43 protein-coding genes and 6 pseudogenes (2 of these 49 running past the window's edge) are annotated in these 57,671 nt (G+C 70.4%); 19 read left to right on the forward strand and 30 right to left on the reverse strand.

All coding sequences use genetic code 11. The annotated features are described in order from the left end of the window. Positions 1-875 carry the 5' portion of a protein kinase gene (locus tag ABZ919_RS10555; RefSeq protein WP_361245218.1) on the reverse strand. It extends 754 nt beyond the left edge of the window, so the window shows 875 of its 1,629 coding nt (coding positions 1-875); it begins with the start codon at positions 873-875; its stop codon lies beyond the left edge, outside the window. A gap of 342 nt (positions 876-1,217) precedes the next feature. On the opposite strand from ABZ919_RS10555, the gene ABZ919_RS10560 reads away from it, so the two are divergent. Next, positions 1,218-2,864 carry a protein kinase gene (locus ABZ919_RS10560; RefSeq protein WP_361245221.1) on the forward strand — a complete coding sequence of 549 codons (1,647 nt, stop codon included), beginning with the start codon at positions 1,218-1,220 and terminating at the stop codon, positions 2,862-2,864. Positions 2,865-2,925: 61 nt separating this feature from the next. On the opposite strand, the gene ABZ919_RS10565 is transcribed toward ABZ919_RS10560, so the two are convergent. Next, a complete protein-coding gene (locus ABZ919_RS10565) occupies positions 2,926-3,942 on the reverse strand; it encodes a phosphotransferase (protein ID WP_361245224.1) in 1,017 nt (338 codons plus the stop codon). A 528-nt stretch (positions 3,943-4,470) separates the two neighbouring features. Between ABZ919_RS10565 and pdhA the strand changes: the two genes are divergently transcribed. The 4 genes from pdhA (at position 4,471) to ABZ919_RS10585 (ending at position 9,112) form a co-directional block, all read left to right on the forward strand. Beyond that, positions 4,471-5,739: a pyruvate dehydrogenase (acetyl-transferring) E1 component subunit alpha gene (gene pdhA / locus ABZ919_RS10570; RefSeq protein WP_361245227.1), complete on the forward strand. Its 1,269-nt coding sequence runs from the start codon at positions 4,471-4,473 to the stop codon at positions 5,737-5,739. Position 5,740: 1 nt separating this feature from the next. Further along, positions 5,741-6,718 carry an alpha-ketoacid dehydrogenase subunit beta gene (locus tag ABZ919_RS10575; RefSeq protein ID WP_361245230.1) on the forward strand — a complete coding sequence of 326 codons (978 nt, stop codon included), beginning with the start codon at positions 5,741-5,743 and terminating at the stop codon, positions 6,716-6,718. 11 nt (positions 6,719-6,729) lie between these two features. Beyond that, positions 6,730-8,142: a dihydrolipoamide acetyltransferase family protein gene (locus ABZ919_RS10580; RefSeq protein ID WP_361245233.1), complete on the forward strand. Its 1,413-nt coding sequence runs from the start codon at positions 6,730-6,732 to the stop codon at positions 8,140-8,142. Positions 8,143-8,317: 175 nt separating this feature from the next. Beyond that, positions 8,318-9,112 carry a hypothetical protein gene (locus tag ABZ919_RS10585; protein WP_361245235.1) on the forward strand — a complete coding sequence of 265 codons (795 nt, stop codon included), beginning with the start codon at positions 8,318-8,320 and terminating at the stop codon, positions 9,110-9,112. 69 nt (positions 9,113-9,181) lie between these two features. On the opposite strand, the gene ABZ919_RS10590 is transcribed toward ABZ919_RS10585, so the two are convergent. The 3 genes from ABZ919_RS10590 to ABZ919_RS10600 form a co-directional block, all read right to left on the reverse strand. After that, positions 9,182-10,177, reverse strand: coding sequence for a DUF1648 domain-containing protein (locus ABZ919_RS10590; protein ID WP_361245238.1), 996 nt, complete (start codon positions 10,175-10,177; stop codon positions 9,182-9,184). Further along, on the reverse strand, positions 10,174-10,524 hold the full coding sequence (locus tag ABZ919_RS10595) for a GntR family transcriptional regulator (RefSeq protein WP_361245241.1): 351 nt from the start codon (positions 10,522-10,524) through the stop codon (positions 10,174-10,176). Before ABZ919_RS10595 ends, ABZ919_RS10590 begins: the two co-directional genes overlap by 4 nt. Before the next feature lie 124 nt (positions 10,525-10,648). Beyond that, positions 10,649-11,560 (reverse strand): D-alanyl-D-alanine carboxypeptidase, encoded by a 912-nt coding sequence (locus tag ABZ919_RS10600; RefSeq protein WP_361245244.1) that lies wholly within the window; start codon positions 11,558-11,560, stop codon positions 10,649-10,651. A gap of 188 nt (positions 11,561-11,748) precedes the next feature. On the opposite strand from ABZ919_RS10600, the gene ABZ919_RS10605 reads away from it, so the two are divergent. After that, complete coding sequence (locus ABZ919_RS10605; RefSeq protein WP_361245247.1) at positions 11,749-12,426, forward strand: GntR family transcriptional regulator; 678 nt, start codon at positions 11,749-11,751, stop codon at positions 12,424-12,426. Beyond that, positions 12,423-13,733: an MFS transporter gene (locus ABZ919_RS10610; RefSeq protein WP_361245250.1), complete on the forward strand. Its 1,311-nt coding sequence runs from the start codon at positions 12,423-12,425 to the stop codon at positions 13,731-13,733. The genes ABZ919_RS10605 and ABZ919_RS10610 overlap by 4 nt, the downstream gene beginning before the upstream one ends. A gap of 464 nt (positions 13,734-14,197) precedes the next feature. Here the strand turns inward: ABZ919_RS10610 and ABZ919_RS10615 are convergent, their stop codons facing one another. After that, positions 14,198-15,022, reverse strand: a complete 825-nt coding sequence (locus ABZ919_RS10615) for a maleylpyruvate isomerase family mycothiol-dependent enzyme (protein WP_361245253.1) — start codon at positions 15,020-15,022, stop codon at positions 14,198-14,200. Between the two features lie 182 nt (positions 15,023-15,204). On the opposite strand from ABZ919_RS10615, the gene ABZ919_RS10620 reads away from it, so the two are divergent. Then, positions 15,205-16,005 (forward strand): carbon-nitrogen family hydrolase, encoded by an 801-nt coding sequence (locus ABZ919_RS10620; protein ID WP_361245255.1) that lies wholly within the window; start codon positions 15,205-15,207, stop codon positions 16,003-16,005. A gap of 9 nt (positions 16,006-16,014) precedes the next feature. Here ABZ919_RS10620 and ABZ919_RS10625 read toward each other — a convergent pair whose 3' ends face one another. Both ABZ919_RS10625 and ABZ919_RS10630 read right to left on the reverse strand, forming a co-directional pair. Continuing rightward, a complete protein-coding gene (locus ABZ919_RS10625) occupies positions 16,015-16,509 on the reverse strand; it encodes an LURP-one-related family protein (RefSeq protein ID WP_361245258.1) in 495 nt (164 codons plus the stop codon). 31 nt (positions 16,510-16,540) lie between these two features. Beyond that, a pseudogene (locus ABZ919_RS10630) lies at positions 16,541-16,738 on the reverse strand (helix-turn-helix domain-containing protein); the annotation flags it as partial. Between ABZ919_RS10630 and ABZ919_RS10635 the strand changes: the two are divergent. After that, positions 16,733-16,831: pseudogene (locus tag ABZ919_RS10635) on the forward strand (AraC family transcriptional regulator); the annotation flags it as partial. The pseudogenes ABZ919_RS10630 and ABZ919_RS10635 sit on opposite strands and share 6 nt — an antisense overlap. Here ABZ919_RS10635 and ABZ919_RS10640 read toward each other — a convergent pair. The 6 genes and pseudogenes from ABZ919_RS10640 to ABZ919_RS10665 form a co-directional block, all read right to left on the reverse strand. Continuing rightward, a pseudogene (locus ABZ919_RS10640) lies at positions 16,831-16,976 on the reverse strand (AraC family transcriptional regulator); the annotation flags it as partial. The pseudogenes ABZ919_RS10635 and ABZ919_RS10640 overlap by 1 nt on opposite strands. 148 nt (positions 16,977-17,124) lie before the next feature. Next, positions 17,125-17,289 carry a hypothetical protein gene (locus tag ABZ919_RS10645; protein WP_361245261.1) on the reverse strand — a complete coding sequence of 55 codons (165 nt, stop codon included), beginning with the start codon at positions 17,287-17,289 and terminating at the stop codon, positions 17,125-17,127. Between the two features lie 42 nt (positions 17,290-17,331). Next, the gene (locus ABZ919_RS10650; protein WP_361245264.1) at positions 17,332-18,498 is read right to left on the reverse strand and encodes a glycosyltransferase family 2 protein; all 1,167 of its coding nucleotides are present in this window, start codon (positions 18,496-18,498) and stop codon (positions 17,332-17,334) included. A 172-nt stretch (positions 18,499-18,670) separates the two neighbouring features. After that, entirely contained in the window at positions 18,671-18,925 is a 255-nt protein-coding gene (locus tag ABZ919_RS10655; RefSeq protein WP_361245266.1) for a DUF6458 family protein, read from the reverse strand. Between the two features lie 120 nt (positions 18,926-19,045). Further along, entirely contained in the window at positions 19,046-20,344 is a 1,299-nt protein-coding gene (locus ABZ919_RS10660) for a M18 family aminopeptidase (protein WP_361245269.1), read from the reverse strand. A 124-nt stretch (positions 20,345-20,468) separates the two neighbouring features. Continuing rightward, positions 20,469-22,295 carry an acyl-CoA dehydrogenase gene (locus tag ABZ919_RS10665; RefSeq protein WP_361245272.1) on the reverse strand — a complete coding sequence of 609 codons (1,827 nt, stop codon included), beginning with the start codon at positions 22,293-22,295 and terminating at the stop codon, positions 20,469-20,471. 329 nt (positions 22,296-22,624) lie between these two features. On the opposite strand from ABZ919_RS10665, the gene ABZ919_RS10670 reads away from it, so the two are divergent. From ABZ919_RS10670 to ABZ919_RS10680, 3 genes are all read left to right on the forward strand, one after another. Continuing rightward, positions 22,625-23,098, forward strand: coding sequence for an SseB family protein (locus ABZ919_RS10670; protein WP_361245275.1), 474 nt, complete (start codon positions 22,625-22,627; stop codon positions 23,096-23,098). A gap of 709 nt (positions 23,099-23,807) precedes the next feature. After that, the gene (locus ABZ919_RS10675; RefSeq protein WP_361245278.1) at positions 23,808-24,779 is read left to right on the forward strand and encodes a pirin family protein; all 972 of its coding nucleotides are present in this window, start codon (positions 23,808-23,810) and stop codon (positions 24,777-24,779) included. A gap of 211 nt (positions 24,780-24,990) precedes the next feature. Continuing rightward, positions 24,991-25,230 (forward strand): hypothetical protein, encoded by a 240-nt coding sequence (locus ABZ919_RS10680; RefSeq protein ID WP_361245280.1) that lies wholly within the window; start codon positions 24,991-24,993, stop codon positions 25,228-25,230. A 123-nt stretch (positions 25,231-25,353) separates the two neighbouring features. Here ABZ919_RS10680 and ABZ919_RS10685 read toward each other — a convergent pair whose 3' ends face one another. Continuing rightward, the gene (locus tag ABZ919_RS10685) at positions 25,354-25,989 is read right to left on the reverse strand and encodes a MerR family transcriptional regulator (protein WP_361245283.1); all 636 of its coding nucleotides are present in this window, start codon (positions 25,987-25,989) and stop codon (positions 25,354-25,356) included. A gap of 290 nt (positions 25,990-26,279) precedes the next feature. Here ABZ919_RS10685 and ABZ919_RS10690 point away from each other — a divergent pair, with 290 nt between their 5' ends. Then, a complete protein-coding gene (locus ABZ919_RS10690; RefSeq protein ID WP_361245286.1) occupies positions 26,280-27,383 on the forward strand; it encodes an AI-2E family transporter in 1,104 nt (367 codons plus the stop codon). Here ABZ919_RS10690 and ABZ919_RS10695 read toward each other — a convergent pair. Beyond that, positions 27,296-28,809, reverse strand: a pseudogene (locus ABZ919_RS10695) (SpoIIE family protein phosphatase). The gene ABZ919_RS10690 and the pseudogene ABZ919_RS10695 sit on opposite strands and share 88 nt — an antisense overlap. Positions 28,810-29,042: 233 nt before the next feature. Between ABZ919_RS10695 and aspS the strand changes: the two are divergent. Continuing rightward, entirely contained in the window at positions 29,043-30,806 is a 1,764-nt protein-coding gene (aspS, locus tag ABZ919_RS10700) for an aspartate--tRNA ligase (protein WP_361245289.1), read from the forward strand. Positions 30,807-30,873: 67 nt separating this feature from the next. On the opposite strand, the gene ABZ919_RS10705 is transcribed toward aspS, so the two are convergent. Next, entirely contained in the window at positions 30,874-31,563 is a 690-nt protein-coding gene (locus tag ABZ919_RS10705) for a hypothetical protein (RefSeq protein ID WP_361245292.1), read from the reverse strand. A 106-nt stretch (positions 31,564-31,669) separates the two neighbouring features. Here ABZ919_RS10705 and ABZ919_RS10710 point away from each other — a divergent pair, with 106 nt between their 5' ends. Then, on the forward strand, positions 31,670-32,017 hold the full coding sequence (locus ABZ919_RS10710) for a DoxX family protein (RefSeq protein ID WP_361245295.1): 348 nt from the start codon (positions 31,670-31,672) through the stop codon (positions 32,015-32,017). A gap of 275 nt (positions 32,018-32,292) precedes the next feature. Here the strand turns inward: ABZ919_RS10710 and drmC are convergent, their stop codons facing one another. The 3 genes from drmC to drmA are packed head-to-tail and all read right to left on the reverse strand — an operon-like array spanning position 32,293 to position 38,584. Further along, on the reverse strand, positions 32,293-33,210 hold the full coding sequence (gene drmC, locus ABZ919_RS10715; protein ID WP_361245298.1) for a DISARM system phospholipase D-like protein DrmC: 918 nt from the start codon (positions 33,208-33,210) through the stop codon (positions 32,293-32,295). After that, a complete protein-coding gene (locus ABZ919_RS10720) occupies positions 33,105-34,964 on the reverse strand; it encodes a DUF1998 domain-containing protein (protein ID WP_361245301.1) in 1,860 nt (619 codons plus the stop codon). Before ABZ919_RS10720 ends, drmC begins: the two co-directional genes overlap by 106 nt. Further along, the gene (gene drmA / locus ABZ919_RS10725) at positions 34,961-38,584 is read right to left on the reverse strand and encodes a DISARM system helicase DrmA (protein WP_361245304.1); all 3,624 of its coding nucleotides are present in this window, start codon (positions 38,582-38,584) and stop codon (positions 34,961-34,963) included. Before drmA ends, ABZ919_RS10720 begins: the two co-directional genes overlap by 4 nt. 242 nt (positions 38,585-38,826) lie before the next feature. Between drmA and ABZ919_RS10730 the strand changes: the two genes are divergently transcribed. Next, positions 38,827-39,480, forward strand: coding sequence for a DUF4365 domain-containing protein (locus ABZ919_RS10730; protein ID WP_361245306.1), 654 nt, complete (start codon positions 38,827-38,829; stop codon positions 39,478-39,480). After that, positions 39,477-40,667, forward strand: a complete 1,191-nt coding sequence (locus tag ABZ919_RS10735; RefSeq protein ID WP_361245309.1) for a hypothetical protein — start codon at positions 39,477-39,479, stop codon at positions 40,665-40,667. Before ABZ919_RS10730 ends, ABZ919_RS10735 begins: the two co-directional genes overlap by 4 nt. A 46-nt stretch (positions 40,668-40,713) precedes the next feature. Here the strand turns inward: ABZ919_RS10735 and ABZ919_RS10740 are convergent. The 5 genes and pseudogenes from ABZ919_RS10740 to ABZ919_RS10760 form a co-directional block, all read right to left on the reverse strand. Next, a pseudogene (locus ABZ919_RS10740) lies at positions 40,714-40,962 on the reverse strand (hypothetical protein); the annotation flags it as partial. Between the two features lie 166 nt (positions 40,963-41,128). Next, the gene (locus ABZ919_RS10745) at positions 41,129-42,058 is read right to left on the reverse strand and encodes a hypothetical protein (RefSeq protein WP_361245312.1); all 930 of its coding nucleotides are present in this window, start codon (positions 42,056-42,058) and stop codon (positions 41,129-41,131) included. Continuing rightward, on the reverse strand, positions 42,055-42,639 hold the full coding sequence (locus ABZ919_RS10750; RefSeq protein WP_361245315.1) for a hypothetical protein: 585 nt from the start codon (positions 42,637-42,639) through the stop codon (positions 42,055-42,057). The genes ABZ919_RS10745 and ABZ919_RS10750 overlap by 4 nt, the downstream gene beginning before the upstream one ends. A gap of 66 nt (positions 42,640-42,705) precedes the next feature. Further along, positions 42,706-43,652: pseudogene (locus ABZ919_RS10755) on the reverse strand (helix-turn-helix domain-containing protein). Between the two features lie 316 nt (positions 43,653-43,968). Continuing rightward, positions 43,969-44,400, reverse strand: a complete 432-nt coding sequence (locus ABZ919_RS10760; protein ID WP_361245318.1) for an ATP-binding protein — start codon at positions 44,398-44,400, stop codon at positions 43,969-43,971. Between the two features lie 154 nt (positions 44,401-44,554). On the opposite strand from ABZ919_RS10760, the gene ABZ919_RS10765 reads away from it, so the two are divergent. Next, positions 44,555-45,430: a helix-turn-helix transcriptional regulator gene (locus ABZ919_RS10765; protein WP_361245321.1), complete on the forward strand. Its 876-nt coding sequence runs from the start codon at positions 44,555-44,557 to the stop codon at positions 45,428-45,430. Next, positions 45,427-45,636, forward strand: coding sequence for a DUF397 domain-containing protein (locus tag ABZ919_RS10770; protein ID WP_361245324.1), 210 nt, complete (start codon positions 45,427-45,429; stop codon positions 45,634-45,636). The genes ABZ919_RS10765 and ABZ919_RS10770 overlap by 4 nt, the downstream gene beginning before the upstream one ends. 63 nt (positions 45,637-45,699) lie before the next feature. Here the strand turns inward: ABZ919_RS10770 and ABZ919_RS10775 are convergent, their stop codons facing one another. The 5 genes from ABZ919_RS10775 to ABZ919_RS10795 form a co-directional block, all read right to left on the reverse strand. Further along, positions 45,700-49,857: a DNA methyltransferase gene (locus ABZ919_RS10775; RefSeq protein WP_361245327.1), complete on the reverse strand. Its 4,158-nt coding sequence runs from the start codon at positions 49,855-49,857 to the stop codon at positions 45,700-45,702. Further along, a complete protein-coding gene (drmD, locus tag ABZ919_RS10780) occupies positions 49,857-53,108 on the reverse strand; it encodes a DISARM system SNF2-like helicase DrmD (RefSeq protein ID WP_361245331.1) in 3,252 nt (1,083 codons plus the stop codon). Before drmD ends, ABZ919_RS10775 begins: the two co-directional genes overlap by 1 nt. Positions 53,109-53,353: 245 nt before the next feature. Beyond that, positions 53,354-55,078: a methionine--tRNA ligase gene (metG, locus tag ABZ919_RS10785; RefSeq protein ID WP_361245334.1), complete on the reverse strand. Its 1,725-nt coding sequence runs from the start codon at positions 55,076-55,078 to the stop codon at positions 53,354-53,356. Positions 55,079-55,201: 123 nt separating this feature from the next. Further along, positions 55,202-56,782 (reverse strand): VWA domain-containing protein, encoded by a 1,581-nt coding sequence (locus tag ABZ919_RS10790; protein WP_361245337.1) that lies wholly within the window; start codon positions 56,780-56,782, stop codon positions 55,202-55,204. A 73-nt stretch (positions 56,783-56,855) separates the two neighbouring features. Beyond that, a protein-coding gene (locus tag ABZ919_RS10795; protein ID WP_361245340.1) for an FUSC family protein crosses the window boundary here: on the reverse strand, positions 56,856-57,671 show its end. The gene runs 1,134 nt beyond the window's last position; only the last 816 of its 1,950 coding nucleotides appear in the window; its start codon lies off the right edge, out of view; its stop codon occupies positions 56,856-56,858.

Raw genomic sequence — 57,671 nt, forward strand, 5'->3', positions numbered from 1 at the left:
GAGGCGGCGACCCGCAGGCACTCGTCGCGCATGGACTCGGCGGTCGGGAAACGCTCGTTCGGGTTCTTCTTCAGCGCGCGGGCGACCAGGGCGTCCACCGCGGGCGGCAGGGAGCGGTTGATCGAGGACGGAGCCACCGGCTCCTCCTGCACATGCGCGTAGGCGATCGCCAGCGGCGAGTCCGCGTCGAACGGCAGTCGCCCGGTGACCAGCTGGAACAGCATGATGCCGACCGAGTACAGGTCGGAGCGGGCGTCCACGGCACGGCCGAGGGCCTGCTCGGGCGAGAGGTACTGCGGGGTGCCGACGACCATGCCGGTCTGGGTCATCGACGTCACACCGGACTGCATGGCGCGGGCGATGCCGAAGTCCATGACCTTGACCACGCCGCGCTTGGTCACCATCACGTTGCCCGGCTTGATGTCGCGGTGGACCAGCCCCATCTCGTGGCTGATCTCCAGCGCCGCCAGCACGTCCGCGGTGACCTTCAGCGCCTTGTCGGCCGGCATCGCGCCGTGCTGCCGGATGTCCTGTTCGAGGACCGAGCCCAGCGGGCGGCCCTCGACGTACTCCATGACGATGTACGGCGTCGTCATGCCGCCGAGGTCGTCCTCGCCGGTGTCGAAGACGGAGACGATGTTGGTGTGCGTGAGCTTGGCCACGGCCTGGGCCTCGCGGCGAAAGCGCTCGCGGAACGCCTGTTCCCGGCCGAGTTCCGTGTGGAGTGTCTTGATGGCGACCTGACGGTCGAGCACGGCGTCGTACGCCAGGTGCACCGAGGCCATTCCGCCCTCGCCGAGCAAGTCGCGCAGCTGGTAGCGGCCGCCGGCCAGCGACTGCCCCGCATACCGGCCGTGTGCGCCGTCCTGGCTCATCTCTGCGTGTCCCCCACTGGCCGTCCGGCGTCTTCGCTCATCGCACGGGCCTTGATCGAATGTGTCATTCCCGGCCAAGTCTGCCCCAGGGCACCGACACGTCAAGCGCGGTGCCCGTTCCGTGACCGTACGCGCAAGAAGCGTCGCGCAAGCGTTACAGGGGGCGTACGACCGGCACACAGAATTTGCACGACAGCGCGTGCTAGAGGTTTCATGGCCGGTCGGCTTCGGCCGGTCCCGGTTCCGGTTCCGAACCGGTGGTTAGCGCGGAGGCTGTAGCGTGGCCGACGGAGACCGTGACAACACCGCGCGCACCGCGGGCAGAAACGACGGCGAGGACTGATGGCACAGACGCAGCGCGCCCAGGGCCCGTCCGACCCCGAGGCGAGTGGCGGCGGTATGTCGGACGCGCCGGAGACATGGGGCAACGGAGGGCTCGTCGGTGACGGCCGTTACCGGCTGACCCACCGGCTGGGCCGGGGCGGCATGGCCGAGGTGTTCGCGGCCGAGGACGTCCGGCTGGGCCGTACCGTGGCGGTGAAGCTGCTCCGCGCGGATCTGGCCGAGGACCCGGTCTCCAAGGCCCGCTTCACGCGTGAGGCACAGTCCGTCGCCGGCCTCAACCACCACGCGATCGTCGCCGTGTACGACTCCGGCGAGGACTTCGTCGGCGGTCAGTCCGTGCCGTACATCGTGATGGAGCTGGTCGAGGGCCGCACCATCCGCGACCTGCTGCTGAACGCCGAGGCACCGGGCCCGGAGCAGGCCCTGATCATCGTCTCCGGGGTGCTGGAGGCGCTCGCCTACTCGCACCAGCACGGCATCGTGCACCGCGACATCAAGCCCGCCAACGTGATCATCACGAACAGCGGTGCGGTCAAGGTGATGGACTTCGGCATCGCCCGCGCCCTGCACGGGGCGTCGACAACGATGACGCAGACCGGCATGGTCATGGGCACGCCGCAGTACCTGTCCCCGGAGCAGGCGCTCGGCAAGGCCGTGGACCACCGCTCCGACCTGTACGCGACCGGCTGCCTGCTGTACGAACTCCTCGCCCTGCGGCCCCCGTTCACCGGTGAGACCCCGCTGTCGGTGGTCTACCAGCACGTGCAGGACATCCCGACCCCGCCCTCGGACGTCTCCGACGGCTGCCCGCCGGAGCTGGACGGCCTGGTCATGCGCTCGCTCGCCAAGGAGCCGGACGACCGGTTCCAGACGGCCGAGGAGATGCGGGGCCTGGTCCAGTACGGCCTGCAGATGCTGTACGACCAGGGCGGACACACCGGCACCTGGAACACCGGCCCGGTGGAGACGCACGACGGCCGGCACACCCCTGCGGGCGGCTTCGCGGGGACGACCGCGATGCAGCACCCGGGCCACTTCGGCGCGGGAACCGCGCAGATCCCGCAGCCGATCCTGCCCCAGGGGTACGGCAACGGAGACGACGGCGGCTTCGAGGGGCGCGGCAACAAGGGCAGCGGCCGCGGCAAGCTGTGGGTCCTCGCCGTCCTCGCGGTCATCGCGATCGCGGCGGGCGTCGCGCTGGCACTCAAGAGCGCGGGTCACGGCACCGGCACCGGCACCGACACCAAGCCGCCGACGACGCACTCGACGTCCACGAAGGACCACTCGGACTCGCCGACCCCGTCGGACGACACCACCGACCAGCCCTCGGACACGGCCACCGACGACGGTTCGGACTCGGGTTCGGGAGGATCCGGCTACACCCCGTCAAACCCGCAGACGACGCCGTCGCAGTCGACGGGGCCGACCAACCAGCCGACCGACCCGCAGACCTCGCCGTCGCAGTCCCAGGACCCCTCCAACGGGGGCACGGACACCGGCACGACCAACGGCGGCACCGACACCGGCACGACCAACGGCGGTACCGACACCGGGACCACCAACGGCGGCACCGACACCGGCACGGACACCGGCACCACCGTCGGGAACACCACGGCCGGCGGCGCCGGCGCCCCCACCGGTTGAAGGACACCCGCATCGCCGCCGACGGCGTCCCCCTGAGCCGGTGACGGCAGGGCGGGCGCCGTCAGCCGGTGAACGCGTCGCACACCGCGTCGTACTCGCGGGTCCACCACACCACGAGTGCCGACGCGGCCGGGAACTGGCAGTCCGCGCGCGTGTCACCGCGTTCGTAGTGCCAGCGCACCATCCAGAAGTCGTTCAGCCGCTCCCACCACACCCGGTGCACGGCTGCCGCCAGTTCTGACGGCGCGGCACCGGCCGCGCGCCGGTACGCGCGCGCGTAGGCACGCACTTTGGGCAGGTCCAGGGTGCCCGCGGGCCGCACGAAGAAGATCGCGGCGGCGCGTACCGCCTCCTCGGCGCGGGGCTGCACACCGAGCCGGTCCCAGTCGACGATGGCCGCCGGGGCGTCCCCCTTGTAGAGCACGTTGAACGGATGGAAGTCGCCGTGCACCCAGCCCACCGAGCCGCCGCGCGGCGGGCGGCGGTCCGTGTGCTGCTCGAGGAGGGCACGGCGTTCCAGCAGCCGGTGCCGGGCCAGCTCGTCGAAGGCGTCGGCGGGGCGGTGCCGGCGTACATGGGCGAGCAGGTCGTCGATGAGTGCGAAGGTGTCGTCGGGGTCGGCGCTCTCCACGGGATGCGGGCCGGTGGCCGGGCGGGTGCGCCCCTTGGGCGGCATCACGCGCTCCAGACACGCGTGTACGGCACCCAGCAGCGCCCCGAGGCGCGCGCTCTCCCCGCGCGTGAGCTGTCCGCCGTGGCGGTGCCTGCCGTCGATCCACGGGTGCAGCGCGTAGGCATGGCCGCCGACGACGGCGACGGTGCGGCCCTCGCGGTGCGCGAGCGGCACGGAGACCGGGACACCGAGATCGGCCAGACGCTGGGTGGCGCGATGCCGTCGCTCGATGGCGGCCGGGTCGGCGGTGTCGGGGTCGAAGTGGTGCTTGAGGAAGTAGCGGCCGCGGGTGGTGCACAGCCGGTAGCCGCGGTTCAGCAGCCCCTGGTCGACCGGTTCACAGGTGAGGGCGGCACCGGCGGCGTACAGGCGCAGCAAGGCGCCCAGAGGGGGCGCGTGGGGCACGAGGGGTGGTACACATGAGCGCGACACGCCGCAGATGGTAGGGCACGAAAAGACGCCGTGAGCTGGGGGTTGTCGCAGGCAGTCGCTGCCGGTCGCTTTCGGTCACTGATGGACCCTGGCGAACTGTCGGCCGACAGTTGCCTGCCCGGCACACACTTGATCCTTTTTATCGGCGTGCGGTTCTTTCGCTTTTCCCTCTTTGGGAAGGGATCGGTCTCCCACGCAAACTCTTCCCGTGACCTGGGTGCGCGGGATAACGTGCGGGTGCTCCGGCCTTCCGCAAGGCTGTGACCAGCGCGCTTCCACCCCTCCGGGATTTACTTGGAAATCCAAGCAAAATCGCAGGTCAGATGGGGTTTCACAGAAATGTGGAGCACTGGGTAACGTGATGGTTGCAGGGCGCTCGCCGGGGCACCTGTCACGCCTGTTCCCGGCCGAGTGGCACCCACCCCGTGCCCGGTGGTCGAAACAGGTGAGCCGCACTGGCCTACCGGCAACCCCGGGGGCCGGAACGACGGAGGAGCACACGTGACCGTGGACAGCAGTGCCGCGCGCCAGCCGCGACGCAGCGCCGCAGGCAAGGCCGGCACCACCGGCAGCAAGACCGGCGCGGCCGGGACGAAGTCCGGCGCGACCGGCGCCGGGTCCCAAGCCACCGGCACCAAGCGCACCAGCACCACCGCCGCGCACGCCACGCGCGCGAAGAAGACCACCGAGCCGGAGCTCGTACAGCTGCTGACGCCCGAGGGCAAGCGGGTCAAGAACGCCGAGTACGACGCCTACGTCGCCGGCATCACCCCCGAAGAGCTGCGCGGCCTGTACCGCGACATGGTGCTCACCCGCCGCTTCGACGCCGAGGCCACCGCGCTGCAGCGCCAGGGCGAGCTCGGTCTGTGGGCCTCCCTGCTGGGCCAGGAGGCCGCCCAGATCGGCTCCGGCCGGGCGCTGCGCGCCGACGACTACGTCTTCCCGACCTACCGGGAGCACGGCGTCGCCTGGTGCCGCGACGTCGACCCGACCAACCTGCTCGGCATGTTCCGCGGCGTGAACAACGGCGGCTGGGACCCCAACAGCAACAACTTCCACCTGTACACGATCGTCATCGGCTCCCAGACGCTGCACGCCACCGGCTACGCGATGGGCGTGGCCAAGGACGGTGCGGACAGTGCGGTGATCGCCTACTTCGGCGACGGCGCGAGCAGCCAGGGCGACGTGGCCGAATCGTTCACCTTCTCCGCGGTCTACAACGCCCCCGTGGTGTTCTTCTGCCAGAACAACCAGTGGGCGATCTCAGAGCCGACCGAGAAGCAGACCCGCGTCCCGCTCTACCAGCGCGCGCAGGGCTTCGGCTTCCCCGGCGTACGGGTCGACGGCAACGACGTGCTGGCCTGCCTCGCGGTCACCAAGTGGGCGCTGGAGCGCGCCCGCAGCGGCGAGGGCCCCACCCTGGTCGAGGCGTACACCTACCGCATGGGCGCCCACACCACCTCCGACGACCCCACCCGCTACCGGGGCGACGAGGAGCGGCTGGCCTGGGAGGCGAAGGACCCGATCCTCCGCCTTCGCCGGTACCTGGAGGCCTCGAACCACACGGACGAGGGATTCTTCGCGGAACTCGAGGCCGAGTCCGAGGCGTTGGGCAAACGAGTGCGCGAAGCGGTCCGTGCCATGCCCGACCCGGACCACTTCGCCATCTTCGAGAACGTGTACGCGGACGGGCACGCGCTCGTCGACGAGGAACGAGCGCAGTTCGCCGCCTACCAGGCGTCGTTCGCTGACGCTGAAGGGGGTCACTGACATGGCCGAGAAGATGGCGATGGCCAAGGCCATCAACGAGTCGCTGCGCCGCGCCCTGGACACCGACCCCAAGGTCCTGGTCATGGGTGAGGACGTCGGCAAGCTCGGCGGCGTGTTCCGCGTGACGGACGGCCTGCAGAAGGACTTCGGCGAGAGCCGAGTGATCGACACCCCGCTGGCCGAGTCCGGCATCGTCGGCACCGCGATCGGTCTCGCCCTGCGCGGCTACCGCCCGGTGGTGGAGATCCAGTTCGACGGCTTCGTCTTCCCGGCGTACGACCAGATCGTCACCCAGCTCGCGAAGATGCACGCCCGTTCCCTGGGCAAGGTCAAGATGCCGGTGGTCGTCCGCATCCCCTACGGCGGCGGCATCGGCGCGGTCGAGCACCACTCCGAGTCCCCCGAGGCGCTCTTCGCGCACGTGGCCGGCCTGAAGATCGTCAGCCCCTCCAACGCCTCCGACGCGTACTGGATGATGCAGCAGGCCATCCAGAGCGACGACCCGGTGATCTACTTCGAGCCCAAGCGGCGTTACTGGGACAAGGCCGAGGTGGACTTCGAGGCGATCCCGGCCCCACTGCACAGGGCCCAGGTGGTCCGCGAGGGCACCGATCTGACCCTGGCGGCCTACGGCCCGATGGTGAAGCTGTGCCAGGAGGTCGCCGCCGCGGCGGTCGAGGAGGGCAAGAACCTGGAGGTCCTGGACCTGCGTTCGGTCTCCCCGCTGGACTTCGATGCGATCCAGGCCTCCGTCGAGAAGACCCGCCGCCTGGTCGTGGTCCACGAGGCGCCCGTGTTCTTCGGCTCCGGCGCGGAGATCGCCGCCCGGATCACCGAGCGCTGCTTCTACCACCTGGAGGCCCCGGTGCTCCGGGTCGGCGGCTATCACGCCCCGTACCCGCCGGCCCGCCTGGAGGAGGAGTACCTGCCGGACCTGGACCGCGTGCTCGACGCCGTCGACCGCTCGCTGGCGTACTGAGGGAGAGGGTCGTGACGACGATGACGGAAGCGTCCGTACGCGAGTTCAAGATGCCGGACGTCGGCGAGGGACTCACCGAGGCCGAGATCCTCAAGTGGTATGTCCAGCCGGGTGACACCGTCACCGACGGCCAGGTGGTGTGCGAGGTCGAGACCGCCAAGGCGGCCGTCGAACTGCCCATCCCCTACGACGGCGTGGTGCGCGAACTCCGCTTCCCCGAGGGCACCACGGTCGACGTGGGCACGTCCATCATCGCGGTGGAGGTGGCCGGCGCGGCGCCGGCTCAGGCCCCGGAGCAGGCGAAGCCGGAGCAGCCGAAGACGGAAGTCGCTGCGGCGGAGGAGGAGCCGAAGGGCCGCCAGCCGGTCCTGGTCGGTTACGGCGTGTCGACCTCCTCCACCAAGCGCAGGCCCCGCAAGGGCCCCGAGGTCACCGTCCCGGCGGCCGGACGGGAGCAGCAGGCGGAGCTCAACGGCCACGGTCCGGTCGGCGAGGCGGGCCCGCTCGCCGAGAAGCGCCCGCTGGCCAAGCCGCCGGTGCGCAAGCTGGCCAAGGACCTCGGTGTCGACCTGGCCACGATCACCCCGTCCGGCCCGGACGGCATCATCACGCGGGACGACGTCCACGCGGCCGCCACGGCCACGGCCACCGAGCCGGCAGCCGCCCCGGCCGCCGCTCAGGCCGCGCCCGTGATCCCGGCCCCGGCGGCGTCGTACGACACCGGGCGTGAGACCCGTATCCCGGTCAAGGGCGTGCGCAAGGCCACGGCGGCGGCGATGGTCGGCTCGGCGTTCACGGCGCCCCATGTCACGGAGTTCGTGACGGTCGACGTGACCCGCACGATGAAGCTGGTCGAGGAGCTGAAGCAGGACAAGGAGATGCAGGGCAAGCGGGTCAACCCGCTGCTGCTGATCGCCAAGGCCCTGCTGGTCGCCATCAAGCGGAACCCGGAGATCAACGCGTCCTGGGACGAGGCCGGCCAGGAGATCGTGCAGAAGCACTACGTCAACCTGGGCATCGCGGCGGCCACCCCGCGCGGCCTGATCGTGCCGAACATCAAGGACGCCCACGACAAGACCCTCCCGCAACTGGCCGAGGCGCTGAGCGATCTGGTGTCCACGGCGAGGGAGGGCAAGACGTCCCCCGCCGCGATGCAGGGCGGCACGGTGACGATCACCAACGTCGGCGTCTTCGGCGTCGACACCGGCACGCCGATCCTCAACCCCGGCGAGTCGGCGATCCTCGCGATCGGAGCGATCAGGCTTCAGCCGTGGGTCCACAAGGGCAAGGTCAAGCCGCGCCAGGTCACCACGCTGGCCCTGAGCTTCGACCACCGCCTGGTGGACGGCGAGCTGGGCTCGAAGGTACTGGCGGACGTGGCGGCGATCCTGGAGCAGCCCAAGAGGCTGATCACCTGGGCGTGAGCGCCCGGGGCCGGTAGCCGGGCAAGCCAGAGGGGGCGGCCGCACCTTCGTGTTGCGGCCGCCCCCTCGACTCGCCGCGAAGGAGCTCTCCCTGACGTGGGATCAGGGGTGGGTCAGGGGCGTGCCCGGGTTGTCACGGATGGTGGTGGCGTGGCCACGGCGGCACGCTGGTGTCATGACGAAATCCCCTGCCGACAAGCCACGTTGTCACTCCGTCCGCCGCCTCGCCGGTGCCACGGGCGCAGCCCTCGCGGGCGCCGCCGTCCTCGCCGGTGCGGCGGCGGTGTGGGCACCGGGCGTCGCATACGCCGCGCCCCGTGCCACCGTTTCGTCAGGGACCGACTTCAGTGACTGCCCGGCACTGCCCGACGGCGTCGATCCGGTCCGATGGAGATGCGAAGTGCACTCGGCCTCCCCACAGGTGACCCTGGGCAAGGTCACGGTGAAACTCGCACCGATCACCATGACGCACGCCGAAGGGCCGATGCCCGACGGCAGCAATGGGCAGGTGTGGGGCGCGATGCACACCACCCCCACCGCCGTACCGGGCGGCCTGACCGGCACCCCGGCCGGCGATCGTGCGGCCGTCCTGGGGCTGGCGATCGAGCCGGAGTACGGGGGCCGGTTCGACGCCTACACCGGGCAGTTCAGCCTTCGCTTCCGCCTCCTCGGTCCCTTGCTGCCCCCCGGCTGCACCATCGGGGCGAGCGCCCCCGTCGACTTCCAGCTCAAGCGCTCCGGCCCTTCCAGGTGGGTGTCCCAGGACCCTCCGGTGATCGAGTTCTCGGCGTACGACGACACCTTCACCGCCCCGGCCGCCGAACACTGCGGGCCGCTGACCGGCCCCCTCGACCGACGTCTCGGCCTGCCGGCGGCCGAGGGGAACCTGCTGTCCTACGACGCCTCCTACACCTTCAAGACCTACGACCGGCTCCCCATGGCCGCTGCCGGCCGTCGCGGCGGGTCCTGACCCGTTGCCGAGGGGGAAGCGGGGCCCGACGGCTTCCGGACGGGCCCGGAGGTGCCGGCCATGGCCTGATCAGCCCCGTCGCCGGAGTGCGTTCAGCAGGGCCGCGCCCCGCTCGGCGTCGTCCACGCTCACCGCGAAGTCCGAACGGCGGCCGCGGGGGCGTATCACCAGGCAGTCCCCGGCGCGGAGCATGACGGTGGTGCCGAGGCCGCTGAGGCGGTAGCCCCAGCCGCCGACCTGGGACGGCAGGCGCTGTTCGGCACGGGCGTACTCGATCGCGGCCGGGGACCAGCGGCGGGCGGGCCAGCCGAGCGGGCCGAACGCCACCTCCAGGCCGCTCTCGGACACGGTCGTCCGGACGGAGGAGAAGACAGCGGCGGCGAGCGAGGTGACCGCGCCGCCCAGGAGCACGGGCCAGAGCACGGGGGAGGAGACGAGGCCGAGACAGAGGGCCACGAGAGCGGCGACGGCGAGCAGGCCGGTCAGCGCCGCCGTCAGCTGGAGCCAGCGGTTGGCCACGCGGGAGAACCAGATCACCCGCTCGTCGTCGGGGAGGTCCAGTTCCGGACCGTTCGCCGGGGGCGTGTGCGAGGCGGAGCGGACGGCCAGCCGCCAGGCCGCCACTGCGGCGAGCGCCGCCAGGGCCAGTGCCACCGCGATGCCCAGGGTCGGCTGGCGGGCGTCGTGCCAGTCCGTGCGGTCCAGGTTGGCGAGGACGACGGAGATCTGCGTGCCGATGAGGACCGCTCCGGTGGGAGCCAGCGTGATCGGCACCCAGGTGCGGTGTGACGTCCAGGAGCGGCGCCATTTCACGCTCACCGCCAGGGCGATCAGCAGCCAGACGCCGGCCGGGAACAGGGCGGCCTCCCACAGCGGCATCGAGCCGTCGGGGGCCCCGCCACCGCGCCAGTGGGTCGCGAGCCTGCCGGGCAGCCGGTCCTGTGCCGTCCAGGGCAGGGCCGCGAGCAGTGCGGCGACGGCCGCCGCGCATGCCGCGGGGGTCCAGGGCGCGGTGCGGCCGCGGTCGCCTTTCTCCTCGTTCTTCTCCTCGTTCCCGTCCGTCATGTCGTCGTCCCCCGGATCATCTCGATGAGGTCGGTGCGGCTGTAGCCGAGCCGGGTTGCCTCCGCGACCAGCTCGCGCACCCGGATCTGCAGTCCGGAGCGCCGGTCCGCCCCTTCGGCGACGGTGATCCCGCGGCCGCGGCGGAACTCCAGCAGGCCCTCGTCGCGCAGTTCGCGCAGCCCGCGCAGGACGGTGTTGACGTTGATGTCCAGGGCTGTGGACAGGTCACGGGCCGAGGGCAGCCGGTCGCCGGAGCGGCACTCGCCCTCGGCGACGGCCCGCCGGATCGCCGCCGCGACCTGTTCGTGCAGGGGGCGGGTGTCACTCTTGTCCAGACGCAGCAGCATGGTGTTAATGACACTAGCACCATCAGCTTCATCGTGTCCCGCGACGTCAGCGGAACCGGCCCTGCCGGAACACGAAACGGGCCCGCCGCTTTCCGCGACGGGCCCGTGAGCGCTCGAGGTGGTGTCAGCCGAGCTTGGCGAAGCCGTAGTTGAGGAGCTTCGTGGCGTCCGCCGCGCGCTGCGCGTACGTGGTGGAGGCCAGTACCGTGCCGATGACCGTCTTGCCGTTACGGGTGGCGGCGAAGACGAGGCAGGCACCTGCCTCGGGGCCGGAGCCGGTCTTCACACCGATGGCGCCGCTGTAGCTGGAGAGCAGCGTGTTGGTGTTGGTCCACGTCTGCATGGTGCGGGTGCTGCCCGTCCTGGTGATCGTCTTGGCGGTGTACGCCTTCGTCTTGACGATCGTGCGGAACGTGGAGTTCTGCATCGCGCTGCTGGCGATCTTCGTCAGGTCGCGCGGCGTCGAGTAGTTGTTGCCGTTGCCGATGCCGTCGAAGGAATCGAAGTGCGTGTTTGTCAGGTGCAGCGTCTTGGCGGCGGCGTTCATCTTGCTGATGAAGCTGCTGACGCGCGCGGCACGGGTGGAGCCGGAGCCGTAGGTGTCGGCGAGTGCGTAGGCGGCGTCGCAGCCGGACGGCAGCATCAGGCCGTACAGCAGCTGGCGGACGGTGACCTTGTCGCCGACGATCAGGTGGGCCTGGGAGGCGTTGTTCTTGACGACGTAGTCGCTGTACGCCTGCTGGATCGTGACCTTCTTGTCGAGGTTCAGGTTCGACTGCGCGAGCACGACCTTGGCGGTCATGATCTTGGTGGTGGAGCCGGTGGAGCGGCGGGTGTCCGCCGTCTTGGTGTACAGCGTCGTGCCGCTCGCGTTGTTCATCACATAGCCGCCCTTGGCCACGATCGAGGGCGTCGTGACGGCCTGAGCGGGCGCCGCGGTGAGGGCACCGGTCGCGAACAGCGCGCCGGAGGTGATGGCGACGGCGGCGGCTCTGCGGATGCGCGGGCTACGGGTGCCTTTAATGCCGGTAATCAAAGTGATATACCCCGATTGTCGTGAATGCCCCTGGAATGCGGCCGAATTGAGGTGGGAGAGAACAGGGCCGCACGTGTGCGACACGTAAGTAGCACAGAAGGTTGTGTGGGCGCTGCGAGTGATGTCGGTCACGTCCGGATGCTGGACGCCACTGCCGCATGCGTACGTGTTGTATCTATCCTGTCGGCATGAAGACGACGGCCGTACAGCAGCCCGCCCGCCGGCACGGCAAGCCGCCACCCGCCGCCGACCGCGTGTACGCGCACGTCAAACAGGGCGTCCTGGACCGTCGCTACGAGGGCGGCACCCTGCTCACGGAGGGCGAGCTGGCCGAGGCCGTGGGGGTGTCCCGCACGCCCGTACGGGAGGCGCTGCTCCGGCTGGAGGCCGAGGGCCTGATCCGGCTCTACCCGAAGAAGGGCGCCATGGTCCTGCCGGTCTCCGCCCAGGAGATCGCCGACGTGGTGGAGACCCGCCAGCTGGTCGAGGAGCACGCCGCCCGCAAGGCCGTCCCCGCCCCGCCCGCCCTGCTGAAGCGGCTGACCGAGCTGCTGGAGCTGCAGAAGCAGCAGGCCGCCGCCGGTGACCTGGCCGCGGCCGCGGTGACCGACCGCTCCTTCCACGCCGAGATCGTGCGCAGCGGCGGCAACGAGATCCTGTCCCGGCTCTACGACCAGCTGCGCGACCGGCAGCTCAGGATGGGCGTCGCCGTCATGCACTCGCACCCCGACCGGATCGCCAAGACGCTCGCCGAGCACGAGGAGATCCTGGAGGCGCTGCGCGCCGGCGACGGGGACGCGGCCGTCGGAGTCGTCCACCGGCATGTGAGCTGGTTCGAGCACCTCGCGCGGGGGGAGGTCCGATGACCGCTCCGGCGGGCGACGCCACTCTTCCGGGTGATCCGCCGGGCGGCCGGCGCGCGGTCACCGTGTGGTCGACAGGCGTCGCCGTCTACTTCGTCGCCGTCATCTTCCGTACGTCACTGGGCGTGGCGGGACTGGACGCGGCCGACCGCTTCCATGTGAACGCCTCGGCCCTGTCGACGTTCTCCATCCTCCAGCTGCTGGTCTACGCCGGCATGCAGATACCCGTCGGCCTGCTCGTCGACCGGCTCGGCACGAAGAAGGTGCTGAGTATCGGCGCCGTGCTGTTCACGGCCGGACAGCTCGGCTTCGCCTTCTCCCCGACGTACGGCGCCGCCCTCGCCTCCCGCGCCCTGCTGGGCTGCGGTGACGCGATGACCTTCATCAGCGTGCTGCGGCTCGGCACCCGCTGGTTCCCCGCGCGGCGCGGGCCGCTGGTCGCGCAGCTCGCGGGGCTGGTCGGCATGGCGGGCAACCTGGTCTCCACGCTGGTCATCGCACGGTTGCTGCACGGGATCGGCTGGACCCCGGCGTTCGCGGGAAGCGCCCTCGCGGGTGTCGTGGTCCTCGTGCTGACGCTCCTTTTCCTGAAGGACCACCCCGAGGGCCACGAGCCGGAGCCCTCACCGCACCGGGGCGCGGCCTACGTCCGCCGGCAGATCGCGGCGGCCTGGCGGGAGCCCGGTACGCGGCTCGGGCTGTGGGTGCACTTCACCACCCAGTTCCCGGCGATGGTGTTCCTGCTGTTGTGGGGGCTGCCGTTCCTCGTGCAGGCGCAGGGGCTCAGCCGGGCCACGGCCGGTGAACTGCTCACCCTCGTCGTGCTGTCCAACATGGTGATCGGGCTGGTCTACGGCCAGATCGTCGCCCGGCACCACGCGGCGCGGCTGCCGCTGGCGCTCGGCACGGTCGGGGCGACCGCCACGATGTGGGCGGCGACGCTGGCGTACCCGGGCGCGCATGCGCCGATGTGGCTGCTGGTCGTGCTGTGCGCGGTGCTGGGGGCGTGCGGGCCGGCCTCGATGATCGGGTTCGACTTCGCGCGGCCGGCCAACCCGCCGGAGCGACAGGGAACGGCGTCCGGCATCACCAACATGGGTGGGTTCATCGCCTCGATGACGACGTTGTTCGCGGTCGGGGTGCTGCTGGACGCGACCGGGGACGATTACACCGTGGCGTTCTCGGCGGTGTTCGTGCTGCAGGCTCTCGGGGTGTCCCAGATTCTGCGGCTTCGAGGGCGTGCGGCGCGGCGTGAGCGTGAGCGGCTGGTGGCGAGCCGGGTGGAGACGGTGCACGTGCCTGCGGCCTAGCAGAGTCCTTCCACCTCGCGCACCACCCGGTTCCAGTCGCCCGAAGGGCCGGACGACCCACTCGGGCGCTCGCCGCCGTCGGCTCCCCGCGACGGTTTCTGCGGCATGCGCCGCCAGGGCGTAGAGCGCGTCATGGTTGGGCTGCGGGCGTCGCCGAAGGCAGGAGGCATCGCGGTCTCGGCTGCAGGCGCCGCCCTGGGCTTGCCCAGCCTGCCCCTCGGCAGAGGGTCGACGCCGGTGGGTGAAGCCGAAAGGGCCCGCCCTGCCTGCCTGGGCCGCGAGCGTCGCCGTCGGGACGTGGCGCACCTGCCACCCGTCGGCCGTGCACGTCACCGTGGGACGCCGGGCCGCCCTGCCTGCCGGGGCCGCGGGCGTCGCCGGCGGGGCGATTTCGCCGTACCCGCCCCGCTTCCTTGGTGCGTGGCGCCGGTCGGGGAGTTGCGCAGGGACCCGACCCGCTTCGGCTACTGCGTCACCGTGAAGTTGCGCAGGATCGCTGCCGTCAGGTCCGGGTCGCCCTCGGTCTTCACCCTGTCCGCCACCGCCTCGGGGGCCACGCGGCCGCAGGCCAGGCGGACGTAGGTCTCCCAGTCGAGGGTGAGGGCGGCGGCGGGGCCGAGGGCCGGGGCGGATTCCAGGGAGCCGCGGCCCTGGATGTCCACGCGGATCGTGCGCAGGAACTCCACCGGGCCGTGCACGTCGAACACGATCGCCGAGCTGCGCGGCGCCTCCGCGTCCTTCGCGACGACCCTGGGCAGCGCCTCCAGCAGCACGTCCCGGGTGATGTGCGCGCCGGGCGAGTCCAGGTTGCCGGGCCGGCCGAGGGCCGCGCGCAGGTCCTGCTCATGCACCCACACGTCGAACGCGCGGGCACGGTAGGCCTGTTCCACCGTGATGTCCTTGCCCAGCGGGCCGCGCACCGTGGTGCCGGGGTCACGGGACTCGTTGCGCAGCTGGCGGTTGCGGCGGATGACCGTGTACTCCAGCTCGGCCGTCATCTCCGGCGCCGTGTGGTGGCGGCGGACGTCGACCTGCACCTCCATGTACCGCTGGTGCTCGGTGGTGACGTGGAACAGGTCACGGGGCAGCGAGTGGATCGGACGCGGGTCGCCGAGCATCTCGCAGTCCATGCCGATCACATGGGACACGATGTCCCGCACCGACCAGCCCGGGCACGGGGTCCGCCGGTTCCACTCGCCCTCCGCGAGCGACTGGACCATCTCGGATATCGCTTCGATGGAGTGCGTCCAGGCGTCGGCGTAGGGCTGGAGGGTGGGATGCAGACTCACGGAACGGGACCCCTCGGCGGTCGGTACACGGGCAGGTTGTGGCGGCGTGGCCAGCGGGCGGCGGCTGCACTTCGGCGGGCGTCTGGGAGGCTAAGTTACGCTGCCTGCAGGCACCCCGGCAGTGCTTTCGTGTGACGATCGTAGGCCTGTGTGGACGACTCGAATGCCAGGACGGTGGTAGTGTGCGCGCCTCGCTGATCCAGATCGCCGTGAACGAGGACGAATCGGTCGACTCTCGGCGCCAGCGGGTAGCCGCGCTGGTCCGGGAACAGACCGGTGCCGACCTCGTCGTCCTGCCCGAACTGTGGACCACCGGTGCCTTCGCCTACGAGGAGTTCGGCCGGGAGGCCGAGCCGCTCGAAGGGCCGACGTACGAGGCGATGGCCAAGGCCGCGAGCGACGCGGGTGTATGGCTGCACGCGGGGTCGATTCCGGAGCGGGACCCCGAGGGCCCTCTCTACAACACCTCTCTCGTCTTCTCCCCCTCCGGTGAGCTTGCCGCCGCCTACCGCAAGATCCATCGCTTCGGCTTCGACAAGGGCGAGGCCGTCCTGATGGGCGCCGGGCGGGACCTGGTGGCGGTACGGCTGCCCGGGACCACGCTCGGCGTGGCCACCTGCTACGACCTCCGTTTCCCCGAACTCTTCCGCGGACTCGTCGACGCCGGTGCCGAGACCCTGGTGGTCCCGGCGGGCTGGCCCGAGCGCCGGCGCGCGCACTGGACGCTGCTGGCCCGGGCGCGGGCGGTGGAGAACCAGGCGTTCGTGCTCGCGTGTGGAACGGCCGGGACCCATGCGGGAGTTCCCCAGGCGGGTCACTCGATCGTGGTGGATCCGTGGGGCGAGGTACTCGCCGAGGCGGGACCGGACGAAGAGGTCCTCACCGTCGACTTCGACCCCGCGAAGGTGGCGACCACACGCGAGCAGTTCCCGGCGCTGAAGGACCGCGTGCTGGGCCTGCAGCCGCCCCGGCACCGGGGTTAGCGCGGCGGGTCAGTCGTCCTCCCGCTCCTTCTGTGCCAGGTGGATCACGCAGACCGCCACCGCGATGAGCAGCGCCGGGTCGGCGTCCTCGCGCACGATGTCGACGCCGTAGGTGTCCCGGAGGGACAGCCAGCGGCGGGAGATGACGGCGAGGAGTTCGCCGTCGTACTCGATGGCGAACTCGTGGTCGAGGATCTTGCCGCTGACGTCCAGCTCGGTGCCGTCGACCAGGGCCACCCGGTAGTGGTTGCGCAGCAGGGACAGCCGTTTGCGCCTGATGGTGGCCAGGCCCTCGCCGTCCCGCTCGATCACCATGGTGTCGCGCAGTGCGAGCATCTTCTGGTGGATGTCGATCAGCACGCGCCCGTGGGCGTCCTTGAGCTGGAAGGTGTCCCGCAGCCGCATGGCCTTGCCGTCGACGAGGAAGACCTTCCGGCCGTGCTCGTCCTCGATCCAGTAGTCGTCGCCGATGCCGAGCAGCCGGTCGTGTACGAGGAGTCTCATGCCGGTACCGTTCCCCGCCGCGCGTTGATCGTCACGGCCCCACCGGTCCGAAGCGCCTCCGGTACGCCGACGGGCTGAGCCCCGTCTCCCGGCGCAGCCGCGCCCGCAGGTTCGCCGCCGTACCCAGGCCGCTGCGGGCCGCGACGACGTCCAGGCGCTCCTCACCCCGCTCGATCAGCCGGCAGGCCGGCGCCACCCGCTCCCCGCTGAGCCAGGCCAGCGGAGTCGTTCTCTCGTCTTCGCCGCCCACCGCGACGGCGGCCAGCGGCAGTTCGTGGAGCGTCCGGTGCCCGACGTGCCCGACGAGTCGCTCGGCCCGCTGCGCCGGGAGACGGCGTTGGCGAGTTCGCGCCTGGTCGCGGCGCCAGATGTGCATGCAGGCCCAGGTCGAGGGCGGCGGTGCTGCCGGCCGCGGTGAGGACGTCGCCCTCGACCACGAACAGCACGTCCGGTTCCAGCAGCACCCGGGCCCGTCCGCGGGTCTTTCCGGAAGCACCCCGCCCGGTCACGTCCACCAGCGGGACGGGGGCGTCCCGGTCCGCCCCACCGGGGGCGGGGCGGACCGGCTGCCGCTGGTCCTGGCCGGGGTGGACGGCCAGGACACCTGACGTGCGATCAGCGGCGGCGCGGGCGCGGCGCCAGCTTGAAGACGGCGATCCCGGCGGCCACCAGCGTGGTGGCCGCCACCATCATGGCCATGCTGTTCATCCACAGGCCGGTGGCGGCCAGCGTGGCACCTCCGGCGCCGGTGGTGCCGACGCCGATCACTCTTCCGTACATGCGCGGTTCTCCCGGTCGTTCGGTGGGGTTGGGGGGTGGGTCTCAGGTGGCCACCCACTTCTCCTCGGTGCGGCGCAGCAGCCCCCACAGCGAGGTGAAGTAGATGGCGTGCTGGAACAGGTCGTAGAGCATCTCCGGGATCATCAGCACGGCGACCAGGACCGCGACGGGCCCGGCGCGGCGTACGGAGACCGTCTTCTCCAGCACGAAGATCAGGCCGATCGAGGTCCAGAACGGCGACAGCCCGGGCCAGCCGTAGAAGGTGATCGAGGTGACCATGAAGGTCAGGTAGACGAGGAAGGACAGCGCGCCGAAGCCCATCAGGAACTGCTGGACGAAGTAGCGGGCGGTGACCTTGGTCCAGCCGTAGTCGCGCAGGTTCTCCAGGGCGCCGCGCTGCCAGCGCAGCCGCTGGTGCCACAGTTTGGGCAGGGTGGGCATCACCTCGGTGGTGACGGCGCAGCCGGCCGGGGACATGGTGCGGTAGCCGAGGGTCTTGACCGCCTTGGTCATCTCGTCGTCCTCGGTGAGCGAGGCGAGGCTGTAGTAGCCGGTGCCGCCGCCGATGAGCCCGGAGCGGCGGGCGGCCCGCACCTCGCGCAGCACGCGGGCCTGGAACATGGTCCCGGTACCGGTGAGCACCTGTGCCTTGCCGCCGGTCCGCTCCAGTTCCCAGGCGTAGCGGTGGAACTCCATGCGCTGGAGCAGGCCGAGGAGTCCGCCGCCGTCCTCGCCGTAGAAAACTCCGCCGACGGCGCCGACCCTGCGGTTGAAGGTGCCTTCGGCGGTCTCGGTGAAGCAGGGGTCGAGCACGGTGTCGGCGTCCTGCACCAGCAGCAGGTCCCGGTCGTCCATGTGGGGCAGGATCCAGGCGATGGCCTGGTTGAGGGCGCCGGCCTTCTTGTGGGTGTTGCCCTGGGTGTGGAAGACCTGCGCGCCGTGCGCCGCGGCGATGTCGGCGGTGCCGTCGGTGCAGTTGTCGGCGACGACGACGATCAGGTCCGGGCGTCGCGCCTGCTTCCACAGGCCCTCGATGGCCGCGGCGATGCGGTCCTCTTCGTCGTGGGCCGGGATGAGCACCGCGAGGCGCGGGCGGACGGCGGGTTCCTCGCGTGCCGCGTGAGCGCGGCGGGTGGCGTGCCGCCCGGCACGTCGCGACCGTGTTCCGCGTGCCGGGTCGGCCGCCGTCGGCGCGGCGAGGTCGAGCATGGCGGAAGCCCCCGTGACGGTGCGTCGGGGCCGTCCCTCTACCCCCCGGGCCCCTGAAGCCCAGAGTCTTCACGATATTCACACAATTCCACAACCCGGCTCAGATCACGGATTGAGCAAGGTGTCCGCTCCTGCCCGGCTAAGGGTGTCATGTACCTTTCAGGCTTCGTCCTCACACGCCGTAGCCGTCGACGTAGCCGTCGCCGTGGTGGTGATGGTGGTGCGGTTCTTCCTCCACCACCGGCGTCGACGGGACCACGACCCGCCGGCGCCGGGCGATCCCGCTGAACGTGGCGACGCCGATCAGGCCGACGGCCATCAGGATCACGCCGACGACCGTGAGGTTGACGCCGTGCATGTGCCAGTCGGTCGCGAACGTCAGGATGGCCCCCACGGCGATGAGGATGATGCATCCGCCGAGCCCCATGAGATCTCGCCTCCCCTTTCGGTTCCGGAATCTCCGGTACCGACCGGGTACCCGGCGAGCGCCCGACTAGCCGTCGAGCGGCCTTCGACCAGCTTCTGAACGGCTGACGGCCAGGTTCGGCTAGCCCTCCAGGAACGCCGTCAGGGCGTTCGCCAGCAGGAACGGGTCGTCGGCGCCGCACAGTTCGCGCACGCTGTGCATCGAGAGGATGGCCACACCGATGTCCACGGTCCGGATGCCGTGCCGGGCCGCGGTGATCGGGCCGATGGTGGTGCCGCACGGCATGGAGTTGTTGGAGACGAACGACTGGAAGGGCACGTTCGCCTTCTCGCAGGCCGCGGCGAACACCGCGCGGCCCGAACCGTCCGTGGCGTAGCGGTTGTTGACGTTGACCTTGAGGATCGGGCCGCCGTTGACCCGCGGGTGGTGCGTCGGATCGTGCCGCTCCGCGTAGTTGGGGTGGACGGCGTGGCCCGTGTCGGAGGACAGGCAGACCGTGCCGGCGAAGGCCCGGGCCCGGTCCTCGTAGGTCCCGCCGCGGGCGAAGACCGAGCGCTCCAGGACGGATCCGAGCAGCGGGCCGTCGGCGCCGGTGTCCGACTGGGAGCCGTTCTCCTCGTGGTCGAAGGCGGCCAGCACGGGGATACGGGTGAGCGGTGCGCCGGAGTTCGCGACGGCGGCCAGTGCGGCCGTCCCCGCGTGCACCGACAGCAGGTTGTCCATGCGCGGCCCGGCGACCAGTTCCCGGTCCCGGCCGAGGTAGGCCGGGGCCTCCACCGGGTGCGTCATCAGGTCCCAGCCGGTGACCGAGCCGGCCGCGAGTCCCGCCTCCTGCTCCAGGAAGGCGATCAGATCACCGTCCCTGACGTCGTCGCCGAGGCCCCAGATCGGCTGCAGATGACGCTGCTTGTCGAGCTTGAGCCCCTCGGTGCTGACCGAGCGGTCCAGGTGGATGGCGAGCTGGGGCACGCGCAGCAGCGGCCGGTCGACGTTGACCAGGACGGAGGAGCCGTCACGCAGGCTCAGCCGGCCGGCCAGGCCCAGGTCGCGGTCCAGCCAGGAGTTCATCAGCGGGCCGCCGTAGATCTCGACGGCGACCTGGCGCCAGCCGTGCGCCCCGCTGTCCGGGCGCGGCTTGATCCGCAGGTTCGGCGAGTCGGTGTGCGCGCCGACGATGTGGAACGGCGTGTGGGCCTCGGCGCCCTCGGGAACGTACCAGGCGACGATCGCGCCACCGCGCAGCACGTACTTGCCGCCGCTCGCGGAATCCCATGCGTCCGTCTCCGCGACCTGCCGGAAACCTGCCTTCTCCAGCCGCTCGGCGGCATTGGCCACCGCGTGGAAGGGGGACGGGCCGGCCGCCAGGAAGGACATCAGGTCGTCGGTGTGGCCGCGGTCGAAGCGGACTGGTGCGCTCATGGGATTCACCTTAACGACGTGCACGGGCCCGCTCCCTGTAGGGAAGCGAGCCCGTGTGAGCATTCGATGGATTTGAGTGGTGTTCTCCTGGAGGCCGTAGGTGAAACGCGGCCGGAACGCGCTCCTAGAAGGCGTCCTCGTCCAGCTCCATCAGGTCCAGCTCGACGTCCGCGGCGACCTTGCGGGCGAGGGTGACGCCCGGCAGGACGTTCGCCGCGAAGAACTTCGCCGCGGCGATCTTGCCGGTGTAGAAGGCCTTGTCCTTGGCGGAGGCCGTGGCGAGCTTCTCGGCGGCGATCGCGGCGCCCTTGAGGAGCAGGTAGCCGACGACGACGTCGCCGGAGGCCATGAGCAGGCGGGTGGTGTTCAGGCCCACCTTGTAGATGTTCTTGGTGTCCTGCTCGGTGGCGGCGAGGTCGGTCAGCATCAGGCCGACGATCGCCTCCAGCTCCACGGCCGCCTTGGCCAGGTGCTCGCGGGCGCCGGCCAGCTCCTCGCCGCCGGTGCCGAGCGCCAGGAACTTCTTGATGTCCTCGGCGAGGGAGTTCAGCGCGGCGCCCTGGTTGCGGACGATCTTCCGGAAGAAGAAGTCCTGGCCCTGGATCGCGGTGGTGCCCTCGTAGAGGGTGTCGATCTTGGAGTCCCGGATGTACTGCTCGATCGGGTACTCCTGCAGGAAGCCCGAGCCGCCGAAGGTCTGCAGCGACTGGGCGAGCTGCTCGTAGCCCTTCTCGGAGCCGTAGCCCTTGACGATCGGCAGCAGCAGGTCGTTCAGCGCGTGCTCGGCGGAGGCGTCCTCGCCGGCTGCTTCCTTGATCTGGATCGTGTCCTGGACCGAGGCGGTGTGGAGCACCAGGGCGCGCATGCCCTCCGCGTACGCCTTCTGCGTCATCAGCGAGCGGCGCACGTCCGGGTGGTGGGTGACGGTGACCTTGGGCGCGGTCTTGTCCAGGAAGTTCGCCAGGTCCGGGCCCTGGACGCGCTCCTTGGCGTACTCCAGCGCGTTCAGGTAGCCGGTGGACAGCGTGGAGATCGCCTTCGTGCCGACCATCATGCGGGCGAACTCGATGATGCGGAACATCTGGCGGATGCCCTCGTGCTTGTCGCCGATCAGCCAGCCCTTGGCGGGGTGCCGGTCGCCGAAGGTCATCTCGCACGTGTTGGAGGCCTTCAGGCCCATCTTGTGCTCGACGTTGGTGGCGTAGACGCCGTTGCGCTCGCCCAGCTCGCCGGTCTCGAAGTCGAAGTTGTACTTCGGGACGAGGAAGAGGGACAGGCCCTTGGTGCCGGGGCCGGCGCCCTCGGGACGCGCGAGCACGTAGTGGAGGATGTTCTCCGACATGTCGTGCTCACCGGAGGTGATGAAGCGCTTCACGCCCTCGATGTGCCAGGAGCCGTCCTCCTGCTGGACCGCCTTGGTGCGGCCGGCGCCCACGTCGGAGCCCGCGTCGGGCTCGGTGAGCACCATGGTGGAGCCCCACTGCTTCTCCACGGCGATCTTGGCGATGTGCTTCTGGACCTCGTTGCCCTCCTCGAAGAGGATGCCGGCGAACGCCGGGCCCGAGGAGTACATCCACACGGCCGGGTTGGCGCCCAGGATCAGCTCGGCGTAGGCCCAGATCAGGGAGCGGGGCGAAGTGGTGCCGCCGATCTCCTCGGGCAGGCCGAGCCGCCAGTACTCGGAGTCCATGAAGGCCTGGTAGCTCTTCTTGAAGGACGCCGGGACCGGCGCGGTGTTGGTCTCCGGGTCGAAGACCGGGGGGTTGCGGTCGGCGTCGGCGAAGGACTCGGCCAGCTCGTTCTCCGAGAGGCGGGTCATCTCCTCGAGGATGCTCTTCGCGGTGTCGACGTCCATCTCCTCGAACGGGCCGGTGCCGTACACCTTGTCGCGCCCCAGTACTTCGAAGAGGTTGAACTCGATGTCGCGGAGATTCGACTTGTAGTGCCCCATGGCGACGGCTCCGTAGAGAGATCGGCGAGGCACTGACTCCTCGCACTAGTTCACGTACCAACAAGTAGCTCCGCATGATGCTACCCGCCGGTAATAAGAAGCAACCCCTGTCCGTCCAAGTGTGAGAAGGGTCTATTCCTCCCGGCCCCGGAGCCCGCCCGTGAGCAGGGTGGCCCGCCGTTCCGGACGCTCGGCCAAAGGCGGGTGACCGCCCGGTATCTCCACCGGATCGAGCCCGGTCGCGGGATTGCGTATCGGTCGCTACAGAAATGTCCGCGGAAACCCTCCCGAGGCGTCACCGCGCCGCGCGCGCTCGGTACTCTTGCGCCATGTACGGCTACGACCAGAACGCTGGCGCTCAGCAGCAGTACGCCTCGTCGCAAGCGCAGATGCCGGGCGGCGTCGGCGGCTACGGCCAGCAGCCGCCGCTCTACCCGGAGCCGTCCCCGCCCTCCCTCGCGGACGCGGTGCGCGCCTTCACCACCGGGCAGATGTCCGCCGAGGACTTCCAGCAGATCTTCGCCACGTCCAAGGTGTACTGCCCGCGCGGCGACACCCCCGGATTCCTCGCCCTGCACAACACCCAGCAGCCGGTGATCCCGATGTTCACCTCGCTCAAGGAGCTGCGCCGGTACGCGGGCAAGGAGTCCAAGTACTTCGTGATCACCGGCGCAGAGGTGATCGACCTGCTGCCCACCGGCTACGGCTTCGTCCTCGACATGGAGGGTGAGCACCGGATGGTCTTCGACGCGAAGGCGGTCGAGCAGATGGTCGACTTCGCGATGCGGCGTATGTACGGCTAGACGCCGTCCGCCGCGGGGACGGAGGCCGAACGCTCCCTTCGGGCAGGTGCGTTGGCCTACTGTGCCCGCGTGACGTCGACCGCCGCCTCTCCCTCGGCGCACCGCCGGCTGTGGTGGTCGGGCGGTCGCGCGCACGGCGTGCGTGCTGGGGGCCGCCGGAGAGGTGGCGCCTTTTGCGGCCCGGTTCCGTGCCCCCGCGCCGATCGCCTGCGGCTGTCTGCCCGCGGCTGCCGGGCCGCGGCGGCCGGCCCGTGGCTGCTGTGCGCGGCCTGGGTGCTGCGCACGTGGTGGGGCGGAAGGCCGGCCGGAGTCGCCCTCCGTGGAGCGCGTCGAGGACCGTCTCGTCAGGCGCCGCGTGTACGCCGATGCCGATGCCGACGCCGATGCGCGTGGCGAGCGGCGCATGTGCGTGGACGTCGGCACGCACGGCACCGCGTGGGCGCCGATCCTGTACGACCCCGCGGATCCCGACGGAAACGGCCAGGTCCGGCCGGTGTGGCGGGGATGCCGGCGCTCGGCCCCGTCGTGCTGCCGCTGATCGGGGTTCCGGTGCTGATCGGCTGCGGGACGGCCGAGCTCGCCGTGTTCTTCGCCTTTGTGTGACGCAGGTCCCCTGGGGTCCGCGGGGAATTCCCTCAGGACTCGCTCTGTTGGGGGTGGCAGAAAGTTCAACGCTCAACTAAACTGAGTGTACAAGGAGGTACCGACCATGCCTGCAGTGACCGTCGAGAACCCGTTGACGCTGCCCCGTGTGACCGCGCCCGCCGACGCCGTGGCGCGTCCGGTGCTGGCCGTCACCACCGCCCCGAGCGGTTTCGAGGGCGAGGGCTTCCCCGTGCGCCGGGCGTTCGCGGGGATCAACTACCGCCACCTCGACCCGTTCATCATGATGGACCAGATGGGCGAGGTGGAGTACGCGCCGGGCGAGCCCAAGGGCACCCCGTGGCACCCGCACCGCGGCTTCGAGACCGTCACCTACATCATCGACGGCACCTTCGACCACCAGGACAGCCAGGGCGGTGGCGGCACCATCACCAACGGCGACACCCAGTGGATGACCGCGGGCTCAGGGCTGCTGCACATCGAGGCTCCGCCGGAGTCCCTGGTGATGTCCGGCGGTCTCTTCCACGGACTGCAGCTGTGGGTGAACCTCCCGGCCAAGGACAAGATGATGGCCCCGCGCTACCAGGACATCCGCGGCGGCAGCGTGCAGCTGCTGACGACGCCCGACGGCGGCGCCCTGCTGCGGGTCATCGCGGGCGAACTGGACGGCCACCAGGGGCCCGGCATCACCCACACCCCCATCACGATGATCCACGCGACCCTCGCCCCGGGCGCCGAGGTCACCCTCCCCTGGCGGGAGGACTTCAACGGCCTGGCCTACGTCCTCGCGGGCCGCGGCAGCGTGGGTACGGACCGCCGGCCGATCCACCTCGGGCAGACCGCCGTCTTCGGCGCCGGATCCTTGATGACCGTCCGCGCGGACGAGAAGCAGGACTCGCACACCCCGGACCTGGAGGTCGTCCTCCTCGGCGGACGGCCCATCCGGGAGCCCATGGCCCACTACGGCCCGTTCGTCATGAACACCAAGGACGAACTGATGCAGGCCTTCGAGGACTTCCAGAAGGGCCGCCTGGGCACCGTCCCGGCGGTGCACGGGATGACCGAGGGCGGCATGTAGGCCGCGCCGGCCGGTTGAGAAAAGCCCCGTCCGGGTGCCGGACGGGGCTTTTGCGTGCGCGGCGCAAGGAGGCGCGCCGACACGAACGGACCATTTCCGGAGGGCGCCGCGCCTGTCCGCCCCCTAGCGTCGCTAGTGCGTGGATCACGTGCCGCGCACGAGCGGTCGCTCCCGGTGGCCACGCTCCCCCACATCAGTTCAGGAGTCCTCCATGAGAAGTATCCGCAGCACCATGGCGTGCGCAGCGGCAGGCATCCTCCTCACCGCCGGCGGCATCGCGCTGGCCGCACCCGCCCAGGCCCAGGTGCGGACAGCCGCCGCACCGCAGAGCGCGGCCGCGGTCCCCGCAGCGACCGGTACCGGCACCGGGACCGGTGACACGGACACCCACTGCGGCCTCCTCGGCCTCGGCTGTGTCCTGCAGGGTCTCCTCGGCGGCGTCAAGGGCTGAGGCCGCTCGGACCGGCCCGACCGCCCCCACCGTGGGCGGTCGCCTCGCCAGGAGGCGGCCGCTGACGCGTTCGGTCCGCCGCTTGATCCCGGTACCTCGACGAGGGCCGGGGATCGCGCCGCCTCACGATGCCGGCGTCACCATCCGGGCCGAGGCGTCCTCCTGGGCGACGCGGCGCAGCGCGGCCATCGCGGCGTCGCCCAGCACCGTCCCCAGGACCACGGCCTCGATCTTGCCGTCCGCGGTCGGCACCCGTGCCACGGCGGCCAGCTCGGCGCCGGCGAGCCGGCCGGCCGCCGACGCGTACTCGTCGAGCAGCGTCAGCAGGTCCTCCCGGTCCAGGTCCCGGTACGTCACGACGATCTGGACCAGAGCGGCCCAGCCGGGGTTCTCCGGCCGGGCCCTCCAGCCGTGCCGGCGCACCAGCTCGGCCACGTCCGCCTCGGCCCGCTCACGGTCCTGCGGGGTGCCCCGCTCCGCGGCGGTCCTGCCGACGGCGGACCGGGTGGCGCCGAGCATGCCCTCGACGGTGCGGTCCGGGGCGTCGACCTGGGCCAGCACCTGCCCGACGCCGGACACCGACATCCCGCCGACCTCGAGCATCGCCCGGATCACCTTGAGCCTGCGGACATGGGCGTCGCCGTACCGGACCTGGTTGGGGCTGGTGCGCTCACCGGGGGGCAGCAGACCCTCGCGCGAGTAGTACTTGATCGTTGCAACCGGGACTCCCGAGTGCTGCGCCAGCTCTCCGATACGCATGGGGCGAGAATACGAGCCGCGCCGTCACCGGTGTCCGCACCGCACCGACCCGGCCGTCACGGCGCCACGGTGTGCCGGCCCCCAGACCGGCCGACGCCTCCCGCCCAAGGGCTGGACACCCGGACCGGCGGGCGCGCCGGCCGGCACCGACGGCGACTGCCGCTCCCCCTTCGCCGGCACCGCCGGCACGGCGACCGCTGCGGACGACCACGCCGGGGTCGCCGGCCGCCGTCACCCGGCCGGGTCGCCCACGCAGGACAGCCCGGCCGGGCCCGTGATCCGCTGGACGCGTGCAGCTGCTGCCCGACCCCGTCCGACGCGTTGCCGCCTGGTGCGCCGTGCTGCTGCTCGTCGCCGGGGTGGGCTGGGTCGGGGTGACGCTGTGCGGGGAGTTCCGTACCGCCGTCACACCGGTGCTGCTGGCGCTGCTCGGCACCGCGCTGCTCGGCCCGCTGCACCGGCGGCTGGTGCGGGCCGGGGTGCAGGCCTCGTTGGCGGCCGGCCTCACCTGTGTCGCCGTCGTGGCCGTGGTCGGCGGCGCCGTGTACATCGTCGTCGCCGCGCTCGTCGACACCGGCGACCAGATCGTCGCCTCGCTGCGGGACGCCGCCAAGAGCGTCTCGGTGCACTTCGGGGCCGCCGGCACCGGCCTGGACGACCTCGCCGCCAACTCGCGCAAGCTGCTGAGCAGGTTCGGAGGCACGGCCGCGTCCAACGTCATCAGCGGGGTCAGCGTCGCCGGTGAGGGCGTCGCGATGGCCGTCCTCGCGCTGCTGCTGGTCTTCTTCTTCCTGCGCGACTCGCACCGGGCCGTGGAGACCCTGCGCTCCGTCGCGCCCGGCGACACCGCCGACACCCTGGAAGCCGTCGCGCGGCGCGCGTTCGCGGCGGTCGAGGGGTTCATGCGCGGTACGACCCTGATCGCGCTCATCGACGCCGTCTGCATCACCGTCGGCCTGCTGATCCTCCAGGTGCCCGGCGCGGCCGGACTCGGCGCGCTGGTCTTCGTCGGCGCCTACATCCCCTACCTCGGCGCCTTCATCTCCGGCGCGGTGGCCGTGCTGGTCGCGCTCGCCGACCGCGGGTTCGTCATCGGGCTGTGGGCGCTCGGGGTCGTCCTCGCCGTACAGGTGCTGGAGGGGCATGTGCTGCAGCCCGTGATCCAGAGCCGGACCGTGCAGATGCACCCGGCCGTGGTCATGCTCGCCATCGCCGCCGGGGCGTCCGTCGCGGGCATCCTCGGGATGCTGCTCGCCGTCCCGCTGACCGCGGCTGCCTTCGGTGTCGCACAGGAACTGCGGACGCGTTACGCGGCGCCCTCCGACGTGCCGTCCTCCGGCGCGGCGCCCGGGTCGTCGGCCGACGCCTCCCCCGACGCGCCCTGCGACTCGTAGAGCTCGAACCAGATGCTCTTGCCCTCGCCCCTCGGGCTCACCCCCCAGGCGTCGGCGAGCAGCTCGATCAGCATCAGACCGCGGCCGGAGGAGGCTAGTTCGCCGGGCCGGCGCCGGTGCGGCAGGTCGTCGCCCGCGTCGGTGACCTCCGCCCGCACCCGGCGCGCCCCCGCCTCGCCGGTCACCTCGGCGAGCAGCAGTGCGTCGGCGTCGGTGTGGACGAGGACGTTGGTGACCATCTCGGAGACCAGCAGCACCGCCGAGTCGACCTGCTCGTCGTCGGCCCAGTCGTGCAGCAGCTCGCGCAGGTGCCGGCGGGCCTCGGTGATCCGGTCCGGCTCGTCCTGCGCCACCGACAGCAGGGTGCGCCGGATCATGGGCCGTGCCGTGCCCTCCAGCGGCCGGGACAGCAGCAGCAGTGCGATGTCGTCCTCACGCCGGTCGGCCAGCGGGCCGGTGGTGTGGTGGGAGGACGGCCCGTGCACGCCCTGCACCAGCGCGTCGGCCAGCGACTCCAGCTCGACGCCGTCGTCCCCGCCGTCCCCGCCGTGGTCCTCCAGGATCGAGCGCAGCCGGCGCCAGCCGCTCTCCATGTCGTGCCCACCGGTCTCGATGAGGCCGTCCGTGCAGAGCATGAGCGTCTCGCCGGGCTCCAGGGTGAACCGGGTCGTCGGATAGTCCGCGTCCGGGTCGACGCCCAGCGGCAGCCCGCCCGCCGTCGGCCGCATCAGGACCGTGCCGTCGGCCATCCGGATCGCCGGGTGCGGGTGCCCGGCACGGGCGATCCAGCATCATGGTCGAGAAGGGGCCCATGTCGCGGGGCTGGTGCCCGTGCTGGCCGGTGATCGTGAGCCGCTCGCCCTCCACCCCGAACACCACGAGCCCGTCCGGGGAGAATCCCGGCATCGACAGTCCGCCGGCCACGCGCAGGACCTCGGCCGTGGACCGCGCCTCCGCCAGCGCCCGGCCCGCGTCCAGCAGGAACGCTTCCCGCGAGCGCCGCCAGTCGCCGGTGACCGCGCTGCGGGCGGCCCGTGTGCCGGGGGTCGGCTCGGTGACCTCCTGGAGGATGCCGATCAGCTCGTAGGTCCGCCGCTCGGGATCGAAGGACGGCTTCGAACGAACGGCTGCGGACGACCCGCAGGACGTTCCCCTGCTCGTCCATGATCCGGATGCGCACCTCGGCGAGCGTGCCCTCGTCGACCGCCAGCGGCACGACCCCGGTGATCTCGTTCCAGTCCTCCGGGTGCAACCGGGCCCGGGTCTGCGCCTGGGTGAGGGTGGCCGGCTCCGCGGGCAGCCCGAGCAGCCGCGCCGCCTCCGCGTCCACGGTGACCAGACCTGCGGCCGTGTCCCAGCGCCACACCCCGGTCGCGAGGGCGGCGAGGACGTCCCCGACGGACGGGAGGGGCTCGCATGTGCGCATTGCCCTACTTTATGGAGCTGTGAATGGTAGGTGCCACTGTAAGTAGGTCTGATGAGATCTCACCTCAGTTGGAGGTATCGCCGAAGATTCGGTGCCGCTGCCGGGTGGGCGGCGGTAATGAGGGGGAGCCGATCTTGGGGTGCCCGGTACCCTTGATGGGTCCGGGCCCCGTGCCCGTTCTGGCCGGGGAGAGCATCCCCGCAGACCTCACACACGAAGGACGATGAACGACGATGCATCGGTACAGGTCCCACACCTGCGGCCAGCTCCGCGCCTCTGACGTCGGCACCGACGTCCGGCTGAGTGGCTGGCTGCACAATCGGCGCGACCTGGGCGGCATCCTCTTCATCGATCTGCGCGATCACTACGGCATCACGCAGCTGGTCGCCCGCCCCGGCACGCCCGCGTACGAGGCCCTGGACAAGATCTCCAAGGAGTCCACCGTCCGCGTCGACGGCCGCGTTGTTTCACGTGGAACCGAGAACATCAACCCCGACCTGCCCACCGGTGAGGTCGAGGTCGAGGTGGCCGAGGTCGAGCTGCTGGGCGCCGCCGCCCCGCTGCCGTTCACGATCAACGCCGAGGACGGGGTCAACGAGGAGCGGCGCCTGGAGTACCGCTTCCTGGACCTGCGCCGCGAGCGCATGCACCGCAACATCTTGCTGCGTACGGCGGTCATCTCGGCGATCCGGCACAAGATGACGGCGCTGGGCTTCAACGAGATGGCGACCCCGATCCTGTCCGCCACCTCCCCCGAGGGCGCCCGTGACTTCGTGGTGCCGTCGCGCCTGCACCCGGGCAAGTTCTACGCCCTCCCGCAGGCCCCGCAGCAGTTCAAGCAGCTGCTGATGATCTCGGGCTTCGACCGCTACTTCCAGATCGCGCCCTGCTTCCGCGACGAGGACGCCCGCGCCGACCGCTCGCCGGGCGAGTTCTACCAGCTCGACGTCGAGATGAGCTTCGTCGAGCAGGAGGACGTCTTCCAGCCGGTCGAGAAGCTCATGACCGAGCTGTTCGAGGAGTTCGGCAACGGCCGCCATGTCACGTCCCCCTTCCCGCGGATCCCGTTCCGTGAGGCGATGCTGAAGTACGGCTCCGACAAGCCGGACCTGCGCGCCCAGCTGGAGCTGGTGGACATCACCGACGTCTTCGAGGGCTCGGAGTTCAAGGCGTTCGCCGGCAAGCACGTGCGTGCGCTGCCGGTGCCGGCGGTCCAGGACCAGCCGCGCAAGTTCTTCGACCAGCTCGGCGAGTTCGCGATCTCCCTCGGCGCGAAGGGCCTGGCCTGGGTCCGCGTCGGTGAGGACGGCGCGCTGTCCGGCCCGATCGCGAAGTTCCTCACCGAGGAGAACGTCGCGGAGCTGACCAAGCGCCTCTCCCTGGCCCCCGGCCACGCGATCTTCTTCGGCGCGGGCGAGTTCGACGAGGTCTCCAAGATCATGGGTGCGGTGCGGGTCGAGGCCGCCAAGCGCGCCGGCCACTTCGAGGAGAACGTCTTCCGCTTCTGCTGGATCGTCGACTTCCCGATGTACGAGAAGGACGAGGAGACCGGCGCGATCGACTTCTCGCACAACCCCTTCTCGATGCCACAGGGCGGCCTCGAGGCCCTTCAGACCCAGGACCCGCTGGACATCCTGGGCTGGCAGTACGACATCGTCTGCAACGGCGTCGAGCTGTCCTCCGGCGCCATCCGGAACCACGAGCCGGACATCATGCTCAAGGCCTTCGAGATCGCCGGCTACGACCGGGAGACCGTCGAGGAGAAGTTCGCCGGCATGCTGCGCGCCTTCCGCTTCGGCGCCCCGCCGCACGGCGGCATCGCCCCCGGCGTGGACCGCATCGTCATGCTCCTCGCGGACGAGCCCAACATCCGCGAGACGATCGCCTTCCCGCTCAACGGCAACGCCCAGGACCTGATGATGGGCGCCCCGACCGAGCTGGAGGAGTCCCGCCTGCGCGAGCTGCACCTGAACATCAGGAAGCCGCAGCCGAAGTAGCCGGGCCCGGCCCGCCGCACGGTGAAGGCCAGGAACCCCTCGGCGGGGTTTTCCGGGCCTTCACCGTTCACTCCTCGTCCCCCGTGTCCATGTCCGGGCAGGCGCCGTCCTCCAGCAGCCGTTCGGCGATGTCGTCGGACCACTGCTGGGCCCAGGCGCGCAGGGCGAGGACCCCGGCCTCGTCCAGGCCGTACCGCACGAAGTCCCTGTCGGAGTAGAAGTCGGTGCCCGTCAGCCGGGACTGCAGGGTCGGCAGGTCGAACGGGTCGTGGGCGTGCCTGCGGCCCAGTTCCTCGAGGCCCGGCAGCGAGAACCGGGCGGCGGCGGCCCGTGCGTCGATCAGATCGACGGCCGCGCCCCGGTCGTACAGCGCCCGGATCTTCGTCCCGACGGCGTCTTCGAGCGAGAGGGCCGGCCCGTACCCGGTCAGCTCCGGTGCCTGCCAGAAGGCCTCCTTGTGCAGCGCGAGCGCACAGGGCTCACCGGTCGGCGGGTCGGCGACCGTCAACTGCGCGGTGAGCGCGGCGTCCGGCCCGATCCGGACCTGCCGCCCGCGGGCCTCCAGCGCGGCGCCGAGGCCGTGGGCGATCCGCTCGACGGACTCGGGACTCTCGGTCGCGAAGTCCAGGTTGGCATGCGGCCGTTGCAGCAGCCCGTGGGCCTGCAGGGCATAGCCGCCGGCGAGGACCAGCCCATAGGGGCCGCCGGCCGCGACGACATCGGCGAGGAGCCGCCGATGGGGTTCGGGGAGGTTCACGACATCGGTACTTTGCCAGAGATTTTCTGCGGCTTGCTGTCACACGCCCGTCCGCTCGGGTGTCAGAGGGGTGTCCGCGTCCGATCGCGTCCCTCCGGGAGTCGTCATGCACATCGCCCACGTCGTCGTCACCCTGCTCGCCGCGCTGATGGCCGGGTTCTCCGGCACCGTGCTGCTCATGCGGGCCGAGTGGATCGTGAAGGCCCTCACCGACTACTCGGTGCCGAGCAGCTGGTGGACCCTGCTCGGGCTGGCCAAGACCGCCGGGGCCGTGGGGCTGGTGGCCGGGCTGTTCGTGCCGGTGATCGGGGTGCCGGCCGGTATCGGGCTGGTGGTGTACTTCCTCGGGGCCGTCGTCACCGTGGCACGGGCGCGGCGGTACTCGCACATCCCGTTCCCGCTCGTCTACGCCGCCCCGGTGGTCGGCGCGCTCGTCCTCGGACATGCCGGGTGACCGGAGACGACCGAGAAATTGTTCCCGTCTGGCGGCAAGCTCGCCGAGCTGCTCAGCGGCGACGGCGGGCTCGGTCGGCGGCAGCGGCAACCCAGTCAACGCGCACAATGGAGCCAACTCGAAGCAAACCGAGGCAACCGTGAACTGGACGCTGATGCCGACCGCCGCCGGATTGGATACGGCGGCGAGTAGCCTGCTGGCGGCATTGGTGATGACGACCGGCGCCAGGGTTTTGTCAGCCGGCTGAGCATGATCAGGGCCTGGGAGCGGTGGGCTCACGCGGGCCGCATGACCTTGCTCTCAGGGGCCAGAAGCCAGCGGAAATGATCCACGAGCGGCTCCACAAGGTGTGGATCACGCAGCACCACACCGAGCTCAATGTTGTCGGACAAGGCACGATCAGTGAGGTTGGCGCTGCCCAGCAGCGCCGTGTGCCGGTCGGCGGCGATCAGCTTGGCATGCAGGACGCCCGACGACCCCACCCGATGATATACGTGCACAGCGTCGGGAAGCGCAGCGAATGCCGCCGCCGCCTGAGTGGACTCTTCGAGCAGGAGGTCCACGCGGACTCCTCGGCCGACCGCGCGCCCTATCTCTGCTACGACGCTCCGAGCGCCGTGCGCGGCGAAGCTGGCTATGAGCAGCGAGGTGCGCGCCGAGCGGACGACCTCCACAGCGACTCCACTCGTCAGCCGTGCCGATATGGAGGCACTCACCGGTCCGCTCACCGTGACCTGGGCAGGCCTCGGCCGGGGAATGGAACGGGCGGTGGCGAGGGCCAGCGCGAGTCCCACCCCGGTTGTGTCCGGGAGCTCGGAGCGCCACACGCGGAGGATCTCCGAGAGCTGCTGGGCCAGGCCGGCGGCGGACTGCGCCGCGATGAAGCGGGCCAGCGAGGCGTCACCGGGGCCGGTGGCCGCCCTCAGGACCTGCTCCACGACGGCGATACGGTCCTCGGGTAGGCGATCACAGAGGGCGGCCAGCAGCCGGGGAAGACGGCGCGAGGGCGCAGCGCCTCGGGCCGCGGGCACGTCTGCCCTAGTAGACGGCCCGTCCGGTCCGTGCGCACCCTGCCCTGTCGGTCGGCTCACGGCCTGAACGCACACTTGTCGTCCGCCAGCGTCTCCACCAGCAGAGCCCGGTCCAGGAAGTGGTTGCCCCGCTCGCACGAGGTCTCGGCGGAGAACAGGCACGCGTGGCAGGCCGCTCCGTGCAGCCGCGCGTGGATGCGCGGATCGTGTTCCGCGCACATCGGGTCGGAGCTGCACAGTCTGGCTTCTTCAAGGGCCTGGGCGATGGCCGGCCCCAACCGGTCACCCCGGCCGAGCGAGACGAGTCCGCCCAGGGTCCCCTCGCTGTCTGGCGCGGCGGTGTAGAGCAGGATCCCGGACATGGGGTCCGGCCCGGAGCGCGCGTAGATGCGTTCCGCTATGCCGGAGGCCCCATAGCCGCACTCCAGAGCGAACTGACGGATGAGAACGTGCGCCAGCGTGTGCAGAAGGACGTACCTGATGCCGGGCCAGCGGGGTTCGACCCGTCGGGCCGCGCACCAGTCCGAGTGCGCAGACTTCAGGATCTCTTCGCGAGCACGTACGGCGTCCTGTGTCTCCCACTTCGCGAGCTGATGCTCCTTGAGTGCAAGGAAAACGCCCTCGCCACGTAGCTCCGCACAGGGCACCCAGGTGGAGGGATTGCGACTGAGCGGGGCCACCTTGCGGGTGCGCCCGTCGTCCTCCGGCAGCCATTCGGGAGCCTCTATGCGGGTGAATCCGGTGAGTGCCGACACTTCGCGGAGCCGGTGGACGAGGACGACGCTGTCGAGCCAGTCGGACGTGCCGTGGGGCACCCGCCGTTCGCGGACGGTGGTGAAGTCCGGCAGTGAGTGGTCCTGAGAGTGGGTGAAGGCACGCCACTCGGGCGTGATGAGGTCGAACTCCTCTTCCTCGTCGCTCTGCTCAGCAGCGGCCGTCTGCGCTTCCTTGGTGACGGCGGCCCACACGGCGTCCGCTCCGTACTGTTCCAACTCAGGCCAGCACGCCTGTGTGGGCAGCAGCATTTTCGCTGCATCCGCGGGGACGGCGGCCAGTGGGGACAGCAGGCTCCAATGTTCCCTGACTGCCTGGACGAGCGGCTCCTCAGCGCGCGGAATGCTGAACACGCGCAGCTGGGAAGCGAACCAACTGTTGGTGGCGCCCAGCACCATCGTGCGGACCTGCTCGGAACACCCGCCCTGCTTGAACGTCCCGAGGTGCGGGTGGTGGCCCCGGCAGGCGGGCAGGTTCCGCTCGCCGGCCTGGCCCAGGGCGTCGGCCATGGAGCGCGGCGGAACCCCGCAGGTGCACCGTACGAAGACGTTGGCGGCTTCGCCGGTGGTGCCGGACTCGGTCAGGCTGAGGGTGTTCCCCTCGCACGAGGTCGCGCCGCGGTGGACGAAGTAGACCCAGGGGAAGTCGTCCATGTGCCCGTCGGGACAGGCGACGAGGAAGCGGGCGGGCAGCGCGGTGGGCTGGCCTTTGCCGGCGCCGCCGCAGTTGACGTGGACGTACTTGGTCTTCTCCGGTCGGTAGAGGTTCGGTCGGAGCTGGAAGAGTCCTCCCGAGGCGGGGGCCAGCTGGTTGCACCGCTCGCGTGAGCAGCGCAGCCAGCGGGGGAACAGTCCGACCGGTACGCCGGTCCTGGTCCAGTCGCCGTAGGGGTCGGCGGGGTTCTCCGGCAGGTGAGGCGGGGTGCGCAAGGCGGCGACCTGGCCGCCCAGCCGGCGGCGGACGGCGGCGAGCAGGCGGTCCTCGGTCAGCACGCGGGCGCGCACCGGGTCCCAGGCGTCGAGGCCCATGACCATGGTCGACAGGTTGGGCAGGTCGGTGACGGCCCCGATGCCGTAGGTGTGGAGGAGCTGGCTGGGACGGAGCTCGCCCACGCGGAGTGCTGCGGTGGCGGGGCCGGTCATGTCGTCTCCATGGGATCTGTGGGGTCCGCTTCCACGGCCGGGGCTCCGTCGTCGGCCTGTTGACGCGGCACGTAGGGAGGTTCGTCCTCGGGTTCGTGGCCCGCCGGGTCGGTGAAGATCAGCCGGATGGGAGGCTCCACCTCGCGCAGGGACGTCGGGCAGGTCATGAGCCGCCAGGGGCCGCTGTCCGGTTCCAGGAGGAGCGGGGCGACATCGCCCTGGCGTCGCGCCGCCCGGTAGCCGAGGACCGCACCCGGTGCCTTGCGCTTCTGCTCCCAGTAGTCGAGCCGTGCGTCGAGCCGGGTGCGTACGTCATTGATCGTGTGCTGCACCTCCGTGACGTCCTTGGCGCGCAGCTCAAGGGACCGCACGGCATGACTGACGACTTCACCGCGCCGGTCGACCCACTGGGCGCCGCGGTTGGGGTTGTAGTCGGGCTTGAGGTTGCGCACCAGGGAGGCCAGGACGCCAGTCAGACCTCGGTCGACGGCGCGGTCCGCGAACGGGGTGACGGACAGCGCCTCGACGTGCTGGTAAATGGTGGCGTGGAAGGACTCGAAGGTCTCGTAGTGCGAAAGGTCGCGCGGGCGGGCCCAGTTGAGAACGGTGAAGACCAGGCCGGGCGACCGGCGGCCGACGCGGCTGGTGGCCTGGATGTACTCGGCGGTCGACTTGGGCTGGTTGTTGACGACCATGACGCCGAGCCGGGAGACGTCCACACCGACGGCGATCATGTTGGTGGCGAGCAGGACGTCGATGGGCCGGGGCGATCCCTTGGGCCGTCGGCCGAAGGTGATGTCGAGCTTGGCCAGGATGTCGGGGATGGCGTCGGAGGCCATGCGGCTGGTCAGCTCGGCCGGTTCACCGATCCGCCGTGCGGCGAGTCCCCGGCGGTCGGCCCTGAGGAGCCTGGCCGACACGTCGTCCTCCACGAGCCGTCGCATGCCACCGAGGTCGCGCAGGCTGTTGAAGTAGCCGACCAGGGTCATGTACGGGTCGGTTAGGTCGCTCGCCCCGTACGTCTCGTACAGGTGCTGGGCGGCGGCGAGCTGGGCGACGAACACCCTGATCGCCACGGACTTGGTCCGCACTCCCTGCGCACAGATCCCCACGTAGCGGCGGCCGGGGGTGGTGCCGGTGTCCCGGCGCCGGGCGAAGAACGTGTCGTCGGCGCTCAACCCCGACGGCGGGAAGACGGCCGTTCTGCGGGCGAACAGGTCGTGGATCTGCCGGTCGGCGCGGCGCACGGTGGCTGTCGAGGCGATGACCTTCGGGCGCACGGGGCGGCCGTGTTCGGGCTCCCAGGTGGAGAGCCGGTCCACGGCGGTCTCGTACAGCCCGGTGAGGGAGCCGAGCGGGCCGGAGATGAGATGCAGCTCGTCCTGGACGATCAGATCCGGCGGGCGCACGCGCGTGACGTCGATGGTGGAGGCGGCAGGATGCCCGTTGGCCGCGGGGTGGCTGGAGGACTCCCAGTCCGCGTCCACCGCGGACGGCGTGACGTATCCGTGCCGGGTGCAGAGCCGGGAGACCTGGCCGAACAGCGCCTGGGTCTCCCCCTTCCAGGGCAGCTGCGCGAACTTGTCGACGGTGGCGATGACGAGACCGGGCGGGTGACGGTAGATCTCCTCGTCCACCACGAGGATCGGCAGGCCCCGTTCGTCGGCCGGCAGCCCGAAGGCGCTCACGCCGAAGGGGCACTCGAAGACGTCGGGGCAGGTGATGAGCGTCCGGCGGAGCGTGGGCTCGACGGTGATGTCCCGGCCCGCCTCCATCTTCGAACCGCACCAGGGGCAGCTGGTGAGCTGGTGGGGCGAGCCCGTCCGGCCGAAGCCACCGAACCCCTTGTCCCGTTTGCGTTCCTTGACCCAGTCGGAGGCCTGCTCGGTGGTGTTGGGGGTGACCCTGCCACCCACCCACAGCCCGATGCGGAACGGGTTGCGGCCCCAGCGGCCTTCGTCCTCGCGGCGGATCACCTCGCAGGCGCAGATCAGCGCCGTGGCGCGCTGGAACTGCTGGATGGTGAGCAGCCGCAGGGTGTACCGCATGATCACGGCGACACCGTGTTCGGCGTCGAGGCCACCGAGATGGGGCTTGCGCCGCCGTATGGCGAGGGTGAAGGCGGTCAGGCCGAGATACGCCTCGGTCTTGCCGCCACCGGTGGGGAACCACAGCAGGTCGGCCAGCGCGCTGCTGTCGTCGGCGCGCTCCGGGTGGGCGGGGTCGGCGAGCGAGGGCAGGTTGAGGAGCAGGAAGGCCAGCTGGAAGGGACGCCAGCTCCGGTTCTCCGGCTTGTCGACCGCCTGGACCGCTTCCTCCAGCGACGTCGACGGGGACCGCCGCCGATCGCCCGCGGCGATGGTGTGGATCCGCTGGTGCCACATGGCGCGGTTGGCGAAGCGGAAGGCGTCGAGCGCGTCGGGATCGTCACGCAGCAGGTCGATGCCGGCCTGGATGCGGTCGGCGGCCCGGCTCGCCAGGCGCATGTTCTCCCTGGCCTCCGCGCGGTAGGCGTCGAGGCCGGCGGCCGGGTCGTCCACCGACTGCTTCTGCCGCTCGATCCAGGACCGGTAGCCCTCCACCAGGGGAAGCAGGGCGGCGCGCAGCGGAGCGGCCTCCAGCCTGCTCAGCTCGCTCATGTCCAGTACGAGGTCTGTGAGCTCCGGCAGGTCCTCGTCGCGCGGGTCGTTCCGCGGGTCAGGTACGTCCGTGTGCGGAATCTCGTACGAGGGTGTGGCCGTGGTGGAGACGCTGACCGCGCGCCGGGGGTCCACCGGGTCGGTCTCGGCGTGCACGCCGGTGCCGTGGCCGACGGCGAACTCGGGGTGGAACCGGTACGTCATGGCGAGGGCGCGCCGTTCGTCCTGGTTGCCCCCGGGCGGCTCAGCGGTACGGCGCGGCAGGAAGGGGGCGGTGTCCGGGGCTCCCGCCACGGTCATCGACGCCTGGAACATCCAGTGGGTCGAACCGGGCTTGTTCTCCTGCCCGTTGACCAGGAAGAGGGACACCAGCCACGATCCCTCGTGCATGCGGGCCCTCCCGCGCACCACGATGTGCGGGAAGTCCCGGACGTGCACCGGCTGCGCGGCCAGCCGTCCCTCCACCAGTTTCACCGTGACCGTGCCCGAGCACGGCACACGGTGATAGACCCGCTTCGGGTTCCCTTCGATCTTCGAGTCCCCGCGCTCGTACCGCGCCCAGGCACAGTCGACCGTCAGCTCTTGGACCTGGCTGTCCACGCGGAAGGTCAGACCCAGCGTCGATGGATGCAGACTCGGCATGGTGGGCGCGGACGGGTCGGGGTCCCCGGCCTCCGGCTCCTGCTCGGGAGCCATGCCCGGCTCGTCGAGGGTCTCGGGCTCGACCACCTTGCCGACCGTCCGCAGGGGCGCGCCTTCCTCGTCCCGCACACCGCCGGGCGCCAGCCGCCCGATGATGTAGTGGTCCAGGGGATTGCCCGCCAGCTCCTCCGGCTCGTCCCCGGTGGGTCCCAGGAGGTCGCGCACGACCAGCTCGGCGAGCCGGTCACGCAGTTGCTGCGGGGTGGGCTTGGACAGCGCCGCCCCACCGGAGGCGGTGTCCGGCTCGGAACCCGGACTGGCGAGAGGTTGCTGGGTCACGGGGGCCAGATTAAGGGCGTGCACCGACAACGGGTACAGGCTTCCGTTCGGAACCTGATCAGCCGCTTCACCCGGCGACGGTTCCGCGCTGTCCGTCTGGCTGCTTTCGGTCCGTTCCCGATCCATGTCTTCGGTTGACAGTGTGACCTTCGTTACGTTGCGTGGCTCGAAGGGTACGAAACGCGTGCGAAGAGCCGGAGGACGTAGCGGCACGCCGGGGGCGAAGGGCGAGCGGGGGGCACATGACGGACAACAGAACCGGCGGTATCCCGCATCAGCCGTCCAGTGGCGCATTTCCCGCGAAATCCTGGGGCGCGGCGTACGGCGTCCCGTTGACCGGTCCCGAGCACGCACCGGGCTGGGTGAAGGGATCGACCGGGTTCGGGGACAACGGCCACCGGGGCGCGTTCGGTGAGGAGTTCATCCGCATGCTCGCCACGGCGGCCAATCTGGACGTGACTCGTAAGGAGCGTGACCGGGTCGGCGTCGACTGGCAGTTGGGTTACGCGGGCCGGAGAGGGACCCGCCGGTTTCCCGCCATCGAGGCGCAGGTCAAGTGCACCTCGTCCCCCGACGTCCACGGAGACCACATCCGCTACCCGCTCAAGGTGAAGAACTACAACCTGTTGGCCGGCCCGGGCTTCGAGATGCCCCGCTTCCTCTTCCTGGTCCTGGCTCCGGCCGACCCCTTCACGTGGTCGCACGCCACCGAGGACCACCTGCTCCTGAGCCACGCTGCGTACTGGATGTGCCTGCACGACCAAGAGCCGCTTCCGATGGACAACCGGTCGAGCACGGCCACTCGCACGGTCTACGTTCCCCGTGCCAATCTGCTGACCGTCGACTCCCTCCACGACCTTTTCGCCGAGGAGTACCGGGACCTGGTGACGTCATGACTGTGATCACGGACGCGGAGTTCGAGGAGGCCGCGACTCTCGCCCCCGGGGTCGTACGGCGTTACCTGAGCGGCAAGGGGTGGAACGCGGAACGCGACCTGTCCGGTGCCGAGTTGTGGGAGTGGAAGCCACGGGACGAGCCGGGGCCGCCGTACGAGCTCCTGGTGCCGGTCATGCGTCGTCGTGACTACGCGGGCCGGGTCGCCGACATTCTGGAGACCCTCGCGGTCGTCGAGTCGCGGCGCCCGGGCGACATTCTGCGGGAGATGCGGCTGCCGCCGGTCGACTGGCAGTTCCTACGGCTCGTACCGCCCGGCCCCTCCGGTACGGCTCCCCTCCTGGACCTGGTGTCGGCGCTGAGCGGTCTGAAGGACCTGCACACGGCGGCGGCCTCCTCCGCGCTGACCCCGCAGGCCGTACAGCCCGGGCAGAAACCGCAGGTGGTGAAGGACCACGTGGCGGCGGTACGGCTGGACCAGACGCGCGTCGGCAGCTACGTCATCGCCGCCCACACACCGCTGCCGGAACGATCGGCCGGCGGACGGGAAGGCCGGGCGGTGCAGGGCTCCCTCTTCAACGACGCGGAACCGAGCAGGCACGGCCTACCGCCGGCCGAGCCTTTCGCCCGCACGGTCTCCCGAATGCTGTTCGCGGGTGTCACCTGCGCGCGTGAAGCCGCGCAGCGGACGCTCGCCGACGACTCCGTGTCGCACTTCGAGCACCTGACGCGCGCCGGCCTGTCGGCCAACCTCTGCGAGGCCCTGGTGAAGATTGCGGGTGAGGAGCGCCGTGACTTCTCGTTGGCATTCGCCTGGTCGTCGCAGATGCCGGTGGAGCAGCCCTCACCGCCGGTCGCGATCTCCCACCGGCATGTCGAGGCGCTGGAGGCGGTGGCGAAGGACCTGAGGGAGCGGCTGGGCCGGGAAGAGGGGGTGGTCCTGACAGGCGTGGTGACGAACCTGCACCGGGATGTGGAACCTCGTGAGGCGACGATCTACGGCTCCTTCGTTCACGAGGTCACTCCGCGGCAGCGGCGTGTCCGGGTGGAGCTACGCCCCGAGGACATCGACAAGGCCACCGATGCCTGGCGCCGCGGGCTGGAGGTGGCGGTGACGGGAGATCTGGAGCCGCGTGGCACGGGCGTTCGGATGCGGCGAGTGGACGCGTTCATGGTGTTCCAGGAGTAGGCGGGCGGCACGATTCCGTTGTCGCGCTGTGTGCCATCGACTGGAGCTACTCGTCCGTGAAGACGTCTTCGGCCGTCGGGGTTGTGACGGCACGCCGGTGCCAGTGGCGCAGGATCTCGGGGTCGCCGCAGCCGGTGATGCGTTCCCGGACCGCATCGGGGATATCGATGCCGCGCACTTCCAGGATGTCCAGGACGTCCTCGGCGGCGCGTCGTACCGCGCCCTCGGCTCGACCTTCGTCCCGGATCTCTTCCGAGATGTACGACTTGTAGAAGGAGAGGTCCACGGCCACCAATCTTTCTCCACAGGCGTCACGGACGGCTCTGTCGAATAGGTACGCGCGGCGGGCCTCCTGGTACCCCACCTCTGCCCGGTCGGCGTCGGTGATGTCCCAGCGTGTGTGGCTCATGGCAGGCCTCCGGAAAGCGCTCGTACACACACTGTGGGCGGGCGGGACGCGTCTACCGATCGAGCGGAAGGGATGTCTGTTCGGCCGCCGGGCCGATGTAGGTGTACTCGGTCGATCGTGCGATGCCCACAGAGTCCAGCCGCTGGCGGAAGCGGACGCGGAAATGGACGTTGTCGCCGAGCCCCGGGCGCATGCGCAGCAACTCGTCCGGCTCTTCGAACCGGACGTCGTAGGCGTACGCGTTCTTGGCGGTCCCCGTCTTGACCTTCACCCAGCCGCTCTCGCGGAGTTCGGTGATGCGACCGGAGATCGTGATCTCCTGGTCGCGGTCCCGGGTCTCCCGCAACCGTTCCACGTAGTGCCTGCCTCGTTCGGTCAGCTGTGCGCGGCGCATGCCTCCGTCGGCGGCGTACCAGGTCACCCCCAGGTCGAGGCTGTACCTACCCAGGGCGCGGGACAGCGACTCCACGGCGTCGAAGAGCCGGGCCCACTCGCGGACATCGCCCTCCGACTCCAGCGCGGTCAGCAACTCGGTGAGTGTGCGCATGCCCGTGCCGGCAGCAGAGGTGGTGGGGGCCTCAATGGCGTCCGGCTCCGGGGATCTACCGGTAGTGACAGGCCGGGCGTGCACCACAGTGCTGCCCGCCGAGACGCCGGTGAGTTCCAGAAGGACGGGCGTGCCCGCGGCAGCGGAGATCGCTGCCTCCACCGGGTGCAGGAGGGCGTCCCCCCATTGAAAGCGCAGAGCTCCCCCCTCGGTGTCGGGACCGGTCAGACGCAGCAGGAGTTCCTCGGCGAGTCGGGCCCCGGGCGCGTACTCGCGTGCAGCGGCGAGACGACTGGCCCGGTGCTCGGCCTCGATCTCTTCGTCGTCCCTGTCCTCGGTGCCCAGCTCCTCCAGGAGCCGGGCTGCGTGGTCCGCCGCGGCCGGATCGTCGCCCAGGAGCGCGCGCCTGCGCTCGCGCCAGCTGTCGCCGTTCACAGTCGCACCTCCAGGTATCCGCGCGCCGGGGCGGCACTCTGCTCCGATGGTGAGCGGTCGGCCTGGTTGGGCAGCCTGCAGCGCTGCCACCAGTCGTCCCACACACCCCGCTGCGTGAAGTATGTCCGCTCTTCAGGCGTGAAGCGCTCCGGCTCGAAGATGTGGGCAACCGGCTGGTACCCGATGCGGAGCGGGGAGACGCCGAACTTCTCCCTCATTCTGTCCCGACTCTGGAAGGCAGTGGTCAGCCATTTGGAGCCGGGTCTGCCGCGTACCGCACGCTCGGCCCGGGTGTCGATCAGGAGTGTCGCGTCGATGTTCCCAGGGTCGGTTTTCGTGCTGACGAAGCTGCCACCGAGCCATATCCGGTGGACCAGCGGAAGGCCGGCAAGGACGCGTGCGTACGTGTCCTCCAGTGTGAGGAAACGATCGACATAGCTGAGTAGGCCGTCCCACAGCGCTGTGCGGGTCGCGGAGTCCTGAAACTCCCGCGCGCTGACCAGCATGGACTCTGCTTCGTCGAAGGAGACCGAGTACCGGCCCAGGGGGAGGAATCCGTTGGCGGCGAAGGTGGGCGGCACATGAGGTCCTGTCGGGTGTCAGGTGTAGGAGCGTCGTCACATCGGTCGGGGCCGGGGAGGTACGGGTCATCCTGCCCGAGTGGCTTCGAGGGCATCAGCGGTTTCGCGTAGCTGCTCCCTTGACGTGCATCCCTGGCAGTTGCGGGGGTCGGGGCCGCGATAGCCGCGGTCGCAGGTGTCGCAGTTGCGGAGGGGGTAGCGGACGGGCGGGGGCGGTTCGGGGGCGCGGAACGGCGGCAGGGGCGGGAGCTGCGCGGTGAGGCGGTGGCCAGGAGGGCGGCCGGGCGGCGCAGGGGCTCCGGTGGCAGGTCGCTGGTCAGGGCGTGGCGTACGGCGGTGGGGGTGAGGTCCCGCTCCAGCCAGGCGGCGACGCCGGGGGCGAGGTGTTCGGCGTCGGCGGCGGAGAGGAGGAGACGGGGGTCCGCGCGGCGCAGGCCCATGAGGACTTCGGTGGCCGTCTGGAGCAGGGCGGGGGAGGTGTACGCGGGCTTCGGTACGGCGGGGAGGGCGCGGGGACGTGCGGGTTTCTGCTGCGGGGCGGTGGCCGCGCGGCGGGCCGGGGGCTTGGGCGGGGCCGCTTCGGGTGTCTCGTGGTCACGGGTGCGCTGCCGGCTCGGCTGGTTGCAGGAGACGGTGCGGGTGACGATCCGGCCGGTCTCGGTGCGTTCGCGGGTTCGGCGCAGGTAGCCGTGGGTCTCCAGCTCGCGCAGGGCGGCGGCGATCCGGGTCGGGCCCTCGGGGAAGCGGGCGGCGAGGGTCTTGATGTCGACGGGGGCGCCGGTGGGGACCGACTGGATGTACACCGCCAGCCCGATGGCCAGCCCCGACAGCGCGGGGTGCTGGGCGAGGTGGTTGCCGATCACCGTGAAGCGGGTGGTGTGGCGGGTGTTGTCGTGGATGACGCCGCCGGGGTGCGCGTTCGCGTGCGAGCGCTGGGTCCGCCGGTGCGGGTGGTTTTTGCCGCCGTTACGGGACTGGGCGTGCGGGCGCACGCTAGTGTTTTGGGTGTCCATCGGGAAGGTCGTGTCTTCCTTGGTGGTCAGGCCCTCGCACTGGGATTGCCGTCCCGGCGAGGGCCGTTGCATGTCTGGGGTTGTTTCGTGCCGAGCTGTGCTGCTTGCTGCTCGGTGTTGCGCTGAGCGTAGGGCAGACAACCGGTGCCGAATCCAGCTCAGTTGGTGATGTTCACTCGGGGGAGTGAGCGTGCGCCGTGGGCGGGAGGGGTGGGGCTTGGTGCGGTTTCTTTCCCTCTCGTGGTCCTTGGGTCAGATCGCCGACGGCACCGGAACACACGTGGTCGTGCTCCGGTGCGTGTGCCGTTTCCGCAGGTCAGGCGCGCGGTAGGTCGAGCTCCGCCCATACGGTCTTGCGGGGGACCGGCCCGAGCTTCACGCCCCAGCGGTCGGCGAGGGCGTCGACGAGGAGCAGGCCGCGTCCAGACTCGGCGTCGGGGGCGGGGGGACGGCGGCGCGGGAGGTCGTCACCCCGTGTGTCCGTGACCTCGATGCGGAGGGTCGCGGGACGGGCCAGCAGGGCGAGGCGGAAGTCGCGTCCGGGGAGCCGGCCGTGGGTGGCGGCGTTCGCGGCGAGCTCGGCGACGAGGTGTGCGGCGGCCTCGGTGACGCGGTGGGGCAGGTCCCGGGTGCGCATCCAGTCCGAGGCGAGCAGCCGGGCGAGGCGGGCACCGCGGGGTGTGGGTGACAGGAGCACGCTGAAGTGGTCGGCGGGCGAGAGAAGTTGGGTGGACTTTTCGCTGTTCACGTGACTGAGCGTGGCCGTGCGCGCCTACCGTGAACAGTGACAGGGCTGATACGTAGGGTGACTGTCCGGGGCGTGTCGGCTGTTGTCGGAGCCGTCGGAAACGGGCCTACAGGTAAGGGCGTTACGGCACGGCGGTACGACGGAGGGGTGCGGTATGTCGGTGGACGGTGAGGTGGTACGGCTCCGGACCGAGGCGGATGAGCCGGGGTGGGAGGTGGACCCGGAGGACGAGTGGGGCATGGCCGTACTCGCCACGGTGGGCAGGCAGTTGAGGCTGCGGCGGGAGTCGGCGGGGATGCGGGTCGCCGACTTCGCGGTGGCGGTCGGGTACGGGGAGGACCTGGTCTACAAGGTCGAGGGTGGGAAACGGATTCCTCGGCAGGAATACTTGGACAAGGCCGACGAGGTGCTGGGCGCGGGCGGACTTGTCGCGGCGGCCTGGGAGGACGTGAAGAAGGTCCGGTATCCAAAGAAGGTTCGGGAACTGGCCAAACTGGAGGCGCAAGCGGTAGAGATCGGCATCTACGAGAGCAACGGCATTAACGGACTCTTGCAGGTCCCCGACCACGCACGCGCCCTGTTCGAAGCCATGCAACCTCCTTACTCCCCAGACGAGGTGGAGCGGATGGTGGCCGCGCGTGCGGCTCGTGCGTCGATCTACGAGCGTTCACCCGCGCCCGCGCTCAGCTTCGTCCTGGAAGAGGCAGCCCTGCGCCGTCCGATCGGGGGCACAATGGTGTTGCGCCAGCAGCTTGAACGTCTGTTGGAGGTGGGTCGGCTGCACAACGTCGTTCTTCAGGTGATGCCGTTGAGCTGCGAGACCCACTCCGGCATGGACGGCAGGATCGAGCTGCTGAAGTTCGCAGACGGTTCAGCAGTGGGCCGCTCCGATGGCGCCTTCAACGGTCGGCCGACCTCGGAGCCCAAACACCTGCGCATCCTTGAGTTGCGGTATGGCACCATCCGGGCTCAGGCCCTCTCGCCACGGGAGTCGCTGACCTTCATCGAACAACTGCTGGGAGAGACATGATCCGCAAGACGACTGCCGGGGACGCCTGCGAGCGGGCATGGTTCAAGAGCAGCTACAGCAGCGGTAATGACGGCAACTCCTGCGTCGAGCTTGCTCTCACCCCCGGCACCGTGCACGTCCGTGACTCCAAGAACGCCGACGGCCCCCGGTTGGCGCTCACGCCCACCGCGTGGGCAGACTTCGTGGCCTACGCCTCGGAAGGCTGACTCAGCAACGGCACGCGCCCGCCACCTGGTTGTCACTGGGAGCGGGGCGCGTCGTCGTGCGGCTCAGAACAGCGCGTCGGGGTTAGGGAAGAGGGCGTCGTCGGCGAAGTCTTCGGTGGCGCGCTGAGGGCTGCGCGCAGCGGCCCACCCTTTCGCCTTGGCCTTACGGGCAGCGGACCTCCGCCGCTTGGCCTCAGGAGTGTGCTCGCCTCGCTTGACTTCCTCCTCGTACCGCTTGTGGTTTAGCTGAAGCAGGAGGTCTAGGATCTTGATTTGAGCCTTCGAGGACATGGTGTAGCGCGTACCGCGCCGGGTCTCGTGGAAACCGTACTCAAGATCTACGTCCCAGCCGTAGCTAGCCAGCACGGCGTGGTCGATCCGCCGGTGAATTTCCCTGAGCTTGACGATGTCAGCGGTGGACTCCTTGGGTGAGTGAATGCTCTGAGACAGCGGAGTTAGGGCGAGCCCAACGCGCTTCTGCACGGCTTCCAACTCGTTGCCAAGGTCCGCAAGTTCCTCATTTAGTTCGGGGAGTGGCAGAGGTGCACAGCAAGTAGTCGGGGTGTACACGAGGTCAGCAGTTCTAGTGGCCCCGTACTTAACGGTCCACCAAAACTGGAACTCGCTACTACGGAATGCCAGTTCGGCGTAACTTTGAGTGGGGAATACCACTAGCTTCTGATCGAATACCGAATTTTTTGGGAGCATCGCGGGCAGTTGTGTGCTGCTGGTCTGGCAGATAGCGATCACCTGGTCTAGGTGATCGATCGACTCGTAGAGTTCAATGGTCGGACGGGTGAAGCACCACCAAACTTCTCTGCGCCGCTTGTCTGTGTTCGTTGACCGTTCTGGCTTTACCTTTTTTTCCACGATGGCGAACGGTCCCTCGTATTGAGTTGCTGCCTCCTGCGACCAGTCTCGGAAGTTGATAACCCAGCGGGGTGCCGGTTCTCCAGTTCGCTGATTCAGATCATCGCCGTTGTAATATGGAAACAGGACGTCTTTGTTCTTGCGGTCTTCCTCGATCAGTGCTCGTGCCTGATCGGGGCTAAGGATGAACCCCTTCCCTAGTAGATTCGATCCCTGAAAAGCCTTTGCTTCATTGGCCGCCAGCGGTTGGGTCTTGCCGACTACCTGAGATCGAGCGGTCAGCAGAGGCGTGATGCCGTCGACTGGCTTGTTATCCAGGAGAACAGCTTCGCTTGCCCTGATGCTCCGAGATAGCCAAATGAGCGCGACCTCGACGTGGGCTGTACCAGGCCACGGCTGGGACTTAATAGCGCGATTTATGATCCAGTTTTTCGACGTCGCCTGTTCGAGACCTACCGCACGGGTGGGTCCCTGGGCGATGGTTTTCGTCGCAATGATTCCCGTGCGATTTTCCGGGGCGAGGTCCAGGTTTCGGAGTAGGAAGTATGCGCACAGATCCGCGCTACCGCGCTGTCCGCCTCCAACTCGGTTGACAAGGTACTCGCGATAATCCTGGCCGAGGGGCCCTGAAATCATTAGCCCCCCTACGAACGGCGGATTCCCCACCACCGCATCAAACCCGCCAGCAGTCCCCACCCCCATAACCTCCGGAAACTCCAACGGCCAATGCAGCGGCCGAACAGCCTCCGCCCTCGGCCCCTTCAGCCACCCCTCCACGATCCCCCGCGCCCGAACCGCAGCCTCCTCGGCCCCCGGACCCTCCTCCAGCGCGGTAGCCACCAGCCCCGCCACCGCCTCCAGCCGGTTCCGGTAGGCCCGTGACTTCGCGTCCTCCTTGGCGTCCCGGAACCGCGCAGCTCCGCGCGCCCCGCCCACGTTCTCCTCGCCGGAGATGTCGGACGCCTCCTCGTCGGAGATGCCCTCCGCAGCCAGCGCGGCGCCCACCACCGCATCCGCAGCCAGCCGCAGCTTGCCGCTCAACGCCTCCGCCTTGACCAGCAGCTGGGCCTTGTCGCGGACAACCCGAATGTCGCTTACCGGCGTCGACTCGATCTTCCGTCGAAGCTCAGCCGCCTCCGACAGCAGCGTCTCCGTGCGGTCCAGCGCTCGCGCCACCTCCGGGCTCAGCTGCCTGTCCTGCCACTCCAGGTGGAACGCCTTGAGCTGGCGTACGTCGATGACCCCCACCAACGAGTCCCCGCACCGCAGCGCATGGTCGAGGAACGAGAACGGGCGCCCCTTCGCCAGCGTGACCAACCACAGCGACAGCTTGGCCAGTTCCACCGCCATGTGGTCGCGGTCGACGCCGTACAGGCACCGGTCGGCCACCAGCCGGCGTGCGATCTGGTGCAGCTGCTCGTGGTCGTCGCGGTCGACGTCCCGGGCGATCTCCGGCGGGAGTTCCGGTTCGCGGAGCCATGCCTCCACCACCCGGTCGGACAGGTACCGACAAGCAGAGACCAGGAACGCGCCCGAGCCCATCGCCGGGTCCAGGATCCGCAGCTTCAGCAGCTCGTCCGCCGACTTGGCCTTCCAGACGCCCGGTTGCGCGCCCTCCGCCGGGCCGGGCGAGTAGCACAGCGGCGCGAGTGTGTGCTCGACGATCTCCTCGGCTAGCGCCTTCGGCGTGTAGTGCGTGCCGGTGTCGCGGCGGTTGCCGGAGCGGACCACGACGACCGAACCGGCCGGCCACACCTTCGGCTCGCCGCGCAGGTCGATGCCGTACAGGCCGGAGAACGCCGCCGCCCGCTCCACCAGCGGCGCGTCGTTGCCGCAGGCGGTCTCCAGCTCGGCCGGGATCGGGCCGGACTTCGTCTGCGCGGCCGTCACCGTCGCCGGCTTGGTACCTGCCGCGGCGGCTACCTCGTCCGCGAGGGTCCCGGCCGCCGCCCACTCCTCCAGGCGGGCCAGCGGCAGCACCGCCTCGTACTTCTTGTCCCGCCCGAAGGAGACGCCCACGTACGGCTCGTCCGCCCAGCGGCAGCCGTACTCCAGCAGACCCTCGTAGACGTGGCCGATCTGCTCGACGTCCAGGCCCTTGTAGGACAGCCGCTCCTTGCCCTTGAAGCCCTTGCGGGAGCGCAGGGTCAGGAGGGCGTCGAGGATCTCGAACACGACCCGGTCGGTGACCTCGGCGTCTACCAACCACGGGAAGCGGGACGGGTCGAAGAGGGAGCCGCCGTACGCGGGGATCCACAGCCGGTCGTGTGTGCAGCCGCCGTGGATAGCGGCGAACACGGCGAGCAGACGCGGCCAGGTCGCCCCGACGCTGTCCGCGAGTTCGTCGCCGTGCAGGCTCCTGGAGGTCTCGAGTTCCTGGTGGAGGGGGCCGACGGCGTACGCCTCGTCGTAAAGCTCATCCCCGGCGGGCAGCAGCCGCTGCTCCTCCGCGTACAGGAGGAAGACCAGGCGCATCATGACGGTCAGGGCGCCCTCGTACACGTCCTTCGCCGGGACGCCGTTGAGGATCCGGCCGCTCTCCTCCCGGTCGAGTCGGGACAGCTCCGCCACCAGCAGGGAGACAGCCTCGCGGACCTGGCGGCCGAGGGTGTCGGTGACGTCGGACTGGGCGTCGGCGGTGCGCGCGAAGAGGCCCGCCGTCGAATCGGACGGCTTGCCGTCGGTGTCCACCGGCGGGCGTGCCACGCGGCCGGCGGTGAGCAGGCTCGCGAAGGCGCGGGCGAGGATCGGCTCCTCGGACCACAGGTCCGCGTCGAAGACGGCGACGGTCGTCGCCTCCTTCGGGCGGGCGTGGACCAGCGCCCACTCGCGGCCGTTGGTGAGCAGCGCCAGCGGCACGTTCCGTGCCCGGCACAGGTCGGCGGCGCGGTCGGCGAGGCCGGGCCGGTCGCCGTGCGGGCGGGTGAGGGAGCCGCCCCAGTCGTCCGTACGGAAGAACAGGGCGCGGGGGGCGAGTCCCGACTGGCCGGGGCCGAGCAGGACCGCGTCCGGGGTGTTCGCGCCGGCGCGCAGCGACTCGGGGATGGCCGCGCCCTCATGCAGACCGGGGGCACGCCAGCCGAGCAATGCGGTCAGGACCAGCCGCTCCCAGGAGGGACGCAGCAGGTCCGGGTCCTCCTGGACCTCGGCCCATGCCTGCCGCAGCCGCGCCCGGGTGTCGTCGGGGATGGTGTCGAGGCCCTGCGGGAAGGCCTTGACCAGCTCCGGCAGCGAGATGAACGGGCCGTCGGGGCGCAGCAGCCGCAGCCAGTCCTCGTGCTGCTCGGCGGGGGTGGGGACCGAGCCCTTCGGCGGAAATTTCTTCCGTGCGGCGGGGGCGGCGGTCGGCATCAGCGGTTCTCCTGGCGGGCGGTGGCGGCGAGGGGCGAGAGGGAACGGGGCACGAGGAAGGTTACGGCGACCGGGAACCAGCGGGGTGACGGATCGGCCCAGCGGCGGCGCAGGGCGGCGGTCTCCGTCTCGATCACCTCCGGCAGCCGCTTCCAGCGCTCCTGCAGCGCCTCGCGGTCGGCGTCCAGCTGGCGCCGTTCGTCGTCGATCTCGAACAGCGACTTCTGCTCCCAATACTCCGTCTGGTCCAGACGTTCGCGGATCGACTGCCTCAGATCCTCCAGGACCGCCCGCATGCCCTCCACCTCCTCCTCGCAGCGCTTGGTGAGCAGGGTTTCGAGGGAACGGAAACGCCGGTTGGCGTGATTGTTCAGAGCACGAGCGAGAGGTTCGTCCAGTCTCTCCCACAGGTCGGTGAGTTCGCCGCGTACACCGTCCGCCGGGAGTTCGTCCGTCGCAGCCGCAAGCCACGCCTCGACGTCCTCCTTCTTCGCCACCGACAGCTTGCCGTCGTCGATCAGTCCGCCCGACGCGATCACCTCCTCGTGCAGGCGGGCGCCACCGCTGCCGGTGATCACCACCCGGCCGTGGGCGACCAGAGCGGGCTGCCGCAGCACGCCGTCCGGTACCACGCGCGCGGTCACCCGGGACAGCTTCGCCAGTCCTCTGGTCCGCCACAGCTGGGCCCGCAGCAGCCGCAGGCACATCTGCACCAGCCGGTGGCCCAGGTGCAGGTGCACCACGTCCGTACGGTCACGGGCCTCGGCGTCGTCGAAGACGACCGGGCGCTCCTTGCCGGTGAGGGGGTGCCGCAGGCCGTCGTTGCGGGCCCGCGCCCAGGCGCCGGTCAGCTCCGGGAGCCGGAAGCAGCGGGCGCCGAGCTTCGGCTGGGGGTCGGGGACCTGGGTGAGATCCCTGCCGGGGCCCAGCAGCAGTCCGGTGCGGACGACCCGTTCGACCGTCTCGGGGCTGAGGTGCAGCTCCTGACGGCTGCCCGCCAGCGCGTCCACCAGCCGTTCCAGGTCCCGGGCCAGGTCCCGTTCGACCTTCAGGACGGCCTTCCCGGACCGCTTGGTGATCTCGGCGTCGGCCGTGGTCCAGCTGGAGCGGCGGCCCAGCATCTTCTGCTCGACCTGGGCGGCGATGATCTCGCCCGCGCTGCCCAGGTCCTCGCGGATCCGCTCGGTCTTGCGGGCGGCGACGGCGAGGAAGTGCAGCTCGTCCTCCAGGGCGCCGTCCTCGTAGCCGGAGTCCGTGGCGAAGTCGTGGGCCGGGTCGAAGCCCTGCCAGCCCCTGGGCACGAAGTGGAACACGTCCACCTGCTCGGCCTTCTGACCGTGTCGGTCCACCCGGCCGTTGCGCTGCTCCAGGCGGTTCGGGTTCCACGGGATCTCCCAGTGCAGCACCCGGTGGCAGTACGCCTGGAGGTTGATGCCCTCGCTGGCCGCGTCGGTGCCGAGCAGGATGCGGACGGGCGAAAGGTCGGGGCTCTCCTGGAAGACCTGCTTGACGTGCTCGCGTTCCTCGCGGTCCTGGCCGCCGTGCAGCTGGGCGATCCGGTCCGCCGGGTATCCGGCCGCCAGCAGCTGCCCGTACAGCCAGCGCTGGGTGTCGCGGTACTCGGTGAAGACGATGACCCGCTGGTCCTCCCAGTCGCCCTTGGGTCCGGCGGGGCAGACGATCTCGTCCAGCCACCGACGGAACCGGTCGAACTTGGCGTCCGGGCGCTTGCCGGCCTCGGCCGCCCAGGCGTCCAGCTCCTTCAGGAGGGTGTGCTCGCGGTTGGTCAGCGTGCGCATCGCCTGCCGGGCGGCGGTCAGGGCGCGCTCGGCCGCCTCGGCCTGCTCCTGCTCGTCCGCCTCATCGGCCTCGTCGACTCCTTCGATCAGGGGCCGCAGCACGCGCACGCTCGGGGCGGGCGCCTCCTCGGCGGTGTCGCGCCGGGACGTCATCGTCTTCAGGTGCGTGGCCACCGTCTCCGCGAAGGCCTTGGGCGACGACAGGAAGCGCTTCTTCAGCAGTGTCGTCACGAAGTCGGCGGCCGCCCGGCCCGCCTTTCCGCCGTCCTGGTCGCCGCCCCTCAGCCGGGCGTACTCGGCCAGCTTGGCGTACGCCTCCCGCGTCTCGTCGCTGTGGTCGATCTCCAGCGCGTGCGGCACGCGCCGCGGGAAGCGGGGCTTGCCGTTCCACAGCGGGGGCAGCTCGGATTTCATACGGCGCACCATCACGCGCCTGAGCTGCTCGTCGGTCGGCTTGATGCCGACCGCGAACCGGTTGGGGTCCAGCATCTCCAGGAGGGCGGTGAAGGAGTTGAGGAAGCCGTTGTGCGGGGTGGCGGAGAGGAAGAGCCGGTGCTCGCAGTGGGGAGCCAGCAGCTTCACCGCCTGGGTGCGCTGGGAGTCGACGGCGTACCGACCCGTTCCGGACGGGGCGCAGGTGTGCACCTCGTCCACCACCAGCAGGTCGAAGGCGCGCGGGTAGTCCGGGACCTGGGGCAGCACCTCGCGCAGCATCCGCAGCGGACGTTCGCGCTTGAGCCAGTCGATCGAGACGATCAGCCGCGGGTGGTGCGTCCACGGGTTGGCGTAGGGAGTCGTCGCCCGGCGCAGCTCACGCAGCATCTTCGTGTCGACGATCCGGAAGTCCAGGCCGAACTTGTCCCGCATCTCGTCCCGCCACTGAAGGGTCAGACCGGCGGGACACACGATCACCATGGACCGGGCGCGGTGCCGCAGCATCAGCTCCTGCATCACCAGGCCGGCCTCGACCGTCTTGCCCAGACCGACGTCATCGGCGATCAGCAGGTTCGTACGGGGCATGGAGAGGGCGCGGACCACCGGGTCCAGCTGGTAGTCCTGGATCTCCACGCCCGAGCGGAATGGGGCCTGGAGAGCGGTCTTGTCCGCGGAGGCGATGGCGCCCCAGCGCACGGCGTCCAGAAAGGCGTCCAGTCGGCTGGGGTCGTCGAATCCGTTCTCGGGGGACGGCAGCTCGTAGGCGTCGTGGACGTCCGTCGCCTGCTCCAGCTCCCACACGACCCGTAGCTCCTCGTCCCGGCCGTCGCTCTCCAGGGACGACAGCTTGACCAGGTGGGTGGGGGTCGCCTCGGCGGCGCGCGCCGGGTCGTCGCTGGCGGCGGTGGAGCGGACGACGTCGGTGACCACCCAGGGGCGGTGGCGGACCGTGACGCGTTGACCGGGTGCCGGTACCGGTGCGCTGGATGTCTCCGGATTGGCCGACTGCGTGATCATCTCGCTCGTCCCCCCAGCTTTCACAGACATCCCCTTCCCGGCGGTCGTAAAAGTCTAGGTGCGGAGTGGGCGCAGACACCCCGGTTGGACCGATCTGCCCGGACCGTTCGAGGCGACGGTGAAGAGGCCCGGAAACAAGTCGTCTCCGGGCCTCTGCGCGCCAGGGGTACGGCCTATGGCCCTGGCTTCTCGCCATCACAGGGAGGGGAGGGCGCCCTACCGCCTCTGTGGATGGCCGGTGCCGCCTACTGCTCCTCGCCGCCGAAGCGCTCCTTGTACGCCTCCAGGTCCTCGTCCGTCAGCTTGGCGAACAGCACCGGCGGAACCGTGAACGGGGTGCCGGCCGGAACCGTGGCCAGGGCCTTCGCCTCGTCCGCGGTGACCCAGGCGGCGGTGTCGTCGGGCAGGGAGAACGCCTCGCGCATGACCTTCGCCGTGGCCGGGATCAGCGGCTCGGAGACCACCGCGTACAGGTGGATGAGGTTCATCGCCGTACGCAGGGTGAGGGCAGCGGCGTCCTTGTCCGTCTTGATCTGCAGCCAGGGGGCCTTCTCCTCCAGGTAGGAGTTGCCGGCCGACCACAGGGCGCGCAGGGCCGCGGCGGCCTTGCGGAACTGCAACGCCTCCATGTGCTCCTCGTACTCGCCGAGCAGCCGGGCGATCTCCTCGCCGAGGCGGGCCTCGGCCTCGCCGGACTCGCCGCCGGCCGGGGCCTCCTCGCCGAAGCGCTTCTTGCTGAAGGACAGCACGCGGTTGACGAAGTTGCCGAGGGTGTCGGCGAGGTCCTTGTTGACCGTGGCGGTGAAGTGCTCCCACGTGAAGGACGAGTCGTCCGACTCCGGGGCGTTGGCGATCAGGAAGTAGCGCCAGTAGTCGGCGGGCAGGACGTCCAGCGCGTGGTCGGTGAAGACGCCGCGCTTCTGCGAGGTCGAGAACTTGCCGCCGTAGTACGTCAGCCAGTTGAAGGCCTTGACGTAGTCGACCTTCTTCCACGGCTCGCGCACGCCCAGCTCGGTGGCCGGGAACATCACCGTGTGGAAGGGGACGTTGTCCTTGGCCATGAACTCGGTGTAGCGGACGGGGTTCTCACCCGAGTCCGCGTCGTACCACCAGGACTTCCAGTCCCGGTTCTCCGGGTCCTGGTCGGCCCACTCCTTCGTCGCGCCGATGTACTCGATCGGGGCGTCGAACCAGACGTAGAAGACCTTGCCCTCGGCGGCCAGCTCCGGCCAGGTGTCGGCCGGGACCGGGACACCCCAGTCCAGGTCACGGGTGATCGCGCGGTCGTGCAGGCCCTCGGTCAGCCACTTGTGGGCGATGGAGGAAGCCAGTTGCGGCCAGTCCTTGTCGTGCCGGGCCACCCACTCGCGGACCTCGTTCTCCAGCTTCGACTGCAGCAGGAAGAGGTGCTTGGTCTCGCGGACCTCCAGGTCGGTCGAACCGGAGATCGCGGAGCGCGGGTTGATCAGGTCGGTCGGATCCAGGACACGGGTGCAGTTCTCGCACTGGTCGCCGCGGGCCTTGTCGTAGCCGCAGTGGGGGCAGGTGCCCTCGACATAGCGGTCCGGGAGGAAGCGGCCGTCGGCCGGGGAGTACACCTGGCGGATCGCCCGCTCCTCGATGAAGCCGTTCTCGTTCAGCTTGCGGGCGAAGTGCTGGGTGATCTCGCGGTTCTCCGGGGAGGAGCTGCGGCCGAAGTAGTCGAACGCGAGCGCGAAGCCGTCGTAGACCGCCTTCTGGGCGTCGTGCGCCTGGGCGCAGAACACGTCGACCGGGAGACCCTGCTCCTTCGCGGCCAGCTCGGCGGGCGTGCCGTGCTCGTCCGTCGCGCAGATGTAGAGGACGTCGTGGCCGCGCTGGCGGAGGTACCGGGAGTACACGTCCGCCGGGAGCATGGACCCCACCATGTTGCCCAGGTGCTTGATCCCGTTGATGTACGGAAGGGCGCTGGTGATGAGGTGTCGAGCCATCGTGGCTGCTCCCAGGTCGCTGCTTTTCTGCGGTTTCGAACCTTGAAATCGTAGCCGACATGGGTGGGCCGCCCGCTTCCCGTTTTGCTGGGTGGAAAGGGGCGGCCCGGGCACTACGGACGGTTACGGCCGCCAGCCGCTCAGTACGCCCTCGTACAGCTCCGTGTCCGTCAGCTCGCGGGGGGTGGGACCCGCGTGGAAGAAGGACGTGTTGCCGGTCTTCAGCTTGCGCAGGTAGTCGAAGGCCTTGCTGTCGTGCTCGCCGAAGGCGACGAAGGAGAAGAAGACGGCCGGGTGGGTCTGTGCCGCACCGGTGAGGGCCTGGGTGGCGGGTGTCTTCGCGTCCGGGGCGCCGTCGGTCTGGAAGACGACGAGGGCGGGCGTGCCGGGAGCGGCGTTCTTCTCGTAGTGGGCGAGTACGGCCTCCACGGCGGCGTGGTAGCTGGTACGGCCCATGCGGCCGAGGCCGGCGTGGACGTCGTCGATCTTCGTCTCGTGGTCCGGGGCGAGGGCGAGGTCGGCGGTGCCGTCGACCTCGGTGGAGAAGAAGACCGTGTGGACCGTGGCCTCGGGGTCCACGTGCGCGGCGAGGGCGAGGGTCTGGTCGGCGAGGGCCTGGGCGGAACCGTCCTTGTAGTACGGCCGCATGCTCGCGGAGCGGTCGAGGACGAGGTAGACCTTGGCGCGGGTGCCGGTGAGGTCGGTCTTCTTGAGGCTGGCCGCGGCGGCCCTGTAGGCGGTGGCGAGGGAGGGGGCGCGGGACCTGACCTTGGTGAGGGGGATGGCGGGGGTCTTCTTGGCCGGGTCGTCCTGCGGGGTGGTCGGTGCTTCGGCCGTCGGCTGCGGTTCGGCCGCCGGTTCCGCCTCGGCCGTTGCCTCCGGTTCGGTCGCCGGTTGCGTCTCGGCTTCGCCTTCGGTCGCCGGTTCCGCCTCGGCCGTTGCCTCCGGCTCGGTCGCCGGTTGCGTCTCTGCTTCGCCTTCGGTCGCCGGTTCCGCCTCGGCCGTTGCCTCCGGCTCGGTCGCCGGTTCCGCCTCGGCTTCGCCTTCGGCGCCGGTGTTCCCACCCGCACCACCCGTGCGGCTTTCGTCGTCGGCCGCGGGTGGCCCCTGCGGGGCGTCCTCGCCGTCGGCTGCCTGCGGGACGGTCGCTTCTGCGGTTTCCGGCCCAGCGGGTTCCTCGGCTTCGGGCTTCTCGGCGGTCGGCTGTGCGGCCTCGGTCGGTTCTTCGGCACCGGGCTTCTCGGCGACCGGCTGTGCGGCCTCGGCGGGCTCCTCCGGTCGTGTCTCCTCGGCGACCGGCTGCTCGGTCTGCGTCGGCTCCTCGGGGCGTGCCTCCTGCGTCGTCGGCTCCTCGGGCCGTGCCTCCCGCGCCGTCGGCTCCTCGGCCTCGGCGAGCTCCTTCGGCTCCGACGGGCGGGGGACCTGGACGTTCTCGAAGGCCGCTGTCACCAGGTCGTGCTCACCGGGGGACGAACGGCGCGGTTCGGGAACGGTGGGGGTCGGCTCCTCGGAGGCCGGGGCTTTCGGCGTCTCCGCGGCGGGCGCCGGGATTTCCGGTGCCGTCGCGGTGGGGGCCGGGTCTTCCGCGGCCGTCGCAGACGTGGTGGACGGTTGCGTCGGGTGGCGGTCCGCACCCTCTGCCTCGATGGCACGTCCCTTGCGGGAGCGGCTGAATGCGTTCCGCAGGAGAGTGAGAATGCCCATGTGCGCAACCCTTCGCGTGCGTGGATGCCCGATGATCCCTGGCCAGGACGGACACGTAAGGTTAGCGAAGCGCTCAGTGGGGGGAAGCGATCGACCGGGCCGCTGCGACTTCCTGGCGGAGTGGTTCCAGGACACTGCCCGCGGGCCCGGTGAGATCGGTGCGTACCGGAGTGAGGATTTCCGCGTCGCGCACCCCCTCCGACAGCTCGCGGAGCTGGAGCGTGATCTGGGCGATCTCAGCCGTGGAGGGCGGCGTCGCCCCGTGCCGCACCCGGACCCGGGCGGCCGTCGTGGCGTCGACGATCCGCTCCACCGCGACGACCAGCGGCCACCAGGCGGCGGCGCGGCGGCCGGTCGGCGGGGGTTCGGTCAGGGCCCGCTGGAACTCCGTACGGATGACCGAGAGGTCGCGGTAGAGGCGGCGGCGCGTACGTGCCCGGGCGGCGGGGTCGGCGCCGGTGCCGGTGGCGAACGCCGTCTCCACGTAGGCCGCCGTGTCCGCCACCGCGTCCGCCAGGCGGTCGCCGACGCGGGTGCGCCAGCTCTCCGGCCACAGGAGGTACCCGGCCGTCAGGGCGATCGCGCAGCCGAGCAGTGAGTCCGTCAGGCGCGGCAGGAGAAGGGCCGTGCCCAGGTGGTTCAGGATGTCGGACAGGAGCAGGATCACCGGGGTGATCGCCATCGTCTGGTGGCCGTAGCCTCGCGGGGTCAGTGCCGGGATCAGGGGCGCCAGAACCAGCATCGCCAGCACGTCCCACCAGCCCGTCGGGACCTCCGCCAGCACCAGCGCGGCGATCACCAGCCCCGCCACCGTGCCGAGGGCGCGCAGCAGGGCGCGGGAGAAGACCGAACCGAAGTCGGGCTTGAGGACGAAGGTGACGGTCAGGGC

It is taken from the genome of Streptomyces sp. NPDC046759 (assembly GCF_040645475.1).
In the GTDB taxonomy this organism is placed as follows: domain Bacteria; phylum Actinomycetota; class Actinomycetes; order Streptomycetales; family Streptomycetaceae; genus Streptomyces.

Coding starts and splice junctions, on each gene's coding strand:
- ABZ919_RS10560 (WP_361245221.1), top strand. CDS start 1,218: ATGGCACAGACGCAGCGCGCCCAGGGCCCGTCCGACCCCGAGGCGAGT.
- ABZ919_RS10575 (WP_361245230.1), top strand. CDS start 5,741: ATGGCCGAGAAGATGGCGATGGCCAAGGCCATCAACGAGTCGCTGCGC.
- ABZ919_RS10585 (WP_361245235.1), top strand. CDS start 8,318: ATGACGAAATCCCCTGCCGACAAGCCACGTTGTCACTCCGTCCGCCGC.
- ABZ919_RS10590 (WP_361245238.1), bottom strand. CDS start 10,177: ATGACGGACGGGAACGAGGAGAAGAACGAGGAGAAAGGCGACCGCGGC.
- ABZ919_RS10595 (WP_361245241.1), bottom strand. CDS start 10,524: ATGCTGCTGCGTCTGGACAAGAGTGACACCCGCCCCCTGCACGAACAG.
- ABZ919_RS10605 (WP_361245247.1), top strand. CDS start 11,749: ATGAAGACGACGGCCGTACAGCAGCCCGCCCGCCGGCACGGCAAGCCG.
- ABZ919_RS10610 (WP_361245250.1), top strand. CDS start 12,423: ATGACCGCTCCGGCGGGCGACGCCACTCTTCCGGGTGATCCGCCGGGC.
- ABZ919_RS10625 (WP_361245258.1), bottom strand. CDS start 16,509: ATGAGACTCCTCGTACACGACCGGCTGCTCGGCATCGGCGACGACTAC.
- ABZ919_RS10645 (WP_361245261.1), bottom strand. CDS start 17,289: ATGTACGGAAGAGTGATCGGCGTCGGCACCACCGGCGCCGGAGGTGCC.
- ABZ919_RS10650 (WP_361245264.1), bottom strand. CDS start 18,498: ATGCTCGACCTCGCCGCGCCGACGGCGGCCGACCCGGCACGCGGAACA.
- ABZ919_RS10655 (WP_361245266.1), bottom strand. CDS start 18,925: ATGGGGCTCGGCGGATGCATCATCCTCATCGCCGTGGGGGCCATCCTG.
- ABZ919_RS10660 (WP_361245269.1), bottom strand. CDS start 20,344: ATGAGCGCACCAGTCCGCTTCGACCGCGGCCACACCGACGACCTGATG.
- ABZ919_RS10665 (WP_361245272.1), bottom strand. CDS start 22,295: ATGGGGCACTACAAGTCGAATCTCCGCGACATCGAGTTCAACCTCTTC.
- ABZ919_RS10670 (WP_361245275.1), top strand. CDS start 22,625: ATGTACGGCTACGACCAGAACGCTGGCGCTCAGCAGCAGTACGCCTCG.
- ABZ919_RS10675 (WP_361245278.1), top strand. CDS start 23,808: ATGCCTGCAGTGACCGTCGAGAACCCGTTGACGCTGCCCCGTGTGACC.
- ABZ919_RS10680 (WP_361245280.1), top strand. CDS start 24,991: ATGAGAAGTATCCGCAGCACCATGGCGTGCGCAGCGGCAGGCATCCTC.
- ABZ919_RS10685 (WP_361245283.1), bottom strand. CDS start 25,989: ATGCGTATCGGAGAGCTGGCGCAGCACTCGGGAGTCCCGGTTGCAACG.
- aspS (WP_361245289.1), top strand. CDS start 29,043: ATGCATCGGTACAGGTCCCACACCTGCGGCCAGCTCCGCGCCTCTGAC.
- ABZ919_RS10710 (WP_361245295.1), top strand. CDS start 31,670: ATGCACATCGCCCACGTCGTCGTCACCCTGCTCGCCGCGCTGATGGCC.
- ABZ919_RS10720 (WP_361245301.1), bottom strand. CDS start 34,964: ATGACCGGCCCCGCCACCGCAGCACTCCGCGTGGGCGAGCTCCGTCCC.
- ABZ919_RS10730 (WP_361245306.1), top strand. CDS start 38,827: ATGACGGACAACAGAACCGGCGGTATCCCGCATCAGCCGTCCAGTGGC.
- ABZ919_RS10735 (WP_361245309.1), top strand. CDS start 39,477: ATGACTGTGATCACGGACGCGGAGTTCGAGGAGGCCGCGACTCTCGCC.
- ABZ919_RS10765 (WP_361245321.1), top strand. CDS start 44,555: ATGTCGGTGGACGGTGAGGTGGTACGGCTCCGGACCGAGGCGGATGAG.
- ABZ919_RS10770 (WP_361245324.1), top strand. CDS start 45,427: ATGATCCGCAAGACGACTGCCGGGGACGCCTGCGAGCGGGCATGGTTC.
- ABZ919_RS10775 (WP_361245327.1), bottom strand. CDS start 49,857: ATGCCGACCGCCGCCCCCGCCGCACGGAAGAAATTTCCGCCGAAGGGC.
- drmD (WP_361245331.1), bottom strand. CDS start 53,108: ATGATCACGCAGTCGGCCAATCCGGAGACATCCAGCGCACCGGTACCG.
- metG (WP_361245334.1), bottom strand. CDS start 55,078: ATGGCTCGACACCTCATCACCAGCGCCCTTCCGTACATCAACGGGATC.
- ABZ919_RS10790 (WP_361245337.1), bottom strand. CDS start 56,782: ATGGGCATTCTCACTCTCCTGCGGAACGCATTCAGCCGCTCCCGCAAG.